Origin of the sequence: Pseudomonas sp. RL_105y_Pfl2_101, from assembly GCF_963970585.1 — a bacterium.
Classification (GTDB): Bacteria; Pseudomonadota; Gammaproteobacteria; order Pseudomonadales; family Pseudomonadaceae; genus Aquipseudomonas.
Genome location: NZ_CAXAPG010000003.1, coordinates 219,789 through 276,656 on the forward strand (window position 1 = coordinate 219,789; position 56,868 = coordinate 276,656).

Below are 56,868 nucleotides of genomic sequence, written 5' to 3' on the forward strand. Positions count from 1 at the left end.
ACATCAACCCGCGGCCCAACGCTGACATGCTGTTCTCGCAGTTCTTCCAGTCCACGGCGCCGTGGAACGAATCCGGCTGGAAAAACCCGCAGTTCGACCAGTTGCTGGTGCAGGCTCGCGGTGAAACCGATGAAGCCAAGCGCGGCAAGATGTACGCGGACATGCAGACCTTGGTGCATGACCACTGCGGCATCGGCATCCCGGTATTCATCAGCAACATCGATGGCGTCGACCAGCGCGTCAAAGGTTATGGCACCAACCCGCTGGGCGGTTTCATGGGCTATATGTTCGCCGAGCAAGTCTGGCTTGAGGCTTGATGCGTGTTGTCTTGCGGCGTGACATGGCACAAGGGGTAGGGCGATGAATAGCAACACACTTTGGTTGATCGGCCGGCGCCTGGGCGCAGCGGTCGTGACCCTGTTGATCGTATCGATGGTGGTGTTCGCCATTACGGCGGTGTTGCCGGGAGACGCGGCGCAACAGTCCCTGGGACAGTTCGCCACGCCTGAGCAAGTGGCGGCCCTGCGGGTGAAGATGGGCCTGGACCAACCAGGTGTGTTGCGCTACCTGCAGTGGTTGATGAGCCTGCTCAGCGGTGACATGGGCGTGTCGATCTCCAACGCCACGCCGGTCACCGAGTTGATGGCTGGCCGGGTCCCCAACACGCTGATGCTGGCGGCGGCCACGGCGCTGGTGTCGGTGCCCGTGGCGTTGGTCCTGGGCATCGGTTCGGCGATGGGGCGAGGGGGGCGCATCGACGGCTTGCTGAGTTTCTTCACCCTGACGATGGTGGCGGTGCCGGAGTTCCTGGTCGCCACCCTGGCGGTGCTGATCTTTGCGGTGAACCTGGGCTGGCTTTCGGCGCTGTCCTATTCCAGCGAGATCACTTCGCCGCTGCAATTCATGCGCACCTATGCCTTGCCGGTGATGACCCTGTGCTGCGTCATCGTCGCGCAAATGGCGCGCATGACCCGGGCGGCGGTGATCGACCAGCTCGACAGCCCCTACGTGGAAATGGCCCGTCTCAAGGGCGTGAGTCCGGTGCGGGTGGTGCTGCGCCATGCCTTGCCCAATGCCATCGGGCCGATCGCCAATGCCATCGCCCTGAGCCTGTCCTACCTGCTGGGTGGGGTGGTGATCGTCGAGACGATTTTCAACTATCCCGGTATCGCCAGCCTGATGGTCGATGCCGTGACCAACCGCGACATGGCGTTGGTCCAGGCCTGCACCATGCTGTTTTGTACGGCGTACCTGGTGTTGGTGCTGGTGGCTGACCTGTGCGCGATCCTGTCCAATCCGAGGCTGAGAAACCAATGAACAATCTCATTGTGAAATCCCCGCCTGCGGCACCCGAACTGGCCTTGGGCAAGGTGTCGCGCAAAACGCCCTGGCTCGGCCTGATCGGGGCCGCGATGTGTGTGATCTGGTTGCTGGTGGCTATCTTCGGGCCATGGCTGGCACCCCACCCGGTGGGGGAAGTGGTCTCCGACAATGTCTTTGACAACCTTAGCGCCACGTATCCGATGGGCACCGATTATCTGGGCCGTGACATGCTCAGCCGCATTCTCGTGGGCGCGCGCTTCACGGTGGGCCTGGCGTTGGTGGCGGCGGTGCTGGCCAGTGGGCTGGGCACCAGTTGCGCGCTGCTGTCGGTGGTTTCGCCGAAGTGGTTGGATGAGCTGATCAGCCGCCTGATGGACGCCTTCATTTCGATCCCGAGCAAGATGCTGGCGCTGATCATGGTCTCGGCGTTTGGCTCGTCGGTGACCCTGCTGATCTGCACGGCGGTGCTCAGCTTCATGCCGGGGGCGTTTCGTATCGCCCGCAGCATGGCGGTGAACATCGAGGCCCTGGAGTACGTGCAAGTGGCCCGCACCCGTGGCGAGCGCCGGCTGTACATCGCCTGTGTGGAAATCCTGCCCAACATGCTCAACCCGGTGCTGACCGACCTGGGCCTGCGTTTTGGCTTCATCGTCCTGCTGCTCAGCGGCATGAGCTTCCTCGGCCTGGGCGTGCAACCGCCGGATGCCGACCTGGGTTCGCTGGTGCGGGAAAACATCGGCGGCCTCAACCAGGGCGCGCCGGCCATCGTGATTCCAGCCCTGGCCATTGGCACCCTGACCATTGGCGTCAATCTGTTTATCGACCGCTTGTCTTCGCGGCGCAACCGACGTACGGGAGGCCATTGATATGAGCCAATTGATCCGAGTCGAGAACCTGCGCGTGGTCGCCTGTGGCGAGCGCAGCGAGGTGGAGATCGTCAAGGGCGTGAGTTTCTCCCTGGAGAAAGGTGAAGTGCTGGCGCTGATCGGCGAGTCCGGTTCGGGCAAGACCACCATCGCCCTGGCGCTGCTCGGTTATGCCCGGCGCGGTTGTCGCCTGGCCGGCGGTGTGGTGCAGATTGGCGAGCACGACATGCTCGCCTTGAGTGAGCGCGAACTGCAAGGCCTGCGCGGCAACCGGGTGTCGTACATCGCCCAAAGCGCCGCCGCGGCGTTCAACCCGGCCAAGCAACTCATCGACCAAGTGGTGGAAGGGGCGTTGATCCATGGCCTGGGCAGCCGGGCCGTGCTCGAAGCCAAGGCCATCGAACTGTTCCGCGACCTGGCGCTGCCCAACCCCGAAGGCATCGGTCAACGCTATCCCCATCAAGTGTCCGGCGGGCAACTGCAGCGGGTGATGGCGGCCATGGCGCTGATCAGCGATCCGCTGCTGGTGGTGCTCGATGAGCCGACCACGGCCCTCGATGTGACCACCCAGATCGACGTGTTGCGTGCGTTCAAGCGGGTGGTACGCGAACGCGGCGCGACGGCGGTCTACGTGTCCCACGACCTGGCCGTCGTGGCGCAGATGGCCGACCAGATCGTGGTGCTCAACGGCGGGCAGATCTTCGAACAGAGCGCCACCGCGCCGCTGCTCAAGGGCCCGGCTCATGCCTACACCCGCAGCCTGCTGGCGGCGGCACGGCCGGACACCACCATTCGCCCGCCCTGTGGCGTGGCCGAAGACACGCCGCTGCTGACCATCAAGGGCCTGACCGCTGGCTACGGCAACAAGAACCAGCACGGCATGCCGGCGATCCGGGTGCTCGAAGACATCGACCTGACCGTGCGCAGGGGCCAGGCCATTGGGGTGATCGGTGAGTCGGGCTCGGGCAAATCGACCCTGGCGCGGGTGGTGGCCGGGCTGCTGACCCCGGCCCTGGGCGGGCTGACGTTTGACGGTCAGCCATTGGGCGGCAGCCTGTCCGAACGCACGGACGAACAGTTCCGCCGCATTCAAATGGTGTTCCAGAATGCCGACACCGCGCTCAACCCGATGCACAGCATCAGCACCATCCTGAGCCGGCCGCTGAAGATGTATTTCGGCCTCAAGGGTGCGGCGCTGCGTGAGCGTATCGGCGAATTGCTCGACCTGGTGCGTCTGCCACGGGACATGGCCGAGCGCCGCCCGAGCGAACTCTCCGGCGGACAGAAACAGCGGGTCAACCTGGCCCGGGCGCTGGCGGCCAAGCCGGACCTGATCCTGTGCGATGAAGTGACCTCGGCGCTGGACACGGTGGTCGGCGCGGCGATCCTTGAACTGCTGCGCGACCTGCGCCAGCAGCTGGGGGTGTCCTACCTGTTCATCAGCCACGACATCTCCACGGTGCGGGCGCTGTGCGACGACATCGTGGTGATGTACAGCGGCCACAAGATTCAAGAGGGCAGCCGGCAATCGTTCGCCCAGGCGCCGTTCCATCCCTACACCGACCTGTTGATCCACTCGGTGCCGGAGTTGCGCCAGGGCTGGCTGGAAAGTTGTGGCACCACGACGTGCGGCACGCTGCCGGCGTTGGGCGCGCGCGCCGAGGTGCCGCAACTGTGCACCTTCCTCAATCGCTGCCCGGTGCGGGTCGATGGCCTGTGCAACCACACCGCGCCGCCCCGGCGGATCATCGACGGCGGCAGCGAGGTGCTCTGTCATCACGACAGTGCCGAGCTGCTCAAGCGCCAACAGGATTCAAACAGCATGATCGTGGGAGCCTACGCATGAGCGCGCGTTTCGTGAGGCTGGCCGAACAGGGCCGGCCCGTCGTCAAATTGAAAGTCGATGGCGTCCCGGTCGAGGCGTTGCAGGGCGACACGCTGATGGTCGCCTTGCTGACCCACGGCCCGGCGTTGCGCCAGTCGGAATTCGATCCGGGCAGCCGGGCCGGTTTCTGCCTGATGGGCGCCTGCCAGGATTGCTGGGTCTGGACCCGCAGCGGCGAGCGCCTGCGGGCCTGCTCCAATGAAGTACGCGAAGGGCTGGACATCATTACTCAACAACCGGAGGCGATATGGCCGCTGCGCGGATAGTCATTGTAGGCGCTGGACCGGCGGGTATCCGTTGCGCGCAGACCCTGGTCGCAGCGGGCTTCAAGCCGATCCTGCTCGACGAAAATCGTCGCGATGGCGGGCAGATCTACCGGCGCCAGCCCGAAGGGTTCACGCGCAACTACGCCACGCTGTACGGCACCGAGGCGGACAAGGCCCGTGACCTGCACGAAAGCTTCGACCGCTTGCGCCCGCAGCTCGACTACCGCCCGGACACCCTGGTGTGGAACCTGACACCCGGGCAATTGTGCTGCGTCAGCCAGGGCCAGCACACGACGGTGGATTACGACGCGCTGATCCTGTGCACCGGCGCCACCGACCGCCTGATGCCCATCGAGGGCTGGCAACTGGGCGGCACCTACAGCCTCGGTGGGGCACAGATCGCCTTGAAGGCCCAGGCGGTTTCCATCGGCCACCGTGTGGTGTTCATGGGCAGCGGGCCGTTGCTGTATCTGGTCGCCAGCCAATACCTCAAGGCCGGCGCCAACGTCGCGGCGGTGCTCGATACATCGCCGCTGGGCCAGCGCATCAAAGCCTTGCCCAAACTCATGGCGCGCCCGGGTTTGCTGTTCACCGGCATGAAACTGTTGGCGCAGTTGTATCGGGCGAAGATTGCCGTGCACCTGGGTATTTCGCCGCTGCAGATTCTGGGAGAGGCGAGCACCGGTGTCAGCGGTGTGCGGGTCCGTACCGCGAGCGGGGAAACCTTGACGGTGGCGTGCGACGCGGTGGCGCTGGGTTATCACTTGCGCCCGGAAACCCAACTGGCCGACCTGGCGGGCTGCCGCCTGCGCTTTGACGAGGCCTCCAGCCAATGGCTGCTGGACACGGACGAAGAGGGACGGACCTCGGTCAGTGGTGTCTACGCCGCCGGGGATGGTTCGAAGATCCGTGGCGCTGACGCTGCCGAGCATGCCGGGCGCCTGGTCGCCTTGGCGTTGCTCGGCGATTTGCAGCAGCCGGTGGACGCCGCGCGGGTCGCCGAGCAGCGCCAGGCGCTCAAGGTGATGGACGCGTTTCGCCTCGGCCTGGCCCAGGCGTTTCCCTGGCCAGCGGCACAAGCCAAGGCCTTGCCGGACGAAGCCATCGTCTGTCGCTGCGAGATGATCAGCGCCGGCGAACTGCGCCGCACCGTCAGCGAAAAGGGCGCCTGTGAAGTCAACCGGGCCAAGGCGTTCAGTCGGGTCGGCATGGGCCGCTGCCAGGGCCGTTATTGCTCCCAGGCTGGGGCCGAAGTGATTGCTGCAGCAGCGGGTGTCCAGGTGCAGGAGGTGGGGCGCCAGCGCGGCCAGGCCCCCGTCAAACCACTTTCAATGCTCACACGGGAGGTGACGCCATGACGGTCAATAAAGCCGATGTGGTGATTGTCGGCGGCGGCCTAATGGGCTCGGCGGCGGCGTTTTTCCTGCGCCAACGGGGGCAGTCGGTGATCCTGCTCGAGCGTGACCAGATCGGCCAGTACGCCAGCGGCGTGAACTTCGGCAACGTGCGGCGCCAGGGGCGTTTTCTCGGCCAACTGGAACTGGCGAACCGCTCCTGGGCGCTGTGGAAACGCCTGCCGGAGCTGATCGATGACGACTTGGAGTTCATCGCCAGCGGGCACATGCGCGTGTGTTATCGCGAGGATGAAATTCCCGAACTCGAGGCTTATGCGGCCGCCCCCGAAGCGGCGCAACTGGACTTGAAGATCTATCGCGGCAGCGAACTGCACGCGCGTTTTCCGTTTCTGGGCAAGGACGTCAAGGGCGGCTCCTATGCGCCTCACGACGGTCACGCCAACCCGCGTCTGGCAGCCCCGGCATTTGCTCGGGCGGCTCGGCGGCTCGGGGCACGCATCGAGGAACGCACCGAGGTGGCCCAGGTGCAGAAGGTCGGTGACGGGTTCAGCATCAGCACCACCGATGGTCGCCAGTTCAGCGCTGCGCAACTGTTGATTACCGCAGGCGCCTGGGGCCAGAAACTCTCGGCGCAATTCGGCGAGCCGGTGCCGCTGGAGACCAACGGCCCGCAAATGGCCGTCACCGAACCGGTGCCGTATGCCTTGCCGACGGTGATCGGCGTGTACACCAAGATTCCTGAAGAAGTGATTTATTTCCGCCAGATTCCCCGGGGCAATATCGTCATCGGCGGCGGCTATCGCAGCAAGCCGGACATGCTCAACCGCCGGGCCTATGTCGAGCCGCGCAGCATTCTCAATCAATTGGACCAGATGCGTCGGCTGCTGCCGGGCGTTGGCAATCTCAACATCATCCGCGTGTGGAGCGGCATCGAAGGCTACCTGCCCGATTCCCTGCCGGTGATGGGCCCCAGTGGCAACGTCGATGGCTTGTACTATGCGTTCGGCTTCAGCGGCCATGGCTTCCAGCTCGGTCCGGGCGTTGGCGATGTCATGGCTGAACTGATCAGCACCGGCAGCACTCGAACCTTCATCGAGCCGTTTTCCATCCGCCGGTTCGCCCTTTGTGCCGAGCAACGGAGCAAGGCCTCATGAAACCCCGCGTGCTAGCCATTTTCGAACGCCTGCTAGCGTTTGAAACGGTCTCTTCAGAATCGAACCTGGCCCTGATCGAGTGCGTGCGCGAGCTGTTGCTGAGCAAGGGCATCGAGTCGCTGATCGTCAAGGATGAGAGCGGCAAGAAGGCCAACCTCTTCGCCAGCACCGGCCCGCGTGACTTGCCCGGGGTCCTGCTGTCCGGCCACACCGACGTGGTGCCGGCGGCGGGGCAGGCCTGGACCGTTCCGGCGTTCCAGGCGACCGTGCGCGATGGGCGGGTCTACGGGCGCGGCAGTTGTGACATGAAAGGTTTCATTGCGCTGGCCATCGACGCCATGCTCGATGCCGCCGACCATTCGTTGAACCGGCCATTGCAACTGGCGCTTTCCCACGACGAAGAGATCGGTTGCGTGGGGGTGCGGCGCTTGCTCGACGTGCTGCACCTGGCGCCGGTGCGACCGTTCCTGTGTGTGATCGGCGAGCCGACCAACATGCAATTTGTGCTCGGCCACAAGGGCAAGGGTTCCTATCGCACCTACTGTCGCGGCCTGGAAGCGCACTCATCGCTGGCGCCGCGCTCGGTCAATGCGATTCACGTGGCCTGCGATTTCATCGCGGCGTTGCGCCAGAGCCAGCAGCAATTGCAGGAGCAAGGCGCCCAGGATGCGGATTACGACGTGTCCTACAGCACCGTGCATGTCGGGCAGATTGTCGGCGGCAAGGCACTGAACATCGTGCCGAACCTGTGCACCCTGGATTTCGAAGTGCGCAATTTGCCGGACGACGATCTGGACCTGTTCCTGGAGCAACTGCGCGAGCGCGCCGAGGTGATCGTGTGCGAGGCGAAAAAACTCTCCAGCGTCGCGGACATCGAGATCGAAACCCTCAACGTCTATCCGGGCCTCGACACTCATCCGAGCGTCGAAGCCGTGCGCTTCCTGAAAAACTTTGCCACCCCGGATACCGGCACTGCCAAGGTCTCCTTCGGCACCGAGGGCGGCCTGTTCAAACAGCGCCTGGATGTACCCGTGGTGGTCTGCGGCCCAGGCTCGATCGAACAGGCGCACAAGCCTGATGAGTTCATCGAGATCAGCCAGATGGAGGCGGGGGAGCGGTTTCTGGAAGGGTTGCTCGGCTCCCTTAAAATCTAACCGGCCCCAAGCCACACACAGCCCCCTGTGGGAGCAAGCTCGCTCCCACAGGGGCCTGGCGTGGGCTGAACCACTCGGTAGAGCCTGCTGCCTCGCAGCAAATTTCAGCATCCAACACTGCCCAAACCCCGCTTTCAGCATCCTGCCCCGTGGCATCTCCTTAGACTGGAATCACCTCGGAACAGGACGCGACCATGCTCAAGAATCAATTGAAAGACCCCAGCCTGTTGGCAGAACTCGCTTACGTCGACGGTCAGTGGATCGGCGCCGACAACGCCGCCACCCTTGACGTCATCGACCCGGCCACCGGCCAGGTACTCGCCCGTGTACCGGCCATGCAAGGCGTGGAAACCCGGCGCGCCATCGAGGCCGCCGAACGGGCCTGGCCGGCGTGGCGCGCGCGTCCGGCGGCCGAAAGGGCAGCGCTGTTGGAGCGCTGGTATCAAGCCATGATGGACAACCTCGACGACCTCGCGCTGATCATGACCTGTGAACAGGGCAAGCCGTTGAACGAGGCCAAAGGCGAAATCCGCTACGGGGCCGGTTTCGCCAAATGGTTTGCCGAAGAGGCCCGGCGGGTCTATGGCGAAACCATCCCGGCGCCCAGCGGCGACCGACGCCTGCTCACGCTCAAGCAACCGGTGGGTGTCTGCGCAGCCATCACCCCATGGAATTTCCCTAATGCAATGATCACCCGCAAGTGCGCACCGGCCCTGGCGGCGGGCTGCCCGGTCATTGTCAAACCCTCGGACCTGACCCCCTTGTCAGCCCTGGCCCTGGCGGTGCTGGCCGAGCGGGTCGGGATTCCGGCCGGGGTATTCAATGTCGTGACGGGTATGCCCGCCGGTATCGGCGAAGAACTGACCGGCAACCCGACGGTGCGCAAGATTTCCTTTACCGGTTCGACGGCGGTCGGGCGCCTGCTGATGCGCCAGAGCGCCGAGCACATCAAGCGCTTGAGCCTGGAGCTGGGCGGCAACGCGCCGTTCATCGTGTTTGACGATGCGGACCTGGAACAGGCCGTGGCCGGCATCATGCTCAGCAAGTTTCGCAACGCCGGCCAGACCTGCGTCTGCGCCAACCGCATCCTGGTGCAGGACGGTATCTACGAACGCTTCGCCGCACGGCTGGTGGAAGAGGTGGGCAAGCTCAAGGTCGGCAATGGGCTGGAGGTTGACGTGATGATCGGCCCGCTGATCAACCTCGCGGCGGTGAACAAAGTCGCCCGGCACATCGACGATGCGTTGAGCCAGGGCGCCCGCCTGCTCTGTGGCGGTGTTCCCGAGGGCGACAGTCAGTTTGTCCAGCCAACGGTATTGGGCGAGGCCCACGCCGGGATGTTGCTGGCCAATGAAGAAACCTTTGGCCCGGTGGCGCCGCTGATGCGCTTTACTACTGAAGAGCAGGCCCTGGCCCTGGCCAATGCCACGCCGTATGGCCTGGGCGCTTATTACTTCACCCAGGACCTGCGCCGCTCATGGCGTTTCGGCGAGGCGCTGGAGTTCGGCATGGTCGGGCTCAATACCGGGCTTATCTCCATGGAAGTCGCGCCCTTCGGCGGCATCAAGCAGTCGGGCCTGGGGCGCGAAGGCAGCAAGTACGGCCTGGACGAATACCTTGAAGTCAAAGCCTTCCACATCGGTGGGCTGTGATGCGACCGTCATTTGAACAGACACCCGGGAGCCACGATTGATGAGCAAACCATTTCGAATCGCTGCCATTGCCGGCGATGGCATCGGCAAGGAAGTATTGCCTGAAGGGCTGCGAGTACTGGAGCAAGCCGCAAAAAAGTGGCAGTTGTCGCTGGACATCCAAGTGCTCGAATGGGCCCATTGCGATTACTACCTGGAGCACGGGCAGATGATGCCCGCCGACTGGTTCGAGCAACTCAAGGGCTTCGACGCGATCTACTTCGGCGCCGTGGGTTGGCCGGACAAGGTGCCGGATCATGTTTCCCTGTGGGGCTCGTTGCTCAAGTTCCGCCGCGACTTCGACCAGTACGTGAACATCCGCCCGGTGCGGCTGTTTCCGGGGGTGCCGTGTCCGTTGGCCGGGCGCAAGGCGGGGGACATTGACTTCGTGGTGATCCGCGAGAACACCGAGGGCGAGTATTCGTCGGTCGGCGGCAAGATGTTCGAAGGCACCGAGCATGAGTTCGTGCTGCAGGAGTCGGTGTTCACCCGCCGAGGCGTCGACCGAATCCTGAAGTTCGCCTTCGACCTGGCCCAGACCCGACCGCGCAAACGCCTGACGGCGGCAACCAAGTCCAACGGCATCTCCATCAGCATGCCGTATTGGGACGAGCGCACGGCATTGATGGCCGAGCAGTACCCGGACGTGAAGTGGGACAAGCAGCACATCGACATCCTCTGCGCCCGCTTTGTATTGCAGCCCGACCGGTTTGATGTGGTGGTGGCGTCGAACCTGTTCGGCGACATCCTCTCCGACCTGGGCCCGGCCTGCGCCGGCACCATCGGCATCGCACCGTCGGCCAACCTCGATCCGGAGCGCCGCTACCCGTCGCTGTTCGAACCGGTGCATGGCTCGGCGCCCGATATTTATGGGCAGAACATCGCCAACCCGATCGCGATGATCTGGTCCGGCGCTTTGATGCTCGATTTCCTGGGTAACGGCGATGAGCGCTACCGCGCGGCCCATGATGGGATTCTCAAGGCCATCGAACAGGTGATCGCCGAAGGCCCCATCACCCCCGACCTGGGTGGACAAGGCTCGACCCAGGACGTTGGCCGGGCCATCGCCGCGATGCTCTGAGGCTTGACCTGACCTGCGACACCTTTTGCCCGCTCACACTGCGGGCTTTTTTTTGGCTGATCTGCCACCCCCCACCACAACCCCTTGTGGGAGCGAGCTTGCTCGCGATAGCGGTGGACCAGCTTGCGATGATGTTGGCTGTGCCGCCGCCATCGCGAGCAAGCTTGCTCCCACATTGGGTTCTCGGTTGGCCGCAGACTTCACATCCACCACCAATCCCCTGTGGGAGCGAGCCTGCTCGCGATAGCGGTGGAGCTGCCGTACACCGGATTACTTGACGACGTACACCTTGCGCACATAAACGCTGCTTTGCCAGGCGCACGGGGCATTCAGCGGGACGAATACCGTATCGCCGGTGTTGACCGTCAAGTCGCTGCCATCGGCTGCCTGCAAGGTGACGCTGCCTTCGAGCAGGTGCATCAGTTCATGCAGTTTGTGCGGTCGTGACTTGCGGGTGTAGGGCGTCGAGTCCCAGATACCGATGCGCAGGTTGCTCGCTTGCTCGACGAACAGGTTGTGCGAACGACATTGCGGCGGCGGGCTGAGCAGGATCGCGTCATCGGGTGCTGCGGAAGGCGAAAGCAGGGTGTGGGTGGGGAGTGCCGTCAGCCCGGGAAGGTTTGCTTCGATGCGCAGGGTATCGGCACAGAAGGCCCAGAGCGAGCCGGGTTGCGCCTCGACCTCCAGCGACGACCCCCGACCGATCACCGCGCTTTCACCCGGCTTGAGCTGCAGCGTCTGCCCCGGGCTGCGCAGCGTTATTGCGCCGGCATGCACCACGACCGTCTCACTGAAAGGGTATTCATCGACGCTGAACAGCCCGTTCACCCGGACCACGCCGGCAGCCATGCCATCGGCGCCGGCATAGGCGATGAGTCGGTCGAACGGATCGTTGGCGCCCAGTGAACCCGGGGTGAATGGGGTTGAGGCAAGGCTGCCATCGGCGTGTGCCAACAGCACTGCGGTGGGTTCGAGCATGAAGGTGATTCTCCAGGGAAGCGTTGAGGGGCGTGTGGGTTTTCAGCCAATGGCCTGGGTCACCGGCGCAAACTGCCGAACCGAACCGGTCGCCTGCGGGGGTGTGCCTCGTGCCATTTGGGCGACGGTGTCGACCTGCTTGAGCCCGGCTTCTTCCAGCCAAGGGGCCAGGCCGCTGTTTGAAGGGATGTCGATGCGAACGAATGCGTCCGGCACTTGAGCCAGCAGCACGGCGATCAAGTGCTGGGCCTGTTCCAGGTTCTGGGCGATGACCGGGCCAATGCAGCGACCACGACCGAACGGGCGCAGCAGGGCGAAGGCGCACAAGTGACCGTCGCGCTCGATACCCACTGAATGTTCAACGACCTCGAACAGGTCATTGAGTACAGCGCTCCGCTCCAGCCCGCTCCCGGCATTGGCCAGTTCGATCAGCTCGGCGTGATCGGCTTCGCTCAGCTCGCGGCAGTGCTCGCCGGCGGCCAGTTCCAGTGGGGCCGGTACCAGCGCTTGCCCTTGATGCTGCTGGATATGCCCAAAATCAACGAACCCCTGGCTGGCATACAGCGGGGCACCGGCTAGGGTCGCATTGAGGATGGCGGTCCGCGAGCCGCACGCTTCGATCGCCAGTTCCATCAGCTTGCGACCGATCCCCTGGCCCTGGTACTCATCGTCGACAATCACCAGGCCAATGGTGGCGTAGTCCCCTTGGGCGCAGGTGAACGCCGTTCCAATCAAACGGCCCTGGTCTTGCACGACAAACCCTTGGGCGACGCGCTGCAACATCGCCCAGTCTTCCAGGCGATGGGGCCATTTCAACTGCACGGACAAGGCATGGGCCGCAGGCACGTCGGTGGCGGTCATGGCGCGATAGATGTAGGTAGGGCGGTGCGAAGTGGACATGGCTGATCACCATAAAATTAGGAACGAAATCGGATGGATGTGTGCACTGAAAGTCTTTGTATCTCACCTGCCTCCGGGCCTGGCAAGTGCGGTAAATCGATTCGGTAGCTTCCATAAGCAACGGCTCTGTCGGCCACATTTCTTGCTCAAATCATAGGCTTGGCCAGCAGTAAATACCGGGTCGGATTTCATGGTTCAGCGCAAAGATGGAGCTGCCTGCAGGCGCCGTGTAGGAGCTGCCGAGTGCAACGAGGCTGCGATCTTTTCCCTGGCAATTGAGTCCCAAGCGAAAGATCAAAAGATCAAAGGATCGTCCGAACGGGGCCGAGCCTTCGGCTGCTCCTACAGGGCTGCGATCAGTAGCTGCGCTCACGATCAACCAGGCCCAGCATCGATTCGTCCCGTTGATGCCGACGGATGTTCTCCAACAACACGGCAAATGCGCTCTCGGGTTGGGTCATCGCCGCGATATGCGGTGTCAGCAGGATCTGTGGATGGCTCCAGAATGGATGAGCAGGGGGCGCCGGCTCCTGCTCCAGCACGTCCAGCACCGCGGCGCTGAGCTGGCCGTCGGCAAGGGCTTCAAGCAGGTCCGCTTCCATCAGGTGTCCACCCCGGCCCATGTTGACCAACGCTGCGCCCTTGGGCAGGTGTTGGAACAGCTGGCGGTTGAGGATCCCTCGGGTCTGCTCGGTCAACGGCAGGACGCACAGCACAATGTCGCATTGACCGAGAAACGCCGGCAGTTGCTCGTCGCCAGCAAAGCACGCGACCCCGTCGATGCGATGCTCGCTGCGGGCCCAACCCGACAAGGCAAAACCAAAGGTCTTCAAGGTGGCGAGTATCTGCCGAGCCTGCAAACCCAAGCCCATGACGCCCACCCGGCGTTGCCCGGCGGGCACCAGCCGGTGCGCTTGCCAGCACCGTTCGGCCTGTTGCTGGCGGTAGCGCAACATGTCCCGGTGCAGGCTGAGCACGGCGAAACTGGCGTACTCGCACATGCCCTGGCTGATGCCGGGGTCGAGCAAGCGCACCACCGGCAGCGTCGTTGGCAAGCGGCCAAGGTCGAGCTGATCCACGCCGGCTGACAAGGCGAACAGCACCTGCAGATTGGGCAACAGTGTTTCGAGCTCGTCCGGTGCCTGCCAGGCCGCCAGGTACTGAATATCCCGCGGGTCGCCGATGTCTGGCCAGGCACGCCATTCGATATCCGGCGCGTGTTCGGCGAACAGGCGCCGCCAGTGTTCGCCGCGTACCGGGTCAGCTTTATAGAGCAGGGCCATGGGTCACTTCTCGCCTGAAATCAAGGAGCCCCTAGCATGCCTCAACGCCAGAGCAGGATCTGTCGAAAGGGCCGGCGTAGCAGCATCGCGCTGCGTTGCAAGGTGCCTCTTGCGGCAGATTCCATGGGGCTGGAATGCCTCTGGAGGATTCTGCTGTTTGCCGGGGTGTAAACAGTCGATCCGAATTTCTCAACGACCAAGTTCGGCTTAGACAATCGCGTCGAACGCTTAACCTGTGAACACACCGCAGCCGCTTCCTGGGTGCGAGGCTCACGATGGGAAATGCCAATGAACAGTAAAGTCGAAGAAACCCCAAGTCTGCTCCGTCAGCGTGATCAATTCGTGCCACGTGGTTTGGTCACCGCGCACCCGCTGGTGATCGATCGGGCCCAGGGCTCGGAATTGTGGGACGTGGACGGCAAGCGTTACCTGGACTTCGTCGGCGGCATCGGTGTGTTGAACATCGGCCACAATCACCCCAAGGTCATCGCGGCCGTGCAGGCCCAGTTGCAGAAGATCTCCCATGCCTGTTTCCAGGTCGTGGCCTACAAGCCCTACCTGGACCTGGCCCAGCGCCTGTGCGAAATGATCGGCGGCCAGCACGCCTATAAAGCGGCATTTTTCACCTCGGGTGCCGAAGCGGTGGAAAACGCAGTGAAGATTGCCCGGGCCCACACCAACCGCTCGGCCGTGATTGCCTTTCGCGGCGGGTTCCATGGCCGGACCTTGCTCGGCACCACGCTGACCGGCATGAGCCAGCCGTACAAACAGAACTTCGGCCCGTTCGCCCCGGAGGTCTTCCACACGCCGTATCCGAATACCTATCGCGGTGTCACCAGCGCCATGGCGCTCCAGGCGCTGGACGAGCTGCTGGCCACCCAAGTGGCACCTGAGCGGGTCGCGGCCATCATCATCGAGCCGGTGCAGGGCGATGGCGGTTTCCTCTCGGCCCCCGCCGAGTTTTTGCAGGGCCTGCGCGCATTGACGCAAAAGCATGGCATTGTGTTGATTCTCGATGAAATCCAGACCGGTTTCGGTCGTACCGGTAAATGGTTCGGTTTCCAGCACGCCGGCATCCAGCCGGACCTGGTCACGGTCGCCAAGAGCCTCGCCGGTGGCTTGCCGTTGTCGGGTGTGGTCGGCAAGGCCGAGATCATGGACGCTCCACTGCCGGGTGGCCTGGGCGGTACGTATGGCGGTAATGCGCTGTCGTGCGCGGCGGCGCTGGCGGTGATCGAGGCGTACGAGCAAGAACAGCTGCTGGCCCGTGGTGAAGTCCTGGGTGAGCGCTTGCGCCAGGGCCTGCTGCATCTGCAAACCCGTTACCCGCAGATCGGCGACGTGCGCGGCAGCGGCTTCATGCTGGCGATCGAACTGATCAATCATGACGAGGCACGCACCCCGGACGCCGACCTGAACCAACGCCTGATCGACGAAGCCCGGGCCGGCGGTTTGCTGGTGATCAAGTGCGGGGTGTACCGCAACGTCTTGCGCTTCCTGGCGCCGCTGGTCACCAGTGAAGCGCAGATCGACGAAGCGTTGCAGATTCTCGACGGCGCCTTGGCACGCGTCCTCGGCTGATGCCTGCGTTCATGACGTTTGCCCGGGCAAGCGTCAGTGGCGATTAATGGAGCGTTGATCGATGGGACATCATCGGAGGCTTTACAGATGAGGCTGACTGAATATCGGGCGTTGTTGATCGACTGCGATGAGGTCCTGGTGGATCGGGACTCCGGCGTCTGGACGGCGTTGCAGCCGCTGCTGGAAAACCATGGCGAGCCGTTGGACAAAGCACAGGTGCTCGCCGATTTTGACGAAGTGCTGCAAGCCTTATATCCGCGTTTCGGCGAATTGGGCTTCAGCGGCTTGCTGTGTTTCGCCCACCGTCAATTGGCCGAGCGCTGGAAGCTCAAGGTCAGTTGGGAGGAGGGCATGAGCTTCGCCCGCTCGGCTGCCGGTTGGACGCTGTTCGAGGATGCGCCGGGTGCGATGCTCTACCTGCGCAAGTTCTATCGGTTGTTGGTACAAGGGGATCGCGATGCCGAGGACCGGGGCGTGTTGTGCGAGCGCCTGGGCATCGAGCCTGATGATTTTATTTCGCTGGCGAGCGACCCGTTGCAGGATCACGATTGGCTGGCGGCCAATGGCCTGAGCGCCGAGACGATTCTCCAGGTGACCCGCCCCGGCGCCCGCCCACGGTCGGTCGGGGCTGTCTGCCTGATCTGCCGTAACGCCGACATGTCTCCCGCGCCCTGTGCGGCGCACTACTGTATCAACAGTATGGCTGATCTGGTCGCTCAGCATCAGCTGTCCTTACGACGCTGATTTTGTTAGAAGATTGTCTTACAAACGGCAGGCAAGAGGTATGCGATGGAAGGTTTAGCGAAACTGGACCGGATCGACATCAGCATTTTGGTAGAGCTTCAAAAAGATGGCCGCATGACCAACGTCAGCCTGGCCGATGCCGTGGGCTTGTCCGCCAGCCCATGCCTGCAACGGGTCAAACGACTGGAGTCGTTGGGGTACATTTCCAGCTACAAGGCCCATTTGAACCTGGCCAAGATTACCGACTCGGTGACGGTCTTCACCGAAGTCACCCTCAGCGACCACAAGCGTGAGGACTTCGCCAAGTTCGAATCCAACATCCGCCTGGTGGATGAAGTACTCGAATGCCACCTCATCAGCGGCGGCTACGACTACCTGGTGCGTTTCATGACCCGCAGCATCCAGGACTATCAGGACGTGATGGAAAGCCTGCTGGACAAGAACATCGGCATCTCCAAGTACTTCAGCTACATCGTCATCAAGTCACCGGTGCGCAAGGACGAGATTCCGTTGCGTAAGTTGTTGCGGCATTGAACCCATGACCCATCCTGGAGCAACTGTGGGAGCGAGCCTGCTCGCGATGACGGTGTGTCAGAGAGCTGGATGCTGACTGACACTCCGCTATCGCGAGCAGGCTCGCTCCCACAGGGGATGCCTGGTGGCAAGCCTGCTTTATTCCTGGAGGAAGGTCAGCAGATCCTGGTTCAGGCGATCCTTGTGCGTCTCGGTCAAACCATGCGGCGCGCCAGGGTAGACGATCAGTCGGGCGCCCTTGATCAGCGCCGCCGAGGCCCGGCCTGAAGCGTCGATAGGCACGATCTGGTCGTCATCGCCATGGATCACCAGGGTCGGCACGTCGAACTTCTTCAAATCACCGCGAAAGTCGGTCGCCGAGAATGCCGCGATCGAGTCGTAGGTATTCTTGCTGCCACCCTGCATGCCCTGCACCCAGAACGACTGGATCAGCCCTTGGGATGGCTTGGCGCCCTTGCGGTTGTAGCCGTAGAACGGGCCCGAGGCAATGTCCAGGTACAACTGCGAGCGGTTCTCCAGGGACGCCTTGCGCAGGCCATCGAACACCTCGATAGGCAAGCCTTCGGGGTGGGTGTCGGTCTTGAGCATCAACGGCGGGACAGAGGACACCAGCACGGCTTTCTTCACGCGAGCGGTGCCGTGACGGCCAATGTAGCGGGCCACTTCACCGCCCCCCGTCGAGAAGCCCACCAGCGTGACATCCTTAAGGTCCAGCGCTTCAATCACCGCCGCCAGGTCATCGGCGTAGTGATCCATGTCGTTGCCTTCCCAAGGTTGGCTGGAGCGACCATGGCCGCGACGGTCATGAGCCACCACGCGATAACCCTTCGAGGCGAGGAACATCATCTGGCCTTCCCAGCTGTCGGAGTCCAGTGGCCAGCCGTGGCTGAAGGTCACGACCTGACCATCGCGCGGGCCCCAGTCCTTGTAATACAGCTGCACGCCATCCTGGGTGGTGATGTAGCTGGCGGACTGGACCACGCTGCCGACAGCAGACGCGCTGGCAGCGGCCTGGACAGGCGATGCGGCCTCGGCACTGAGGGTGGCCAATGCCAGGGTGGCGACAGCGAGGGTGCGGTTGAAGGTGTTCATCGTTTCTCTCTCCATAAGGTCGGTTTGATCTGCGGCGATCGTCATCGATCGCGTTGGTGGGCAGATTAGAGAGAGAGGCTGAGGACGAGAACGGCGCGGGTATCGATAGCAACTATTAGAAAATTCCAATAGCTGCGTTTTACGTCGGTTGCGAGGTGAATATTCGTGGTGAGGACGCGTGCTCCCGTTGGGTGGCGCAGCCACCCAAAACGGTCACACGGGGGAAAGCGGCAGTGTCTTCAGGCCATTGGGGGTTTGAATATGCGCAAGCAGATAGGGGGCCGAAGACGCTTGCAACGCGTGAAGATGAACCGGGCCGGAAAAGTTCATGGCCGTCAGGATCGCTTTGATTTTTTCCGGATCCGTATGAAAGACATCCAGTGCCAATAACGAACAGCCCTTGTCCTGGAGCGTGTCCGCCGGATGAAGCCCAGGCGCCCATTGAATGAGGGTGGGGGCTGATCCATCCATGGGAAGGCTTCCATCAGCCGGTATGGTTATTTGCCAATTCAATGTTCCTCTCGTCATGGGTTCGACATCCCCGACAAGGCCAGGGCAGGCATCACGAGCGGTATGGATATCATCAGTGCGTGCCACCCAGGTCGCCAGGCGTGCCGGCGAATGGGGGGCCAATTGATCAAGGCCGAACCAGCGTGCCCGGTCCGGACGTATGGCGGACGGGTCCACGGCAATCACTTCGAGGTAGAGTCCGGGGCCAAGGTGCAGCAGCCTGTTATGTGTGCCCATGCGTGAATGGACGCCGCCCGGTTGAAGGTCGACGCCCAGCGCGTCAGTCACGAACGCGCAGCCGGTATTGAGGTCCGTTGCGACGATGACGAGGTGATCAATAGTGGTTTTCATCTGTTCATCCATCCGTGGGTTGGGAAGTATCGGTAGCCATCAACCAAAAGAAGGCATTGGCCCCAGCGAGTGCAACGGTCGCTCAATATTTGTAGACGATGCCCAGCCTGCCCATGATCTCCAAGGTGTTGACCAGGCCCTGGCCGCGAAAGCCTGGTATCCATCTAAGTGCGTGCGATGGCCAACAACTTCAAGTCATGGGCCTCCAGCAGTGCATTGAAGTACTGCAACAGCGCGCGCCCAATCGTGGGTGCGGTTGATGGCATCGATGGCTTTACGGTCAGGCGCAGGGGTTTCAATGCTCAACTGTCGCCGCGGGGCGAGGGCATTGACGGCGTCGACCCCGTAGGGCGACCACGCCTTCCATTCGAGCCCCGCCAACTGATTGATCTCGGTGAGCGCTGACTCGACCTGCGTCTAAGCCTAGTCGCGGGCCGATATCCGATTCGCGCTGAGCGTACACCAAGGCCTGGGGAGCCAAGGGGCGGAATGTGGACTGCCTCAGCTGTTGGGCATGTGTTTGGGGCTATGCTTACCTGGCCCCCTTGAATCAGGCCACACCCATGCACAAACACCGAACAATCCGGCGGGAGAACTCGTGGAGACATTTGACACCGGTTGCAGCGCTGCTCTGCTTATTGCTCGGCACGGTTGATGCCAGGGCCGAGGAGTATCAAGTCGTCACCGAAGAGTGGGCACCGTACAACTACCAGGAAAACCACCAGCTCACCGGCATGATCACCGAGGTCGTCCGGGCCATCATGGCGCTGACCGGGAATGACTTCAAGGTGCTGTTGCAGCCGAGTATGCGAGCGAGTCAGATGCTGAGGAACCGGCCCAAGACCATCATGTACTCCATGTTTCGCACGCCGGAGCGCGAGCCGTTGTACAAATGGGTCGGCCCGATCGTGGAAGAGTCCATCCACCCCTATCAGTTGGCCAATACGCCCCCACTGGACACCTTGGAACAACTCCTGAACGCCCCCCAGATCACTACGCGCCACGCCGGCCTGGTGCCCCTGAGGCTGCAATCGCTGGGCTTCAACAACCTGGACAAAAGCGCCACCGAGAGCAAGCTGCTCTACCGCATGCTGCTCGCCGGGCGCACCAACATCATCATCGGCGATACCGACGCGGGCGTGGCCTATTACAGCCGTCAGTTGAACATCGCGCCGGGCACCTTGCGACGGATTCCTATCGAGCTGTATCGCTCATCGCTGTACATCGCCTTCAGCCCTGACAGTGAGGATGAAGTGGTGGCGGCGTGGGCCAGTGCGTTGGAGCAGTTGCGGCGTTCGGGGGAGTTGGAGCGGATTCAGCGGCGGTATGAGGGGGCGGTGGAACAATGAATGCACGGAACCGGTGAAAGCCGGCCCCGCAGACCTGCACTCACTTCACGCTCTGCATATGCATGTCGATGGATATCGAGTCATTTTTGTCGTACTGGCGTGATAGAAGAAGCCATAAGCTCGTGGGTCTTCGCGAAAGGTGCGCTACTCAACGGGTTGAGACGGGTCTTAGGCTTGTCGGATGACATCGTTTTCGCGCATCTGGCTGCTGGGCGTCGACGGCTAAGCAAGCAGGTATTAGTACGGCTTTCTACCGCTCATTTTGATTATCATTCTTGAGTGACAAAATATGTACCAAAGCTCTGAGAACTAAAGGGAAATAGATCAATGCCTAAGGCGGTTTTCGTCAGTAGAACTATTTTGTTTGGCGACTGTGATCCGGCAGGAGTGGTTTACACACCGCGATTTTCATATTTTTCAGTAGAGGCAATCTACGTAGCGCTCGATGAATGGCTGGGCACGCCCGGGCTTAGAACACTCATGGGCTTTGAGATATTGCCGCCCGTACGCGCCATGTCAATGGAGTTTCTGATGCCTCTGACGTGGGATGATGAGTTGTCTATCAAAGTCAGCGTGGCGAAGTTGGGCGTTCATTCGTTCACGTTTCTGGTCGAAGGGTTTGTTGTTAATGGGCCCTTATCTTTTGTGGCGAATGTCACTCATGTATGTGTCTCGCCGGAAACCAAAGAAGTTGTAGCCGTTCCCGCGCAACTGAGAGCGCTTCTTTCATAAACCGCTGGCAAGACGTTCGCCTGGACAGAGAAAGGGACGGTTCCATGTGCTGGGGCTGGCCCTGAAACAGGCATAAACTCGATTCAGGACCAGACAAATCCACGGTTTCTAGAAACTGTACTTGGCAGTCAGCATCATGTTGCGTGGGCTGCCGTAGGAATCACCGCCGTAGCTCACGGAGTTGGCGATGGTCGAGTAGTACCTGCGATCGAAGATGTTGTTGGCGTTGACCTGCAGGTCCAGGTTCTGGCTGACCCGGTAGCCGGCCATCAGGTCGGTGATCGCGTAGCTACCTTGTTCGAGGCGGTATTTGCTGCCATCAGCCAGCGGGATGTCGTTGTACAGGCGGCTCTGCCAGGAGACGTTACCGCCCACGCGCAGCTTTTCCAGCGGGCCCTGGAAGTGGTAGCGGGTGGTCAGCTTGAACAGATGCTCCGGCGTGTCGGTGTCGAACTGCTTGTTTACGTTCTGTGGGTTGGCGGCATCCTTGATGGTGTGCGTTCGTGCGTAGGTGTAGCCACCACCGACTTGCCAGTTTTCGGTCAAGGCGCCTTGCAGTTCGAAGTCGATACCCTGGCTGCGAATCTCGCCGGAGGCTTCATAGCAGGTTGCTTGTGGGCAGTTTGCGGTAAACATCTGCACGGCGCGGTTTTCCTGGTCGACGCGAAACAGCGCCAGGCTGGCATTCAGCGCGCCCTCAAAATATTCGCCCTTGATGCCGACCTCGTAGTTCTTGCCAACGATCGGCTTGACCGGGGTACCAGAAGTATCCTTGGAGCTCTGCGGCGTGAAGATATCGCTGTAGCTGACGTAGACCGAGTGATGGTCGTCCAGGTCGTAGATCAAGCCGGCGTAACGGGTGAGGTGACGGGTGACCTTGTAGTCGGTGTCACCATCCCGGTTGTCGTAGTCGTACCAGTCCAGGCGTGCGCCGAGGATCAACTTCAACGGGTCGGCCAGGCTCAGGCGTGTGGTGAGGTAGACGCCATCTTGAGTGGTGACGTCGCGCTGGTTGTTGGTATGAACGAAGTTCGGTTTACCCCCATTGATCGGCCAGTTCGTGTCGTACGGGCTGTAGTTGTGGGTGGTCTTGTCGTAGATGCGTTTGCTGGCGCCCACCACCAGTTCATGGCTGCGCCCGAACGCTTCGAAGGGCCCACTGGCAAAAGCGTCTACGCCGGCCTGGTTTTCATCGACGTCGGCCTGGTAAACCGTGCGGGCCAGCGTGTTGTTGTCCCAGCGCGATTGGTAAGAACCGGAGAACAATGCGTTCTGTTCGGAGTAGTTGGCGTTGACCTGAAGGTTCCAGTCATTGGCCAGGCGATGACGGACTTCGGCGAATACCGTGTTGATCTCCTGATCCTTGTTCTCCCAATCCGTCCCCGGATTGTAGGAACGTGGCAGGTCCAGATGATGGCCGTCCTGGCCGATCATCGAAGAGCCCCAGAAGTAATTGGTCTTGTCCTTCTGATGGGAAAAACCCAGGGTCAGGGTGGTGTCTTCGCTCAGGTCCGCTTCGGTGACCGCATAGAACAGGCCATGATCCTCCTCGACATTGTCGATGAAACTGTTGGCGTCCTGGTAAGAGGTCACGACCCGGCCGCGCAGCGAGCCACTGTCGTTGAGCGGGCTGGAGGCATCGACCTCGCCACGGTAGTCGTCCCAACTGCCGGCGGCACCGGTCAGGGTGACTCGCTGCTCGGCCAAGGGCCGCTTGCGGATCAGGTTGATGGCGGCCGAAGGGTTGCCTGCACCCGTCACCAGGCCGGTGGCACCGCGCACCACCTCGACCCGATCAAACATCGCCAAGTTAGGCTGGGAGCCGACGTTAACGCCGTCATAGCCACTCGGGATGCCGTCATACATCAGGTTGTCGATTTCAAAACCGCGTGCCTTGTAGGTCTGCCGGCCAGGACCGGAGGAAAAGTCCAGGAACAAACCGGGTGTCGCCTTGACCACGTCGTTGATGTCGGTCATCGCCTGGTCATCCATGCGCTGACGCGTAATGACGGTGACGGCTTGTGGGGTTTCACGCATTGTCAGCGGGAGTTTGGTCGCGGTCGACATCGCGCCGGTGGTGTAGGACTCGGTGCCTTCCGTGGTGCTGCCTAGCTGGCCGCTGCCGGAGACTTCGGTCGCGTCTAGTTCCAGAGTGGCCGGCGGTGCGGCGCTGTTGTCATCGGCGTAGGCGGGGGCGAGGGTGGCCATGCAGATGGCCATGGCTAGAAGATTGCGGGCAGGGGAGAAGTGATGCGGCGGGGTGGTGCGAGTTGACATGAGCAGATCCTGAATTACTAATGCGTATGAGAGTGATTCGCAATAAATATTACAGGATTTGTCTGAGCGATAAAGTTTGTTGCGGGTGGGGTGGGCGATGCGCAGTATGCATCGCCACCGAGTACAACCATCTCCGATGACCGTCGAACCCTGCACAAACCTGAAGGCTAATTGCCCCGGCCACCACCAAACGACCATTCATCGCTGGCCGTAGTGGTGATCACCACCATGACATCCTCTGCATTGAGACCTGGCGCCCGCCCCAATTTCTCGACCAGATCGCGGTAGAAACGCTGTTTCGTCTCGACGCTTCGAGGGCGGCCAGCGGTAATCGTGATCAGCACAAAGTCATGGCTACGCGGTCCGCCCAGGTAGTCGGGATCAAATATCAACTCACCCACTTCATGTTGGTGGATGGCTTGGAAGCGATCGGTCTTCGGCACCTCGAAGCTATTAACCAAGGCATCGTGCAGCCCTTGGGACAATGCTTGTAAATACTCGGCGGACTTCCCCCGGTGCAGTGAAATACGTGAAAACGGCATAACAGTGACTCCTATGGCTAAAGCGACAGGGGGAAAATTATCAAGTCGCGATAGTTCCGAATATCAGATTTAATAGGGAGGATCATCCTGATTTAGTGGACTATTCAATGCGCCGACCGACCTTCGATCTTGATGTATTACGTACTTTCGTCACTGGCGTGGAGTTCAACAGCTTTGCCAAAGCGGCGGATCGTCTCGGTCGATCGACTTCTGCCGTGAGTGCTCAATTGAAGAAACTTGAGGAGCAAATCGGTACTCCGGTACTGGCCAAATCCGGTCGAGGGTTAGTCTTGACGCCCGTGGGTGAATCACTGCTCAGTCATGCCCGTCGGTTGCTGGAACTGAACGACGGTATTTTCCAGACCCTGCATGAAAGCCAAGCTGCGGGGACAATTCGCCTCGGGCTTCAAGAAGACTTTGGGGAACATTTACTGAGAGAGATCCTTCGACGCTTCATCCAGACTTACCCAATGGTGACTCTCGAGGTCAGAATCGCGCGTAACCTCGAACTGCTTGCGCTGGTCGAAAGTGCTGACCTGGACTTGGCCCTGACGTGGGACACAGGGCACACGTCGCCCTATGCCACGCGACTGGGCGAAACACAGATGCACTGGATCGGGGCCCGTGACATGCCGTCACTGACCCGCCTGGCTGACTCACCGCTGCCATTGATCATGTTCGACGCGCCTTGCGTCTTGCGTAGCGCTGCCACTCAGGCACTGGATGCCGCGCAAATTCCTTGGCGAATCGCCCTGACCAGCCCCAGCGTCGCGAGTATCTGGGCGGCCGTCGCGGCCGGCTTGGGCTTGACGCTGCGAACTCGCATCGGGCTGCCGAGTCATCTCGCCGTCGTTTCCGGCTTGCCGGCCGTACCAAGCCTTGGCTATGTGCTTCACAGCAGTGGAGAAACCCCGACGCCCGCTATCAAACAACTGGCCGCGTTGATCAAAACGAGCCTGCAAGAGCAGACGTTCGGTTTTGCGGTTGCGCAGTAGTTGGAGGTGTCAGATTGAGGACCTGATGCACAGGTCAAAAGTAGTGGTCGACGCGAAGTGGGGTATAGCGGGAATGCACTCTGAACCGGTGGCGGACACGCCCTCAGGACTGTCCGCCAGGCAGCACGATATTCGATTCGATTTTCTTCCCCATGCTGATGCGTGGCTCGACTGAGTAGCCCAGCGATTCATAGAACGTTTTGACGTTCTCATTTGCGCTGACAATTTGCAGGTTGATCTTCATGCACCCTCGGGCAGTCAACGCGCCCTCAGCATGACGGACCAGGTTTGCCCCTAATCCTTTTCTACGATGAGCAGGATGCACCGCCACCGAGTACAGCCATCCCCGATGGCCGTCGTACCCCGCTAGAACGGTGCCGACAACTTCCTCTCCAGCCAGAGCAACAAAAAAGAGGCCATCGGATACGGCCAGCTTCTTGTCGATAGCCAGGCCGGGGGCATTATGGGCGGTTTCGTAACCGAATACGGTTTCCCACAGTTGCATGACGCAAAGCCGATGATGTTCGTTTGAATAATTGGCAATGGTATCCATGGCGCAGCTCCCGAATTGAAAGGGCTGACGCTATCTCCCTGTTGAGGATGCTGTCCATTGTCTTTGTTTGGCAAATGCTCGTGGCGACATGGACTTCAAAGCAGGGATACGTTTTACCCTGGGTCGTCCTCCAACGGATCACACCTTTAAGGGGCTTTACTTCTAGTCAGGCCCTGCAGGTAAAGTTGGGAGCGCGCGATGAGCAACGAACAGGTGGCGCCTGAGACGAAAGGGGTAACGGTGACGTTACTGTCAACGATTGACCTGGGGCCTGAGATCGAGGGTATGGCAGGCGGGTGACCCTCGAGCCTGGAGGCGTCTTCGGGCCGACTCACAACCCTGTCGACAGACCCGGCACCGTCTACATTCTGCAAGGCACGATCACTGACCATCGAAATGACGTCGCCACGGATTACGGACCGGGAGTGGGCTGACCCGAGGACCGCAACACCACGCACTGGCTTGAGAGCAGAGGCACGATTGTGGCGGTGGGGATCTCGGTCGATATTGTCAGGCAAGCGTAAGTTCATGGGCTTCACTTGAACGGAGCAACCAGCCAATTCTTCAAACGCCCGCCCGCCGGATCTTCTGCCTTCCTCTCATTGATCATCAGGGGCTGATAAAACTGTCTGCCAGGTCCCTGGCCTGCTGAGTCGCCGCCTCACGCGCGTGCCGATCGACGTCTTCCCCCAGGATGGTTTTCTCCACAATCACCGCATGCACGTCCGTGACGCCGATAAATTTCAGCCAGGCTTCCACGTAGGGTTTCTGGAAGTCGAAGCGCTCCGCCGGGGTGATCGACTGCGCCGAAAAATCCAGGCCACGGGCGTACATCACCACGGCGAGTTTATTGTGCAGCATGCCTTCCAGACCGCGTTGCGGGTCAACGCTGAACAGGATGTCTTTCTGCGATACCAGGTCGATGAAGTGCTTGAGTTTGTACGGAATGCTGAAATTCCACAGCGGTACGGACATCACGAGTACATCCGCACGGTGCAGGTGGCTTGCCAACGCTTCTAACGTGTTCCAGGCCTCTTGTTGTGCGGTGGTCAACGGCGTGCCATTGAGCCCGGCGTATTTGGCCTCCATGGCCAGCTCATCGAATTGCGGCAGCGCCATGTTCCAGAGGTCGAGGGTGATGATTTTGGTGTCCGGGATGTTCGCTTGATAACGCGCAATGAAGCTGCGCGCGACTTCAAGGGAAGCCGAACGTTGCTTGCGTGGAGAACACTGAATATGGAGAAGCGTCGTCATGACACACCTTGAATAATGGGAAGGCAGGGCAGGTGGGAGCATTGCAACATAGTTGTAATTGAAATATAAATCGTAAATTCCATCTCAATTGATCACGTATAAAACTATGTTCGATGCGCTGCTGCTCAAGACGTTGGTCACGGTCGTCGATGAAGACGGCTTCAGCCGCGCCGCCCGGAAGTTGCACCTGACTCAGTCTGCGGTCAGCGGCCACGTGCGGCGATTGGAAGAACAGATTGGTAAACCGCTGTTGACGCGCACCACCCGTTCCCAGCAACTGACGGCCGATGGCGAGCGTCTGGTCTCTTATGCGCGCACCATCCTTGCGCTGAACCGTGATGCCTGGACAGACCTGACACGCACGCCGTTTCATGGACGGCTGCGGATCGGGGTGTCCGAAGATTTTGTCGAGGCTCGATTACTGCGCACTGTTCAGGATTTTGCGGCGCAGTACCCCGGGATGGAGATCGAGGTGCAGGTGAACATTCCGGGTACATTGCTGGCGCTGATGAAGCAAGGGCATCTGGAGGTGGTCATCGGTTCGCTGTGCGAAACCAGCGAAGCAGGGCTGTTGCTATGGCAAGAGCCGCTGGTGTGGGCCTGGTCGGCGCAACCCGTCGCGCGGTTACCCACGCCGTTACCGCTGGCCCTGTTCCCCGAGCCGTGCCCTTATCGCGAGGTCGCGCTGACAAGGCTGGCGCAGGCGGGAATCGCCCAACGCACAGTGATGTTGTGCAGCAGCACGGCCGGGTTACGGGCGTCGGCCTTGGCAGGCTTCGCGGTAGCGCCCATGCCACTGAGTCAGTTGGGGCAAGGATTGGCGGTCATTGGGGCAGAACATGGGTTGCCGGATTTGCCGGATGCCCAATGTCGGCTGTTCACCTCGCCCGATGCGGATCAGACGATTGTCGCAGCGGTCACTCAGCTCATGCTGGAGTATTGCGCCAAGCGCAGGGCTTGATTGTCATTTCAAAGGGGCTGCTTGAGCGCCTCAATGGCGACTAACAGCCCCCTCACATCATCCTCACACCACCGCAGCCGCAATCGCTCTGGAACGCCAGGCAAAAGCCAACACCATCAGCAGCCCCAACCCCGCCATTGCCGCCCCGGCCAGGGAGATCGCCGGATAACCCAGCCCGGCATTGATCACCGCACCCCCGAGCGCCGCACCCATCGCGTTGCCGAGGTTGAAGGCGCCGATGTTCACCGCCGAGGCCAGGTTGGGTGCGTCCTTGGCCGCTTCCATGACGCGCATCTGCAGCGGCGGCACCAGGGCGAAGCTGGCGATACCCCATATCAGGATGGCCACGGCGGCCGGCAGCGGCCAACGCATCAGTACGGTGAACGCCAGCAAGACAAGAATCAGCACGCTCAGCGAAACGATCAGGGTGCGATCTATCGAACGGTCGGCGGCTTTGCCGCCCCACATGTTGCCCAGCGTCAACCCCACACCGAACAGCACCAGCATGGCCGTGATGTAGGCGGTGGACGCGTGGGTCTCGCTGCTGAGGATCGGCGCGATGTAGGTGAAGACGGTAAACATGGCACCCGAGCCGACGACGGTCAGGGCCAACGCCCCCAGCACCGGACCACGGCCCAGTACCCGAATTTCGGCCAGTACACCGACACCTTGCGGCGCCCGCAGGTTGGGCAGGGCGAACCACAACGCGGCCATGGTCGCCACGCCGAGGCCGGTAATACCCCAGAAAGCGGTGCGCCAGCCGAACAGTTCGCCAAACCAGGCGGCCAGCGGCACGCCGCCGATGGTCGCCAGGGTCAGGCCCATGAACATGGCCGCGACCGCCCCGGCACGCTTCTGCGGGGCGACCACGCTGGCGGCGACGATCGAGCCAACGCCAAAGAACGCACCGTGGTTCAGTGAGGTCACCACCCTGGCGACCATGAGGCTGTAGTAATCGGTCGCCAAGGCTGACATCAGATTACCCAGGGTGAAAATCGCCATGAGCCCGATCAGCAGATAGCGCCGGGGAATCCTGCCGGTGGTCAGGGTCATCAGCGGTGCGCCGAGCAGAACGCCCAGGGCGTAAGCACTGACCAACAGACCCGCAGCGGGAATGGAAACGCCGAGATCCGCAGCGATGCCCGGCAACATGCCCATGGGGGCGAACTCGGTAACGCCGATGCCAAAGGCACCAATGGCGAGTGCGACAAGTGGTGGATTGATACGCATGGAAGGCTCCTTATCTATGCCGCCAATGCTACGATCCAACTTTTTCAGGCGGTAGATAGCATTTTTGGCAATCACCTTTGCGTAAGAGGCACAAATGGACTTCAACGGCAGGTCAGGTGAAATGAGCGTGTTCGCCACCGTGGCGCAGGAAGGCAGCCTTTCAGCCGCCGCGCGTGCATTGGGGCTGACGCCCTCAGCGGTCAGTCGGATCATCGCGCGTACCGAACAACGCCTTGGCACCCGCCTGTTGCTGCGCACCACCCGAGCGATCACCTTCACCGCCGAGGGCGAGGCGTTCCTGCGCGGCGCCCGGCGTATCCTGGCCGACATGGCCGAGGTCGAAGAAGCCATCGCCGACCAGGGCGTACCCAGGGGCCGCTTGCGGGTCAGCGCGGCCCTTGGCCATGGGCGGCTGGCCATCGTTCCCTTGGTGGCAGCCTTCAGCGCCCGTTACCCGAACATCGTCGTCGACCTCACCCTCGGCGACGAAGTGGTCGACATTCTCGGCGGCCAGGCCGACGTGGCGGTACGCTTTGGCCATCTGCCCGACAGCCCGCTGACCGCGCGCAGGATCGGCGACACCGGCCAGGTAGTGGTGGCATCGCCCGACTATCTGCAGCGCCATGGCACCCCCCAGGAACCGGAAGACCTGCTACGGCACAACTGCCTACGCTTCAACTTCCGCCGTGCCGAACCCAACTGGCCGTTCATTCGCGACGGACAAGAGTTCTCCCTGAAGGTCAGCGGCAACATCGAATGCAGCAGTGGTGAAGCGCTGGCACAACTCGCGCGAGTAGGGGCCGGCATTGCGCGTATCGGCGAGTTCAGCGTGAGCGAGGATTTGCAGCGCGGCGATCTGGTACCGCTGCTGGAAGCCTGGAACCCCGGAGACCGGGAGCCGATTCATGCGGTGTTCATAGGGGGGGCGGCAATGCCGGCGCGGGTGCGGTTGTTTGTGGACTTCCTGCTGGAGCATCACCGGATGTATCAGTGTTCAGTGCGGTGACGGCGGTTTCAAAGGATTTCGTACAGAACCTAGCCATATCGGTGTTTCACACCAACGACAGAAAAATGAGCGCACTCACAGTTTCCTCAGCGCAGCCGATAGCGTTATACAAACTACTTGTATCTGCTGCCAGCAGGAAATTATGCCGAACAATCTCGCCTCCATCGTTACCCCCTCTAATCGCTCGAGCGTGTCGCTGGCACGGGCTTCTCTTTTCAAGTTTGTGGGCCTGTTGGCGTGTGTGTTTTTACTAGCCAGCGTTTCACTTATTTATCTTGCCCATGATTTAGACCGAACGGAGGAGGTCGAAAGCGCTTTTTACACCAAGAAGGCGATGCAATCGCTGGAAAAGTCGCTGCGCTCAACCGTCAAGGATTACGCATTTTGGGGTGATGCTTATCAGCACCTGCATACCGAAGTTGACCTAGACTGGGCCTTCGTTCGACAAAACGTCGGACCAACGATTTATAAGGACTTCGGCTTCCAGGGGCTGTTTGTCGTCAACGACGTCAATCGCACCGTTTACTCTGTGGTCAAGGGTGAGCTCAAAACTGTTGAAGTCTCTGAGTGGCTCGAGCAGTCCATTGCCGGGATTCTTGATAAGGCTCGTGCAGGCGCGGAAACAGAAACGCCGACCACTGCCTTTATCAATGTAAATGGCGTACCCGCCCTCGTCGCGGCAGCAGCGATTACGCCGGGCACCGACCCGTCGGTGGTGGCGGATGACAGGTCGCCGTCGGTGCTGATTTTTGTGGATGTTTTGAACCGCACCAAGCTCGAGCTGATCGGCAACGATTTTGGAGTCGAGCGTCTGCATGTCGCCACGGCCGACGAAGCGGGCGCAACGTCACTATTGCCATTGGGTAATGACGGTGCTGCCGTTACGCTGGGCTGGAACTCATCCAGGCCAGGCCTGCGTCTATTGGGGCTAGGGTTGCCATTGATCGGCGTTGCCTTGCTGTTGGTGTGTCTGATGACCTGGGCCATTTTGCGTCGCACCACCGCCGGGGCGCTGGTGCTTGACTCCAGCTATGCATCGCTACAGAGGAGCCAGGACGCCCTCGCCACCAGCGAAGCGCGTTTTCGTGACGTCGTTGAAACCAGCTCGGACTGGGTATGGGAAATAGATGCTGACTGGCGTCTGACCTTTTTGTCCGAGCGGTTTGAAGACGTGACGGGACTGTCCAGGGACGTTTGGATCGGCGCGGTGATCGACGATCTGTTGTGCACCGAATTGGGCACGTTATCCCAGTGGCTCAGCATCCCGAACCGTCGGCCGGATATCAGCGCTCAGTGCCGCTACGTCGATACCCAAGGTCGGGAGCGCATCACTCGCCTTTCGGCGCGCGCAATGGCAGGTGAAGGTTTTCGCGGTACGGCGACCGATGTGACGGAAGAAGTTGAAGCCCGTCGGCGAATCGAGTTCCTCTCACAGCACGACGCCTTGACCGGGCTCCCGAACAGGAGACGTCTTCAGGCGTTTCTGGACGGCAAACTCAAGGCACTGAAGACGGCAGAGCAACCTCTGATCATGCTCAGCTTGGACCTTGATCGTTTCAAAGCGGTCAATGACTTGCTCGGGCATGCTGCCGGTGATTTGGTGCTCAAAGAAGTATCGAGCCGGCTGGCGGAATGCGTGCGCGATGGGGATCTGGTCGCTCGCATCGGGGGGGATGAGTTTGTACTGATCCTCACCGACATGAGCATCCAGGAACAAGTCGAGGCGCTCTGTCGTCGCCTCATCGAGTCCATCGAGCGGCCTATAGCGATCGATGAGCAGGAAGTGTTCGTCAGCACCAGCATTGGCATCGCGATGGCACCAACGGACGCTGTCGAGGCCGCCGAGTTGCTTCGTTATGCCGATATTGCTCTCTACGAGGCAAAGGCCGGAGGTCGTAATACTTGGCGCTACTACGCGGGTGATATGAATGCCAGGATCATTGAGCGCCGTCGTTTGGAAAGCGACCTGCGTTTCGCCATCAAACACGGTGAACTACGTCTGTATTTCCAGCCACGCTATCGTATAGCTGACGGTCAGATGGTCGGTGCCGAAGCGCTGGTACGCTGGCAACATCCTGAGCGCGGCTTAATACCACCCGACACGTTTATCCCAATTGCCGAAGAGGCTGGGCTGATTCTTACCTTGAGTAACTGGGTTATCAGTACCGCTTGTCGCTCCGCCGCGCAGTGGCCGGAACACTTGTTTGTCTCAGTTAACCTTTCACCCATTGAATTTAAGCGAGGCAACCTGGTCGAGCGAATTCAGAAAACGCTTAACGACTCTGGAGTCGATCCTGCAAGGGTGGAGTTTGAAATTACCGAAAGTGTCATGCTTGACGGTGCCGCAGGCGCACTTGAGGTGATGCGAGCGCTCAAGCGCATCGGTGTGCGGATATCGATGGACGACTTTGGAACGGGATATTCTTCGCTGAGCTACCTGCGCGAATTCCCCTTTGACGGCTTGAAAATAGACCGCAGTTTTTTGAACCGTATGGGGGGGAACGAGGACGACACTGCCATCATCCAAGCTATCGTGGGTTTGGGGCGTGCATTATCTCTCATCGTCACAGCAGAAGGCGTTGAGACGGCCGCTCACTTGGAATTGCTCAAAGCAGTGTCGTGCGATGAAGGTCAGGGTTATTTCCTGAGTCGGCCGCTTGATATTGATTCGTTCAACGCTTTGGTAGGGATAGTAGTAGAGGTAAAGGAAGCTGGATTTAGATAACTCAATCGTCTCAGGGCTCATCGCCACATCGAATGACTGCGAATGGCCCAGAGTGTGTAAAAACGCTTCGCCAAAATTGAAATGTGCGCGTCCACGTTAAACCTGAAATTTATCGGCACGTCAGCAGATGTGGATTTCGCGTAGAAGCGCGATTTTCAGTCCGGTTTTGAGTTTCTGTCGTGCTCAAAAACGTTTTTACACAGCCTCGGCCGAAAGCAATCCGTTACTCCGGGTGGAGCTGACTTCCAGTTTGCAAGATGACCTGTCCGGATGTCTTCTCGGGTGCCATCGAGAATGAGCCCGCGGCAGTGGGTCATCGATGGCTCGCAGGTGCGTTGGTCGTGTGTACCTTGGCCAGGCGCAAGCGCCAGTCGCCGCCATGCCGGAGGCGGCATTCTTCTTCGGAGTCGAAACTGACGCAGCGGGCCATATGGGGGACGTGTACGCCGGCGTCGTTCAGGGCGGCGGCGGTCAGCTCACGCATGCGTTTGTCTGCCCCCGTTGAGAGGGCGTGTTCCTGGCTGGCGCGGCTGTCGAAAATCCAGATCACGCGCAGGCTTTGGGGAAAGGCGCGATAGTCGACGGTGTGGGTCAGCCAGGCGAAGCCCGGGATTTCCGTTTTGGCGGTTTCACAGGCTTCGGTCAGGGTGGCGATGAGACGACGCTCAACACGGGCGTCGTCACGTGAGGTGGATGGCATAAAAGGCTCCAGGCGGGGTGTTCAATAGCCCCCATAGGGGATCGGAGGACATTAGCTTCTTCCTTGGAGTGAACTGGACATTATTAACGCGACACGGGGCAGGGGGGCGTCGTCATCGTTTCATGGGCCGGTCCATTTATTTCTGCGTGCCGGTTGTTTCCAACGTCGAAGCAATAAGGTCGCGCAGCCACATATGGGCAGGATCGCGATGCAGTCGCTCGGGCCATAACATCAGCATTTCAAACCCGGGAATGGCCAGCGGAGGTGCCTGGACGTGAAGCGCTGGCTCATGTTTCACCAGCCTTTGCGGCACCACCGCAACCAAATCGCTGTGCACCAATGCTGAGACCAGCGAGTTGAAATTCGACACGGACAATACCACTCGCCGTTCCAGACCTTCAGCTGCCAGCGCGTGGTCGGTACTGCCAACGAAGCCGGCGCCATCAGGTGACATGACCGCATGTTCAAGGGCGCAGAACGCTTTGAGCGACAGCTTGGTTGCCAGCGCGGGATGGCCGCGCCGCGCCGCCAGCACATAGCGTTCGTGAATCAAGGAGCGCTGACGCAACTTGGGCGGCGCTTCATCGCGGGTGTGCAGCGCCAGATCGATAAGGCCGTTTTCCAGATCCTTGGCAAAGTCGACAGTCGGTTTATTCATAAGCGCCAACCGCGTGTGCGGGGCCAGGTGCCTGAGCCGCGAGAGCGACGGCCAGACCAAGGCAGTCGTCGCATAATCGCTGGCAGCGATCTTCCACGTTTGATGGGACCGTCCGGGTTCAAAAGCGGCAGCAGGACTCAGTGCGCTTTCCAGCGCGGCCAACGCGTCCCGCAGGGGCCCCTGCAATTCGCGAGCTCGCTCGGTGGGCGACATCCCTCGGGGGCCAGGCAGCAAAAGCGGATCATCAAGAAGATCTCTCAGCCTGCCCAATTGCAGGCTGACGGTCGGTTGCGCGAGATTGAGCAAGCGCGCTGCCCGCGTCACATTCTGCTCGGCTAGCAAGGCATCCAATGTGACCAGCAAATTAAGGTCCAGACGACGCAAGCTATTGTGCATGCAAATACCATGTGTTTTGGGAATTCATTTCTATCATAGCGGATGCAGGCTTACGCTGAGGGACACATTCAACGCGGAGCCCTCATGAAAATATTACTGATCTACGCCCACCCCGAACCTCGTTCGCTCAATGGCGCGCTCAAGGATTTTGCGATCACTCACCTGGAAACAGCAGGCCACGAGGTCGAAGTCTCAGATCTCTACGGCATGCAGTGGAAAGCATCCCTCGATCCGGACGACGCCCCAGGTTATGACGCAGAAACGCCTTTCAACCCGGCGCTTGAGTCCCAGCGTGTATTTGCCGCTGACAACCAACCGGCGGACATCCAGGCAGAGCAGGCCAAATTGCGCTGGGCCGATGCCGTCATCTTTCAATTTCCGCTGTGGTGGTTCTCGATGCCCGCGATTCTCAAGGGCTGGATCGAACGCGTCTACGCCTACGGGTTTGCCTATGGTGTCGGAGAACATAGCGAAAACCACTGGGGCGATCGCTACGGCGAAGGCAGCATGACAGGCAAGCGCGCCATGTTGGTGGTCACGATGGGCGGTTGGGAATCCCACTACAGTGGCCGAGGGGTGAACGGCGCGTTGGATGACCTGCTATTTCCTATCCAGCATGGGGTGCTTTTCTATCCTGGCTTCACGGTCATGCCGGCCTTCCCAATCTATAAGACCAGCAAGATGGACACCGCCCGGTTTCAATCCATTTGCACGGCTTATGCCGCTCGCTTGGATACGCTTTTTAGTGATCAACCCTTGCCGTTTCGGCGTCAGAATCACGGCGATTACGAAATCCCGGCGTTGACGCTTAAATCGCATCTTGCAGCTGGTCGTTGCGATCTTGGTATTCATATCAGTGACGGTGAGAGGGTTTGAGGTGAAGCGCGCATTGGGGGCTTGAGCCTAAGGGGGCTGGTAGTCGGGTCGCGCGCCTAAGGATTGATCATTCTTGGAGGTCAGTAATGACGGTCCCGGTGATGCTCAGGGCGAACCCTTCTCCGAAGACCGTGGCCCCCGTCTATGAGCGAGAGATTATCTTCCGCGTACTCCAAGGCCTCCATGGCTGGATGTTGCGAGACATCGCCGCGCCGGATACCGCGATGGCCGAATCAACCTGGCAATCCAATGAATCCGCCGCGACTTCGCCGAGTCCATTGGTGTTGAGCGATTGGCGCAACGCGCTTCAATGAGCGTCTCGGGATTCCATCGTCACTTCAAGGCGGTCACCAACCTGAGCCCCTTGCAGTACCAGACGCGGGTTTGCCTGCTTCAGACCAGAACCCTGATGGTGGCGAATGCCAAAAGCGTTATGGTGGCTGCCTTCGAAGTGGGCGACGAGAGTGCGACGCAATTCAGCCGGGATTAGGCGCGGGTGTTTGGGCTTTCGCCCGGACAGGATGCTGGGAGGATACTTGGCAATATGAAGGTGGTTAGAGGCTAGTCGGTTGGCGGGTTGATGAGGGGATAGGGGATTTTCTTGATTGGCGGCTTTCGGCCAGAAGCTGCCCCTGAGGAAACTGACTAATTCCTCGTCACGAGCACAGCCGCTCGACTCAAACAGCCCATGGACACGTTGCCACCGACTTTGTAATCTCTGCTGAAGCCATGTCGCTTTTTCTTCCTGCTTCATGTTGCGTTTCCACCGAGCCCCCGCATGCCGCTGAAGGATTTTTTCATGGCAAAAGATCGTTATCAGACGCAAGTGGCGGAAAACATTACGCCGCTTGTGGCGTTTACTTATAGTTGGCGTCTGGAGTGAAATTTGGCTAACACGATTCCAAACTCAGTTATAGGCGCAGTCGCTTCCGTCATTGGGGCGTACTACTTCAGCCATTCGACGCTGAACTCCCTATTTATGGAAAGCGGAGCGCCCGGTGACGCCCCAGTCGGGAACTGCGAGACGAAATGTTCCCTCTGGCTAAAGCGCTGCAACGAAGATCCGTCAGTGGATGCCTTGGTAGTACTCGGCCAAGTCATACAAAAATTCATGGATCAAGAACCCAACGACTGGCGTCCAGAAATCGCTATCGGCCAGAAAAGAATCCGTGAAAGTCTCGCGAAGAATCAGCTCACATATCAGCTAAACGGATACGTAGGGCTTGCTGGAGCAAGTCTTGCCGCTAAAACACTAGCTGACTTCCTCCGGGCTGGCGATTTTGCCTCTGTTGAGGCGGAATTCGAGCGAGCAATCGGTCAACTTGAGCGTGATCCCCATGCGGCTATCACCGCGGCCTGTTCAATCATTGAGGCGACTTGCAAGACCTACATTGAGACGTTTGCTCTAGATATGCCGACCAACCAGACAGTCACGCCGCTTTGGCGCACTGTTCAGAGTCACTTGGGCCTTAACCTGGATCCAACGCTCCGAGATGACCAGAAGAGAATTCTTCAAGGGCTGGCTTCCATCGTGGATGGTGTTGGCGCGTATCGAACGCATATTGGTTCAGCACATGGGCGTGGCGTAAGGCCGCCGTCACTAGCTGTATCCGAGGCACGTCTCGCGGTGAACGCATCGCATTCTTTGGTCATATTCATCATGGAGCGTTGGCACTCAGCGCAGACGCCCAACCATTTGTTCTAGCGGACTGCCTTCGGCAGCCGCTTAACTCAAGATTTATAGGCCTTATCAGTTTAAGAGTAGCCAATGAGCGATTATCAAGATTTATGTGCGATGTACGGCAGAAGTCCAAGTGACCCAGACTTTATCGATGACTTAATTGATGATTTTTCGAGAGAAACCACCCTCGAACAGGAAGATTATGAGTGGTATGAAGAAAATGAGAACAGAAAGCACTATCAGCTACTAGTGGACCAGCTAGAGAGTGTTGATATTATTCGAGAGCTAGATGTTCCCGAACAAGCACGATTTAGCTTTTTAGTTATGATTCATGCTCATGTGGTTTCTACTATTGAAGGGTATTTAGCTGGTGTATTTATCCATCAGGTTTGTAATTCTGAAGAGTTTACTAGGAAACTTGTTGAAAGTGACCCAGAGTTCTCCAAGCGTAAATTTACCTTGCGTGAAATATATCAAGAAAAAGAAACTTTAAAAGTAACCGTCGCAAGCTACCTAAAAGATCTGATATTCCATGACCTAAAAAAAATAAAGCCAATGTACGAAGCGGTTTTAAACCACAAATTCTCAGACCTCTCTTGGTTGTTTAAAGCCGTAGAGATTCGCCATCACTGTGTACATCGTGCCGGTTACAATAAAGATGGTGAAAAAGTAGAAATTTCAGTTGAATCCATCGCTGACTTGCTAAATCACGCAAACGATTTAGCGGGCGAAATTGATTCCACAGTTGAAACTGTGCATTCCTACTGATAACAACAGGCTCAAGTCTTTTGCTCCGCTCACTTGGACGTTCGCAAGCTACGCTCGCGGCCGTCCTTTAACCGAATGGTAGGCACTGACTGCTTATGGCTGAAAGCTGGCGGTAGCGACAGGATGCTATCCACCCGTGAAGCGGACACAAAACTCCTCTGAGACCGTGTCATGGCGTCCCGTTTCTTCCGTACAGGCGGTAGCCTGGTCGACGACTCAAGCGTTCGTAATAGTCGCTCACGGCAGGAAAGTCCGGATGAGCAAGCGGTGTTTCAAACCACCGATTAACTGACAGGCCGATCGGTATATCTGCGAGAGAAAACTCATCGCCGCTGACGTAGGCCCCGGTTGAATCGAGCTGTCGATTGAGGATCTCCATGTGCCTCGACCAATTGTTGCACGCGGCCGCCAACGCACGGCTGTCCTGATGCTCAGGCGAATGCCTGACCAGCGACATGAAGGCATAACTCCACGACTTGTTGAGATCTGACGCTTGCCAATCGATCCATTGATCCACCCGCGCTTTGGCTCTCGCTTCAGTCGGGTAAAGGTGAACGCCGTTGTAGCGCGACGCCAGGTAGCGAATGATCGAGTTTGACTCCCAAAGAATGAAGTCGTCGTCCTGGATGACCGGCACCATGGCATTGGGATTCAGCGCCAGGAATTCAGGTGTGTGCGTCGATCTGAAGCCAGAACCCCAATCCACCCGCTCAAAGGGAATTTCAATCTCGGCGCAGGCCCAGAGCACCTTTCGTACATTGATCGACGATGCCTTACCCAATATGCGCAACATTCCATGTCCTTATCGTTCGGGGTAGTTGGTCTGAACTACTGACTCTATCGCCTTGTGGAGCGGATTGTCCAGAGTCTGCTTTTGGCCGATTCTATTGAAAAAGTCGGCTATGGTTTGCGCATCAAAAAAGTACGTGCCCGAGATTGAAATCTTTACTTTTGGCAGAGGCTTCCAGACTCGGATTTCACCTAGCAGCGTGCAAACAAGGCGTTTTCACCAGTCAATGATCAGGCCGTTTGGGCAGACCGACTTTTTCAACAGAATCGGCCAATTCCTGCCTCTCACGACTGACCGAAATCCACAACCCAAAGCTGCCCCATCAGACATCTTCCTATGTCTAGCGAGACTGGGGCAATTACCTGTATGCGTCCGGCAAAATCATCTAGCTAACTCCGCTGTCCAGCCATGGTGTCCACCTGATTTTGAGAAAGGACAGCTAACCCTTGGTCGATGAGAATAACGAGCCATTCGTTATTCGTTTGCTGCGCTCGCGTGAACATTTTTACCTGCTTCTGCAGCAGAAATTGGTAGGGAGTCTAAAATTGAAATGCCATAAATCGGTTCCATCCCATATCTGCGTAATGATGCTAGGGACCGTTGGCATCTAGGTGGCTTTGGAGCCAACACCGGACCGGTGTTGGCTAAATGGATTTGAACTTGGAGGGAACCATGAGCAATCTCATCGCCAGCGGCGAGCCACCTGAAGCCGTTCGCGTCATGGTCAAGGTTTACGCCTACTTGCTGCTCGTCGGATTTGCGTTTGTTCCGGCCTTTTTGATTGGCTACTTATACGTCTTTCAAGACCCCACACTTATATTCGAGAACCACCTGTTCCATATCATGGCGATCGCGGCAGCCACCTTGGAAGGATTGTTTGTGACGTACGTAACGTGGCGCTGCTATCAGTCATCGGGAGACCCGCTGCTGCGCTGGATGACGCTTGGCTTTCTCGGTTTTGTGCTGATCTACGCGTTGCATGGTGTGTTCACCGGGCTCGCACACCACAATATCTGGCTCTTCCTGCTTTATGGTCCGGCCTCTCGACTGGTCATGGCGACTCTGCTGTTAGTTGGAATGCTGTCGTACCACCGCCCACCTGATGCCGCGGACCAACGAATGAAGTCCCGCCCGTGGCTGACCTGGATAGGACTATTCCTGCTGGTTGACGTGGCAGTGGCGTACGTCGCAAATTCGCCGATCGCCGGTAACCTCGCGGTGCGCCTCTCGATGGAAGGTGGTGCCCTCGTTCTTTCCACGTTGACCGTGGCAATGCTCCTGCTGCGTCGTATCCGTTCGCCGCTGATGATGATTTTTGTCATCTCGGTTACTGCGTTTGCGCTGTCATCTCTTGCCTTCATCCTTGCCCGTCCGTGGAACCACATGTGGTGGCTCGCTCATGCAATCTTCGCCGGTGGATTCTTCATGTTGAGCTATGGGGTAGTGCAAGCGTTCCTTACCACGCGGTCGTTCTCGAAGATTTACAGCCAAGAGGAGTTGATGGTGCGTCTTGCCGAAGCGATGGCGTATACCGAGAGCGCCCTGCAGGAGCTCCAGCGCACCAATCAAGAACTCGGGCACCTTGCGGCGACCGATCCACTGACTGGCGCTGATAATCGGCGTCGGTTCATGGAGAGGGTCGATGTCGAAATTGGTCGGGCCAAGCGCGGCGGTGAGCCGTTCTCCGTGTTGGCACTCGATCTGGATAATTTCAAGTCCATCAACGATCGCTTCGGGCATCAGGTTGGCGATGACATCCTGAAGAGTTTCGTGGATAAATGCCTCGATTCAATCCGGCCGTATGACGGAGTAGCCCGAGTAGGCGGAGAAGAATTCATGATACTGCTACCTCAGACTTCACTTGAAGGCGCGCACGTAATTGCCGAGCGTCTGCGAAGCGCTGTTGCAAATAATTCTTTTCATGGCCTGCAGCGGTTAACCGTGGTCACAGTGAGCATCGGTGTATCGCAATTTGGTCGCGACGGCGACACAATCGAGGCAATTCTGCGTGCAGCCGATCAACGCCTATATCACGCTAAACACGAAGGCCGTAACCGCGTGGTCACTACCATCAAAACCAGCCTCCAGCCTCTGCCCTGACCATCATCTCGAAGTCTCTGAAAGCGTCGGCATTGCGCCACAGCATTGGGCGCTATGGTTTTCTGGTGGGCATAGGCAAGCGCCGCCGCTCAGTCTCAATGTCCCCATAGGGTCGCTTTCTGCCTCACGCGACTGGCAGAGAACGGCCAGGAGCGGACTATCAAACAGATCGACAAAAGAAGTGGCGATTCGGTGATACTCAGACGAGCATTTGGTCATCGCCAACACGAATTTAAAATAGGAGAAACCTTTTGACTACGGACGCTACGACTCCTTCTGAGAGAAAATCAATCCAACTACGCTTCAAAAGTCTCCAATTCGATACAAACGCTTGGCCTTGTCCTCAAGACTTACTAGGGCGGCATGCAGAGATTGAGAATCTGTCGCCAGTTTTGCTGAATGCGCAGTCTCCATTGGTTTTCGCTATAGATGCCCCGTGGGGGGGAGGAAAAACTACTTTTTTTCGGCTTTGGCAGTGTTACTTGAGTTACGAAAATAAAGTCAGCCTATATCTCAATGCTTGGGAAAGCGATTTCGCTGAGGACCCCTTGCTGCCGATGTTATCGGTACTGGATCGCTGGCTTAGCGATCAGAGTAATACGCCTGCCGTCAGAAATGCGTGGGAGAAAGCCAAAACATATGCGCCAAGCATTATCAAGTCCACCGCAGTTGCTGCCGCAAAGGCTGCCACCTTTGGAGCCCTGGATCTAGATAAGGAATACGAAAAACTCGCTTCCGAGCTGGCCGGTGGCTCTGTTGGTAGTTTAGTAGATAGCTTTAATATCAAACAGAAATCCTTAGAGCGTTTTAAGGTTCAGTTGAGTAAGGCTCTCGATGCATTGCCAGAAGGACAAGAAAATCTAATTCTTTTTGTTGATGAGCTGGATAGATGCAAACCAACTTACGCAATCGAGGTTTTGGAACGAATAAAGCATTTATTCGACGTGGATCGCCTGGTCTTTGTTCTTGCAATAAATCGTGACCAGCTTAGCAAGAGTTTTCAGGGGGTTTATGGCCCAGCATTCGATGGCTCTCATTATTTGAGAAGGTTTATCGATTTGGATTACCATCTAAACCTGGTGGATGTGGGAGTATACATTAACGCTCGAATTAGGCAGCCCGACATATTAGATTACTTTAAGTCGCGACATTCAGAGCGGGATGATTATGAGTATGGAGCGAAAGTATTAAGCTTTTTAGCAATACGATTTAAGTTTACTCTTCGAGATATTGATCAGCTTATTGTTAGGTTAAGATTGATACTGCGCAGCATTCCAAAAGATCACTTCTTAGATATTCCTTTGCTAATCCCCCTAATGGTATTGCGCCAGGAAAATCCGGACCTCTATCATAGATATACGGCAAATGCTTCATGCGCAAATGAAGTGGCCGAGTTTATCCTAGGTGGCCCAATCGGAAATGTAGTCTTTGACCATTCAATTGCTGTGGTTGTCGGTTATCTGATCGCAGCGGCGCGAGATCCATATGAGCAAGTTTCCGTTGAACATTTGATTATTCCTTGGAGAGACTGGGTTGGACAAATGCCAGATAAAGACCCGCAGGAAGCAGTTGTACGAACTGTTGTAGAGTTTGCATCTGATGCTAGAGATTTTCGACGTCGTAGAGAAATGCAGAAGCTTGCATCTTCACGGATCGAACTCGTCAACAAAATGGATGTTTCTTGAATTTAAGCTGCAAGAAGCAATCGTGGTTTGATGCTGTTTCTCGGCCTGACTACTTTTGGGTACTGAATCGAATCTGATTTTTTAGACGCATCCGAATGGCTGCTGTTGGCCGAGGCTGTGTGAAAACGTTTTAGAGCAAGTTTGACAGTCAGAATCGGAACGAAAGTCGCGTCCCTACGCAAATTTCAGGTCTGCTGACTAACCAAACGCTGGCAGATTTTACGCAGCAACGCAGACTTCAAAACCGTGCATGCGTTTTCACACAGCCTGGGCCGAATGCGGTCGTTCCTGAGCGGCAGCAATTGGTCAAAAGCTACCAATCGGATTAATCTAGAAACCGGTGGGCGATTTAAGGCGAGGCGCGGGTCTCCAGATTCAGATGTCGATTGCGGTTCTTTCGATCATTGGCCATCATCCGTCTATTGGTGGCGAAACAGATGGCGGGAAAATTATGACGGATGCCGAGCTGACTGCATTAGCAACTATACTTTTGGTGGTGGTGGGAGGAGCTCAGGTAAGAATACTGTCTGGACAACGACAACAACAAAGGTTGGATTGGGCGGAGATGTACCGACGTAGATGGACTGAACTCCAAGGCGACTGGGCGACGATTGTATTTCTTGGACGCAAGGCACAAGACTATTATCAAATCGCTCATCATGTAAAACTTCAAGAATTACACGGATTTTTAAGAGCCTCTTCTAGCGACATCGCGTCCTCATGGGCTCAGGCGTCAGTTCGTAATGTTTGTGGCATGCTTAGTGATCTATGTTCAAGGATACTGCAAGGCCATATAAAAATTGATGAAATCTATCCGATTTTCGGCACGGAGTTGCTGAGACAGGGAGCACCTCTTCGCACTTTGCTAGACGGCAATTCTGAATACCTTAAATGCTACGGATCTATCGGGCCCACCGAGGAGGAATTGAGGCACGACCGTCTTCGCAGCGAAATTACGACATGGTTGGTTTGCCACGATGGAATTCGGCGGCGCTGCCTCATGATGATCGACTTGCTTTGGGCTGAAGCGGCGAGGCTTGAAGATCTACCACCTTATGAACTGATTACAGCCGCAGACGCTAAAGCGCGCTCTGGCCACCTGAATCGCGCCAGGTTAAGTGCCGAGGTTCGAAGGCTAGGTGGTTGGGGGGCCCGGAGAAGAGCGAGGCATCTTACAAATACCCTTCGCCACGCAGAATGGCGCCGACTCCCTTGGAGTAGGGGCTTAAACAAGAAAAAGATGAAAAAGCTTGATGAAGAATGGACTCAACGGTACTTAAAAACCTAGCAGTATAATTCTCTAATTATATTTTCTGCTCGGGCGACTGAATTCTCTATTAAAGATGTGTCAGAGGTAATTACGTGAGCTACTTCAACAGTTTCGAACGACTCTTCATGCAGCGCAGCCTAGAGTTAATTGATACTTACAATGGCGAGTATGAAACCACACAGCTGCTGAATGGACTCATCGGGCTTTTGTTTTTTCCACATGAAAGAATGCGGGAATTGATACCTGAGACTTCCCTCCAAGAGTTGGAGGCTTGGGGTTTTAACCCAGAATGCATTGTCAATGCAGGTGCAAAAAAAGAATCACAAGAGTTAAATCTGAGGGAGATAATACACCGCCTACGAAACTCCGTCGCTCATTGTAGGGTAAGCCCTTTTCCAAACGATCACCGACCATGCGAAGGCTTCTGTTTTGCGGATAAAAATGGCTTTGAGGCAAAGATACCAACAAATCAAATCAAAAACTTAATGAGGAATTTACTCGGGCATTTGTTGCAGTAGTAATATATAGCGAATGGTTCCAACCGTTCGCTTCGCTCAACGGGACGGGTTGGAGCCCGCCCCTTAATCAAACGTTTGTGTTCGCTTTGGCCTATTTCTGCCTGTGGCAAAGGGCTTCATCGACCACAAGCAATCTTTCCGCCTCAAACGACGATGATATATCTCTACACTCGTCAATCTGAACGCGACAGTGTCAGGTTTGCCAATATCGAATGACTCGGTCTGGTGCTTTTGGAGAAAATCATGGAAAGGAAAACGTTGGAATGTGCGTTCAACGGCATCTGGGCTAGATTTAAAAACTCCAACCAAGATAAAGTAAATCTGGAAGAGATTGAAAGCTGGGCGGTGGCGAAAGGTTTAACCGTCTCCGGAGTCGTACGCAGAGATGTGGGGAGATTTGGCAAGACCGATTGCGTGATAATTCATACTGAGCACGGAAGCGCATGCTTTCCAGTGACCACAGAAGCGAGCCGAGAAGATTGGATTAAGCGGGACGAGTCATATTCAAAGACGGCAGCAATTTGGGAAAAGCTCGAGTGGTTCTCCCCGTTCTGGGTCTGTAGAGAAGACGTGACAAAAATACTCAATGACTGTGAGCACCGAACCGCCGAAGACGCGATAAAGCTGTTCAATTATCATACTTCCACTATTTACACGCTTTCTTTCGAAGCTGTCTGCATAGAGCAAATAATGGTCGGCGCGTCATGCCTCGCTGATATCCGCCCATTGGCCAGAGAAGCGTATTTGGCATTTTACGCCGGTTACAAATCGGCAAGCATAGCGGCGCTCATCCCAGCCATTGAAGGTGCAGTTTCAAAAATACTTCCCATGGAAACCCAGTCCTTAGCGACCATGGAAAGAGTGAACAAAGCCGTTGCTGGAGCCATCAGTAATGCCGCCGAACTGCACTTCGAAGGAATGTGGACTCCCACGAACTACAAAACTACTGAATATCTGTTCGGCATGGACGAGATGGTTTTTGCTTTTGAAACATTCAGGCGGTGGTTGCAAGATTCATTCTACAAAAACACAGACGGATACAAAGGTGCGGCCCGCTTAAACAGACATCTCTTTGCACATGGGCTTTCGCCCGAATGGCAACAGGCAAATTTGTCTCGATTGATTGTTGCCATATCTACTGTGAGTGTCATTGAGTCGTGGTACCACCAAGATAATTCAGCTCCACTTCTCTTTCCGGCGACGAACAAAGACAGCGAACTCTTATGGCAGCAAGCGATTCTTCATGGATCTGCTCAAATGGTCATAAAACTCATGGAGGAGAAGCATTATCAAGAAAACGGCAAATTGGTCCCTATCGTGCCAACCGACGACGGAGCGACCCTTCGAAAGGCGCTGCTTATGAAGGATTGCATCGACGATTTAGTACGTCCTTTAAGAAGCGCTGGATGGGCAGTTGAGTTTACGGATGATTCAAGTGATCTTTATGTAAAAGTATCAGCCCAAAGCAAGGAAGGTGTGCTTAACGTGGCACTCCTGTACAGCTGCGCCAGCGATAACTCTTTGTACAAAGAGCTGGAGAAAGATTGTAATGCGATTTTGTATAGAGGGGCTCCATACCTACAAGAGCAATTCGCCAGAGGTGTGAAGGTACACGTTGGGCCGGTTGCAGGATGGCAGCCGCCACTTGCGATCAATTATGGAAAGAAGGGTCCTGGCGGTGATTCTCTTTGAACCGATACCCACGCGGGTATGGTGGATAAAGAACGCTGCTCCGTAGGTCGAAATGCGCACAGTTTGACACTTTCAGTCTGTTCGGCGTGTCCACGGCGACCGCGCATCAAACCTGTCTTCGCCACGGGCAGCTATTGGCCGGAAGCGGCCCTTTGGAGCGGCAGTTCTCGGCCAAAAGCGGGCGCTTGCTTGGGCTTGCGCCTTGCCAAAGGCTGATATGCAAGAAATCCTAAATTTGAGCGAACTGCATATACCGGATGCGGATTCAGTGATGGCGCAATACAATCACCATCAACATTGCAAGCACAAGGAGATGAGCCTTGCACATTTTGATCAATCGCGCCGCTTTACTCCGGGCCGAACTGCATCGCCCCCCGGCTTTCAACCTGTTCACCTTACTGCGCAGTGGCTCGGATGAAGTGCGCCTGCACTCTCGCTACTTGGCCTTCTTGCTCAACCCCCAAGGCGCTCATGCGGCCGGTGGCAAACTGCTGCAGTTACTGCTAGACGCATTGAATATCGAGGGTTTCGACTGCCGCGACGTCACGGTGGAGGTTGAGTACCGCAACGTCGATATCCTGATCCGTAACGCCAAACGGCAAGCGATCATCATCGAAAACAAGCTCTACGCCGAGGACCAGGAGGCTCAGTTATTTCGCTATCTGGAGACCCTTCAGGGCGAGGGCTACCAGACCTATCCGCCGGTCTACCTTACCTTGGATGGCCGCGATGCTGATCCCCGCAGTTGTCTGGGCATCGATTACCAACGTATCAGCTACGCCGCCGACATCCTGCCATGGCTGGAGCAATGCCAACCGTGGGTGATCCGCGAAGCTGCCGTGCGTGAAAGCCTGCTGCAATACATCGATCTCATCGCAAAATTGACCTTCCAGAACCAAGGACATGCTTACATGGACGCTATCAAGCAGACGTTACGTCAGGGCAACAATCTGCTCGTGGTTCGGGACTTGCAAAAAGCCTACATCGAGACCTTGAAAGACCTGCAACTGGAACTCTGGCAAGCGGTTGCGCAGTGTATAGAGGTTAAATATCCCGAGTTGCCAAAACCCTTTAAAGCGCCGACGGCGGCGATAATCGACCGCTACTACAGCGCGGTCCGGGATAACCGCCATTTTGGCCTTTTTTACGAGCTCGGCTCTGTATCAGGCGCGGTTTACATCGAGCTCAATCACCGCTTTTACTGCGGTTATTACTGCGATGCCGACACCCATCCGCATGATTACAGCCGCCTGGATGCACTGACGGCGCTGTTAGAAAACAACGGAGTCAGTAGCAACGGTTTGCTATGGCGCTACACCACTGAACTCAACATGAAAAATCCCAGCGATGAGCATTTGATGGTACTGACCAACCCTGAAAAGAGAGCTCGCATGGCGGAACGCATGGCTGACGATTTATACGACCTCTGGTCGAGTGTTAGTAGGTTGTGCGACGTGCAGAGTCGTGATTGATCGAATGAATCTACCCCTGCTTTGTAGAAACTCGATGGACCAGTTTTGGCCGCTTTCTGCAAGTCGGGATCTTTAAACTAGATGGTCAGATCTGGTGCGTGATGCAGATACACATCTTTGACTACGTAAAACGGGCGCTCTCAGGCGCCCGTCGTTCCGTCAGCTTTCAACCTGCGCCTGAAGCCGCCGACCAATCACCTCCAGCAAATCGCACCCATCCCGCAACGGAATCACCAAAAGCTGTGCAAAGTCCGAAAGCACCACCGTATCGCTGGTGATTTCAGAGCGAAATGCAATGTTCTCCAGCACCTGGGTCACCACACGGATGCGGTAATCAGCTGTGGCGTGTAGTACGTCAAGCGGCGCTTGGGTGTCGATGAGCAGGGAAGCGGGAGTGCAGTCGATGCCGGTGATGGGTGTGTATCTTTGCATGGGATTGCTCCAATTAACTTAAAGGGCTGATCCGATACGCAGGTCGCCAAACCTGATCACCCTATTCGGCGATGGGATGACTATAGGTTTCACCAGATTGGACGGGCAAGACACCTGCTTCCGAGAGCCTTGTAGGAATCGAGACAGTTTTTTGCCAGAGATAACCGGGCAGACAGAGGCGCAGTCAAACCTGATCGACACTGGACAGTTACCCAGCGGGGATCTACCGTCGCGAGCGGCCCGGAGTCATCGAGCCAGGTGCTTTGATTAATAAAGGAGAGGGGACATGGAGCAATGGACGCTGCACTGGCTGGAGGCCTCGGGGAGTCTTGCCGAGCTTCGCCGAGAGCTGGTTGACGAGTTTGACGCCGCTTACGAGGCTATTGCTCGCCTAATGCCCCCGCCGCGACTCGATGTCCTGATTCAGCGGCTACCGGGCGAAACCATTCCAGAAATGGGCCTGGTAGGACGGGCGTATCGCAGCTCCATGTTTACCATGACCCTTGATCCCGACAATCCGAATTTCTTTTCCAGCCTACGCACCGGCGCACTGCGTCGGCATGTTGTTCATGAGGTTCATCATTGCCTGCGCATGGGCGGCCCTGGTTATGGTTGGACATTAGGCGAGGCGTTGGTCAGCGAAGGGCTTGCCGGTCAGTTTGTTCGGCATGTGCTTGGTACTGATCCGGAGCCTTGGGAGCATGCCATCGCATCTGCCGATCTTTTACGCTCACCGGTTGGGCTGCAAACTCTTGAATCACGGTATTACGATCACAACGAGTGGTTCTTTGGTTTTGGCGACAAACCCAAATGGCTCGGTTACTCGTTGGGTTATCAAATGGTCGGACGTTGGCTTGCGTCGAGGGGCGAAACTGATATTTCGACCTGGGTCAACGCATCAGCAGCAGACATCATGGCCAATGCGCTGGAGGAAGGTTTGGTATCGGCTGAGTCCTGAACGCTTGCCGCAACTTTTCAATTACCTGGCTGATAGAGGGCCCTTGGATCGCTGGCGGCGTGGGGCTCTCACCAAACTCACGCCAGATGAACAACGTCAGCTCTGCGCCATCGGTTAATGTCTGGGCGTTCTCTTGAGTCCCGAATGTTTCCAGCAACCTGTACCGCGCATCTTTCCAGAACAGTGCCTCGATCCAGTCGTACACCGGGATGAAATGGAAGTGGATGGGGTAGCGGGGATCGTGGCCGAAGCGGCTGATGTAAAGCCATTTGGGGTTCAGTTGTGTTTCAACGACGCTCTGGATGTTTGCCATCAGGCTGCCCAGCTCTGCGAGTGCGGGTTCGGGCAATTGGGCCAGTGAATTAACGTGATGCTTGGAGCCGAGCATGAGGTAGCCGGGTAGGGCGGAGGCCAGGTGGTGGTTGACTACCCAATGGGGCGTTTCATCGAGGATGAAGTAGGGGGCTATTTCCAATGCTGACTCCGTGTTAATGATTGGAATCTCCGTTAGGTTCTGTACGAAATCCTTTGAAACCGCCGCCACCGCCGCTAAACACTAACATTCGGTAGAGTTCGCGCCCATCGAAGGCAGGAGGCCACGATGGTGAAGCGTTACGAATTCCCGATGCAGCCTGGGAGCTGGTTGTTGATCTCTTTGAACCGCCTCGGCGCAGTGATGACTGCTCGCCACGTCTGATCATTACACTCAAGGCCCTCTCGCACGGGGTTATTGGAGTCAGTAACCTCTCTCTGCAGACACGTTCGCAAAGCGTTTATCAGGCGACATTCAACCGGCTTATTTACGTACAGGAGACCTTGGTTTATTCGCCAAGGAGAGCTACATGTGACAGGCCGAATAAAGACATGATATCGAGCACAATTGTTTTGTTAATGCCAGGAAAACTGCTGAAAACCAGTAGCGGCAAGGTCATGCGCAACGCAATACGTACTCAGTACATCGATAATAAGCTCGAGCGATGGCAGGGTTAGTGTTGTTCACAAATGCCTACTATAAGGATGAATTCCATGGAAGATTTCGCTGCAAGCAATCCCGACTTCGACAAGCACGTCCAACGCGCAGTACTCAGTATGCCAGCAGCGCAGTTGCTGGGGTTTCATTACAATTATCTGAAGCCAGGTCATTGTGAAATTGAACAGCCGGCGCGCAAAGAACTCACTCAGCATAATGGATATTTTCAAGGTGGCATCGTCGGAGCATTGGCAGATTTTGCTGGAGGCTCGGCCGCTGGGACGCTGCTGCCGCCTGGCTGGATCAATATGACCACTGATTTCACCGTCAAATTAATCGCCCCGGCTGACGGTGAAAAGCTACTAGCCAGGGGGAGAGTCATCAAAGCGTCGAACAACACCACGGTTGCGGCTGCCGATTTATTTGCCGTGAAACAAGGTAAGGAAACCCTCTGCGCCACGGCGCTGGTGACTATGCGAAATATTCCCTTGAAAGCATGAAATAGCTATTGCATAGCGCCGCGAACACGGCAGAGTCCAGATGACCGACAATGCCCGGTTGGCATTGTTGGTGGTCCGGCGTCGATACGGAGTTCGTAGATGAGTCATCACAACTCACTCTCAATAAGTCCCCGATACAACTCCCTGCGCCTTGAACCCATCAAGCGCCGCCACCCCCACCGGCATCAGCCCCTGCTTCGACATCCCCGTCGCCTCGGCCAACGCAACCAAATGCTCCCTCCCGTTGCGCCGAGGCGGTTGGGGATGGTTACGCTCCGAGCTCCGTTTGCAGCATCGTCAAAAACGCCTCTCTGGCAGGATGTTTCCCAGCGTTTTCATGCCAGTAAAAAAGGTTATCGATCCCCGTCAGTTCAGGAAACTCATACCCCGTCCAACCCGCCCGCTGGCGGTATTGCTCATAGATCCCCCGAGGCACCAGCGAGACGCCGGCACCCGCGCTGACACAGCCAACGATGGCGCCATAACTGGCGATGCTGGTGATCGGTTGTACCTGACCATGACGCAGCAGCCACTGCTCCAGCGCCAATCGATACGGACAGCCCGTGGGCCACATGAAGATCGCCTTGCCTTGCAAATCGGCGGCGCTGCGCAGCGGGCCGTGGGACTCGGAGGCGATGAGCACCAGGTCTTCGCGGTACATCACCGCTCGCTTGAGGCCGGGCCGTTCGATGTCCACCGCTACGATCACGCCGTCGAGCCGGTGATGCTGGATATCGTCCAGCAACTGCGCCCAGGTGCCGGTGCTCAGTTCCAGTGAGACTTGCGGATACTGCGCGTGGTATTGGGCGAGCAACTGAGGCAGGCGCCCGGTGGCGCTGGACTCGATGGCGCCTATGCGCAGTGGGCCGCTCGGTGCGCGGGTGGGGGCGACTGCGCGGCGGGCCTCTTCTGTCAGGCTCAGTATTTTTGTCGCGTACTCCAGAAACACTTCGCCCGCCGGGCTGACTTGCAGCCCGCGACCTTTGCGGAAAAACAGCGGCGTGCCGAGTTCCCGTTCCAGGGATTTGAGGCGCGCGGTGATGTTGGACGGCACGCAGTGCAGCACTTCGGCGGCGCGGGCGATGCTGCCGGTGTCGCAGACCGTCTTAAGCATGCGCAGTTGGGACAGTTCCATAGCTCACCAAAACTGAATAGTGGGCTGAGTTTAAGTCACTTGTGCTGAGGTGGGGTGGTTTCGATACTTCGATTCAAATCGGTCAGTGAGCAGGAACTTTAGATGGAAACGCGTTTTGCGCTGGTTGAAGGTTCCTCCGGCAAAACCGGTGTGAAAGTTATCCTGGCGACGCTGTTGGTGATCGTTTGCTGGGCCTATTCGCCGATCGGGATTCGCATTGGCTTGCAGGCTTATGAACCCGGTCAACTGGCGCTGATGCGTTTTCTCATCGCATCAGTGTTCATGGCCCTCGTTGCAATGGTGAAGGGTATTTCCTGGCCCCGTCTCAGGGATTTTCCGTTGCTGGCGGTGTTGGGTTTCTTTGCCGTCAGCTTGCACCACATCGACCTCAATTACGGTCAGCGGGGCGTCAGCGCCGGGGCGGCCAGTGTGCTGGCCCAGTCCACGCCGTTGTTCAGCACGCTGCTGGCGCATTTTGTCTTCAAGGACAGGGTCAGTGGTTGGCAGTGGGGGTGTGTGCTGTGCGGCTTGCTTGGCGCGGGCGTGGTGGTCGCGGGGGATCGTGGCTTGGGTGACATGGACGCCCATGGGTTATTGATCCTGTTGGCGGCGCTGTCCTGGAGTTTGTATTTCGCTTTGCAGAAGTGCCATGCCCATCGTTATGACGGTTTGACCCTGGTTTGTTACAGCGTTTGGTCGGGTACGATTCTGTTGTTCATTTTTGCGCCGGGCATGTTGAGCGCGGCGCGGCAGGCTTCGGCTTCGGTGAATCTGGTGGTGTTGGTTCTCGGTATTTTTCCCAGCGCGCTGGCGTACCTTGCTTGGGCTTACGTGCTGGCGTACAGCGACGTGAGCCGCGCTTCCATGGCGCTTTACCTGATACCGCCCACGGCGATGTTGATGGCTTCTTTGGTGTTGGCTGAGCGCCCGTCAGCGATGGTTATTGTTGGGGCGGTGATTGTGTTGATGAGCGTGCTGGCGTTGAGGCTTGAGCCGGGGAGTGGGGTAAAAGTCTCAGGTAGTAGAAGATTATCTGGCCCGGATTGAGCTTGGGGTTTATCAATGAATCCTGTGTTCTGCTGCGCGGTTTTTTGGGGCTGCTGCGCAGCCCAGCGGGGATAAATCCCCTCGCCACAGGTTGCGTTATGCTTACAACTTTGAACGATCGTTCCTCACGCTCCGCGTGGGAACGCCGCCAGGGACGCTCCGCGTTCCGCTTCTGGAAGGTGACGCAGAGCATCACGGGATGCATGCCCACGCGGGAGCGTGGGAACGATCGTCCGAACGAGCGGGTGCACTATTTCTTGACCGGAAAATCCTGCCCCCACACCCGTACCGTGCTGACCGCCTCGCTCATGGCTTCAAACACGAACTTCTGGCGCACGGCGGTCTTCGCCGGAATGGTGACTTCATCCGGGTTGCCCAGCCCGGTGAGGCGGTTGGAGTAACCCGCCTGGTCGATGGCCAGCAGCACGCCGGTCTGGCCGAGGTTGACCACGCGCAGTTGGGTGTCGGTGCTGTTCTTGAAGCCAAGGGTGATGCTGACGTTTTCGTCGCTGGGCTCGAGCTTCAATACTTCAACGGCGATGCGATCTTTCATTTGCTCGCCGGAGGAAATGATCGCGGCGCCATCGGTGCCTTGGGCCGATTCGCGGCCATCGAGCACGCCTTCACTGACGCCGCCCAACAGGTTCTTGCCGGCGGTAATGAACGTTGAAACGGCGGCTTTGGTCGAGTCTTTGATGAGGCTGCCGTCCACCGGCTCGCCTTCGGCAAAGCACAGGGAACTGAGCAAGAGGCTGGAGACGAGGAGGGTGGAGCGTGACGGCAGAAAAGTCATACCTGGATCCTTGAGGGTGGCCTGCGACATCGCCTGTCAAAAGGGCGAGCGGCAATGATAGCCGTGATCGAGGACCATTAGCGATTTACCTCGTTGAGTTTTTCCGACCGCGCGCCACGTTCCAATCCCAGGTTGATTGCGTTGAGCGAACCCGGCGCAGGCCTGGGCGCGCGCGTCTGATCCGTACTTTCCTGCCTCAGGTGCCCCTGTAATGAACCCGAGCCCCACCCCAGAATAACCGCGCGGGTAGCCTCTCGGGCGGCCGGTGTACTGCAATGTCTTGATTCAGGAGTGCTCATGGCGAAGATGGCGTTTTTTTTGGGTGGTTTTTTGGCGCTGACCCTTTTGATCGGCGTACTGGCGACGATCTCGCCGGTATAGGCACGGTGGTTGGCGCTTTCTCCTGGCGACGCCGTGACGATTTCATTGAACAGACCGGTGCCCATAACGACTAACCCCAACAGGCCACTTGATTTGCGCACTGGATCACGTGGCGTTTTACCTGGCGCGGCTGCGTGACACATGCGCAGCGGCAGGACTCAAGGGGGAAGCGATGATTGAGGGATTCGAGGGTTTTTTCACCGGGTACACGTTGCTAGGTATTTCGTTGGCGAGCTGGATCTTTGCATTTTGCGCTGCTGTGCTCAGCTACGTGTTTGCAAGAACCGCGATCTGGTTTGTTTTCAGGAGAATCCAGGCTAGGGCGGGGGCGGGCGATACTCACCTTGGTCACATTGCCAGCCAGGTGCTGTCGGCAACCAGCAACGCGCTGCTGTTATTGGCATCGATTCTGGTCGGGATAGGCCTACTTGATTTGCCTGAGCGCTGGCTCAGTCGTGTCAGCAGCCTTTGGTTCGTGGTGGCGGCGTTGCAGGTCGGCTTATGGACGAACCGAGCGTTGGCGCTTTTGCTGCACCGCTATTTTTCTGTCCATGGTGCGAATGGGATATTTCAAGCAAGTGCCTTGGCGACCCTGAGCCTCTGGGGCGCAAGGGTGCTCCTATGGGCGGTGATTTTACTCGCGATGCTGTCCAACGTTGGCGTTAACATCACGGCCTTTGTGGCGAGCCTTGGCGTCGGTGGTATCGCTGTGGCGCTCGCGGTGCAGAATATTCTTGGCGATGTGTTCGCCTCGCTGTCGATTGCCGTTGACAAGCCATTCGAGGTGGGCGACTTCATCGTGGTGGGTTCGCTTGCCGGTACGGTGGAGCGCGTTGGCCTGAAGACGACCCGCATACGAAGTCTGGGGGGCGAACAAATTGTCATGGCGAACGCCGATATGATCGGCAGCACTATTCAGAATTACAAACGGTTGCAGGAGCGTCGGATTGTTTTCGAGTTTCGCCTGACTTATGACTGTTCAACCGAACAGGTCAGGCAGATCACGCAACGGGTTGAAGCCATCATCAGGAATGAAGACCAAGCCCGGTTCGATCGGTGTCATTTCAAAAGTTTTGGCCAGAGCGCGCTGGAGTTCGAGACGGTCTATATCGTTCTGGACGCCAGTTATAACGTCTACATGGACGTCCAGCAGAGGATCAATCTGAAGGTCATGGAAGCGGTTGCTGACCTGGACACGAAATTTGCTTTTCCGTCACATACCGTCCATGTCGCTTCATTGCCCGACTCCGTGGCACTTCGCTCGGTCACGCCGCATTCATCACGCGCAGGGCATGCTTGAGCCTGCGATCTATATTTTTTGTGTCAGGCTCAAGAGATCGCAGCCTCGCTTCGCTCGACAGCTCCTACAGGGGCCAGGGGCGAGCGCTTGTTATCGATGCAGGATGACCTGTGCGATCTCTTGCAAGCCCATCACCCGTTGTGCGGCGTTGAGTTTGATCGCTTCCTTGGGCATGCCGAAGACCACGCAGCTGGCTTCGTCCTGGGCCACGGTGCTGCTGCCGGCGTCGAGCATTTCCTTCAGGCCTCGGGCACCGTCGTCGCCCATGCCGGTCATGATGATGCCGGTGGCGTTGCGGCCGGCGAATTTGGCCACGGAGCGAAACAGCACGTCCACCGAAGGGCGGTGGCGGTTGACCAGTGGACCGTCCACCACCTGCACGTGATAGAACGCGCCACTGCGGGTCACCATCATGTGTTTGCCGCCTGGAGCGATGAGCGCCAGGCCCGGGTGGATGCGGTCGTTGTTGCGGGCCTCGCGCACTTCGATCTGGCACAGGCTGTTGAGCCGGGCGGCAAACGAGGCGGTGAATTTTTCCGGCATGTGCTGGACGATGACGATGCCCGGGCACACCCGTGGCAGGGCGGTGAGCACCGCTTCCAGGGCCTGGGTGCCGCCGGTGGAGGTGCCCAGGGCGACGATGCGTTCGGTGGTCTGCGCCATGGCGTGGCCGTTGGCGGCGGGCAGCACGGCGTCGGCGGTGAGTTTGGTCGCCGGTGTCAGCGCGATCGGGGCGGGACGCTTGCCCAGGTTGCGCACGTTGACCTGGGCGGCGGCCCGGATCGCCGACACCAGTTCCGGCGCCGACTCCAACAGAAAGTTCTTCAGGCCGGTGGTGGGCTTGGTGATGATTTCCACCGCGCCGGCAGCCATCGCCTGCAAGGTGGTTTCCGCGCCCCGGGGCGTCAGGGACGAGCAGATCACCACCGGCGTGGGGCGCTCGCTCATGATTTTTTTCAGGAAGGTGATGCCGTCCATGCGCGGCATTTCCACGTCCAGCACGATCACGTCGGGCCATTCGCGGGCCAGTTTGTCCATGGCGAAAATCGGGTCGGCCGCCGCGCCCATGACGTGGATGTCCGGTGTGTCGCTGAGGATCGCCAGCAACACCTGGCGAACCACGGCCGAGTCATCCACCAGCAGTACATTGATCTTTTTTGACATGGTCAGTGCCGGGTCCTTATAGGTTGGTGCCGGACCCACACATCGCCGCTGCGCAGATCGAAAATGATGCTGCGGTGGCCGGTGCTGCCCATGTCCTGGGCAATTAGGTCGAGGCGATAGAGGGCGGCCATTTCCAGCGCGGCGTTGACGTTCAGCCGCGCCACATCGCCGTAGGGCACGTGGCGTTGCAGCTCGGGGAACATCTCGCCGCCGCCGAACAGCTTGAGTTGGTAGTCCTCGGGTTCGGTGCGATAAGCCCGGGCCTGACGGATGAACAGTTCGATGGCTTCGTCGGCGTAGAGGCCGTTCAGTGCGGTGGAGCAGCGCCCCCGACTGGGCAACATGAAGTGGCACATGGCGCCGATCTTGCGTTCCGGGTGCCACAGCGTGATCGCCACGCAAGAGCCGAGAATTGTGCGCAGGCGGGTTGGGCAGGTGGCGAAGCGAAACTCCCCTGGCGCCAGGTACAGCTCGGCCACTTCGCTGATGGCGGCGCTCATGGTTTGCGGTAAATCGATGGCGCCACCAGTTTCAACGCATCGGACACGCCGTTGAGGCTTTCTGAATGGCTGACGATGAAGTACCCGCCGGGCTTGAGCCGGGGCAGCAAGCGGGCAACCACTTTTCGTTTGGTGGCTTGGTCGAAATAGATCATGACGTTGCGCAGGAAGATCACATCGAACTCCCCCAGCTCCGGCAAGGTGTCGTTGAGGTTGACCTGGATAAAGTTGACCCGGTTGCGCAAGGCCCGGTCGATGAGGAACGTGCCTTGCTGGCTGCCGGTGCCCTTGAGGCAATATTTCACCAGCAGCGGATGGGGCAGGTTGCGGGCACGTTCCATCGGGTAATGCCCGGAGCGCGCCTTGGCCAGCACCTGGCTGCTGATGTCCGAACCAATGACTTCCCAAGGCGTGGTGCCCAGCCCTTCGGCCAGGGTCATGGCCAGGCTGTAGGGTTCTTCCCCTGATGAACTGGCCGCGCTCCATAAGCGCAAGGTCTTGCCCGGTGTCGCGTGGGGCAATACGTGCTGGCGCAGGAAATCGAAATGCTTGGGTTCGCGGAAAAAGTAGGTCTCGTTGGTCGTCAACAGGTCCAGCGCTACCTGCAACTCATCGGTGCGCTGGCCGTTCATGATCAGCTTGAAATACTCGCCGTAGCTGTCCAGCTCATAGTGTTTGAGACGCTTGAACAAGCGCCCGGCCACCAGGGC

Annotated in this window: 53 protein-coding genes and 2 pseudogenes (2 of these 55 running past the window's edge); 34 read left to right on the plus strand and 21 right to left on the minus strand. The window is 58.1% G+C overall.

Annotated elements, in window-relative coordinates; translation table 11 throughout:
• The 10 genes from AACY31_RS05910 to AACY31_RS05955 all read left to right on the plus strand — a co-directional run.
• Positions 1–317: the 3' portion of an ABC transporter substrate-binding protein gene (locus AACY31_RS05910; protein ID WP_339482611.1), read on the plus strand. The gene continues 1,327 nt to the left of window position 1, outside the view; 317 of the gene's 1,644 nt are visible here — the last part of the coding sequence; the start codon falls outside the window, past its left edge; the stop codon is at positions 315–317.
• 43 nt (positions 318–360) lie between these two features.
• Positions 361–1,317 (plus strand): ABC transporter permease, encoded by a 957-nt coding sequence (locus tag AACY31_RS05915; protein ID WP_339482610.1) that lies wholly within the window; start codon positions 361–363, stop codon positions 1,315–1,317.
• Positions 1,314–2,189 (plus strand): ABC transporter permease, encoded by an 876-nt coding sequence (locus AACY31_RS05920; protein WP_058544730.1) that lies wholly within the window; start codon positions 1,314–1,316, stop codon positions 2,187–2,189. Before AACY31_RS05915 ends, AACY31_RS05920 begins: the two co-directional genes overlap by 4 nt.
• Position 2,190: 1 nt before the next feature.
• Entirely contained in the window at positions 2,191–4,035 is a 1,845-nt protein-coding gene (locus AACY31_RS05925; RefSeq protein WP_339482609.1) for an ABC transporter ATP-binding protein, read from the plus strand.
• On the plus strand, positions 4,032–4,340 hold the full coding sequence (locus AACY31_RS05930; RefSeq protein WP_014337750.1) for a (2Fe-2S)-binding protein: 309 nt from the start codon (positions 4,032–4,034) through the stop codon (positions 4,338–4,340). Before AACY31_RS05925 ends, AACY31_RS05930 begins: the two co-directional genes overlap by 4 nt.
• A complete protein-coding gene (locus AACY31_RS05935; protein WP_339482607.1) occupies positions 4,322–5,698 on the plus strand; it encodes an FAD/NAD(P)-dependent oxidoreductase in 1,377 nt (458 codons plus the stop codon). Before AACY31_RS05930 ends, AACY31_RS05935 begins: the two co-directional genes overlap by 19 nt.
• On the plus strand, positions 5,695–6,849 hold the full coding sequence (locus AACY31_RS05940; RefSeq protein ID WP_339482605.1) for an NAD(P)/FAD-dependent oxidoreductase: 1,155 nt from the start codon (positions 5,695–5,697) through the stop codon (positions 6,847–6,849). The genes AACY31_RS05935 and AACY31_RS05940 overlap by 4 nt, the downstream gene beginning before the upstream one ends.
• Entirely contained in the window at positions 6,846–8,003 is a 1,158-nt protein-coding gene (gene argE / locus AACY31_RS05945) for an acetylornithine deacetylase (protein WP_339482603.1), read from the plus strand. The genes AACY31_RS05940 and argE overlap by 4 nt, the downstream gene beginning before the upstream one ends.
• Before the next feature lie 194 nt (positions 8,004–8,197).
• A complete protein-coding gene (locus AACY31_RS05950; RefSeq protein ID WP_339482601.1) occupies positions 8,198–9,655 on the plus strand; it encodes an NAD-dependent succinate-semialdehyde dehydrogenase in 1,458 nt (485 codons plus the stop codon).
• Positions 9,656–9,695: 40 nt separating this feature from the next.
• Entirely contained in the window at positions 9,696–10,775 is a 1,080-nt protein-coding gene (locus AACY31_RS05955; protein WP_339482600.1) for a tartrate dehydrogenase, read from the plus strand.
• A gap of 270 nt (positions 10,776–11,045) precedes the next feature.
• On the opposite strand, the gene AACY31_RS05960 is transcribed toward AACY31_RS05955, so the two are convergent.
• The 3 genes from AACY31_RS05960 to AACY31_RS05970 all read right to left on the minus strand — a co-directional run bounded on the left by AACY31_RS05960 (position 11,046) and on the right by AACY31_RS05970 (position 13,936).
• A complete protein-coding gene (locus AACY31_RS05960; RefSeq protein WP_339482599.1) occupies positions 11,046–11,753 on the minus strand; it encodes a cupin domain-containing protein in 708 nt (235 codons plus the stop codon).
• A 42-nt stretch (positions 11,754–11,795) separates the two neighbouring features.
• Entirely contained in the window at positions 11,796–12,653 is an 858-nt protein-coding gene (locus AACY31_RS05965; protein ID WP_339482597.1) for a GNAT family N-acetyltransferase, read from the minus strand.
• A gap of 356 nt (positions 12,654–13,009) precedes the next feature.
• Positions 13,010–13,936 carry a 2-hydroxyacid dehydrogenase gene (locus tag AACY31_RS05970; protein ID WP_339482595.1) on the minus strand — a complete coding sequence of 309 codons (927 nt, stop codon included), beginning with the start codon at positions 13,934–13,936 and terminating at the stop codon, positions 13,010–13,012.
• A 288-nt stretch (positions 13,937–14,224) separates the two neighbouring features.
• Here AACY31_RS05970 and gabT point away from each other — a divergent pair, with 288 nt between their 5' ends.
• From gabT to AACY31_RS05985, 3 genes are all read left to right on the plus strand, one after another.
• Positions 14,225–15,517, plus strand: a complete 1,293-nt coding sequence (gene gabT / locus AACY31_RS05975; protein WP_339504105.1) for a 4-aminobutyrate--2-oxoglutarate transaminase — start codon at positions 14,225–14,227, stop codon at positions 15,515–15,517.
• A gap of 87 nt (positions 15,518–15,604) precedes the next feature.
• A complete protein-coding gene (locus AACY31_RS05980) occupies positions 15,605–16,261 on the plus strand; it encodes a 2-haloalkanoic acid dehalogenase (protein WP_339482593.1) in 657 nt (218 codons plus the stop codon).
• Between the two features lie 45 nt (positions 16,262–16,306).
• Positions 16,307–16,795 carry an Lrp/AsnC family transcriptional regulator gene (locus AACY31_RS05985; protein ID WP_003203167.1) on the plus strand — a complete coding sequence of 163 codons (489 nt, stop codon included), beginning with the start codon at positions 16,307–16,309 and terminating at the stop codon, positions 16,793–16,795.
• Positions 16,796–16,933: 138 nt separating this feature from the next.
• Here AACY31_RS05985 and AACY31_RS05990 read toward each other — a convergent pair whose 3' ends face one another.
• Complete coding sequence (locus AACY31_RS05990) at positions 16,934–17,887, minus strand: alpha/beta fold hydrolase (RefSeq protein ID WP_339492747.1); 954 nt, start codon at positions 17,885–17,887, stop codon at positions 16,934–16,936.
• A gap of 213 nt (positions 17,888–18,100) precedes the next feature.
• A complete protein-coding gene (locus AACY31_RS05995; RefSeq protein WP_339482591.1) occupies positions 18,101–18,748 on the minus strand; it encodes a VOC family protein in 648 nt (215 codons plus the stop codon).
• Between the two features lie 563 nt (positions 18,749–19,311).
• Between AACY31_RS05995 and AACY31_RS06000 the strand changes: the two genes are divergently transcribed.
• Positions 19,312–20,097 (plus strand): substrate-binding periplasmic protein, encoded by a 786-nt coding sequence (locus tag AACY31_RS06000; protein WP_339482590.1) that lies wholly within the window; start codon positions 19,312–19,314, stop codon positions 20,095–20,097.
• A 327-nt stretch (positions 20,098–20,424) separates the two neighbouring features.
• A complete protein-coding gene (locus tag AACY31_RS06005; RefSeq protein ID WP_339482589.1) occupies positions 20,425–20,829 on the plus strand; it encodes an acyl-CoA thioesterase in 405 nt (134 codons plus the stop codon).
• A 108-nt stretch (positions 20,830–20,937) separates the two neighbouring features.
• On the opposite strand, the gene AACY31_RS06010 is transcribed toward AACY31_RS06005, so the two are convergent.
• Together AACY31_RS06010 and AACY31_RS06015 are read right to left on the minus strand one after the other, a co-directional pair.
• Positions 20,938–23,106, minus strand: a complete 2,169-nt coding sequence (locus AACY31_RS06010) for a TonB-dependent siderophore receptor (RefSeq protein WP_339492749.1) — start codon at positions 23,104–23,106, stop codon at positions 20,938–20,940.
• A 167-nt stretch (positions 23,107–23,273) separates the two neighbouring features.
• Complete coding sequence (locus AACY31_RS06015; protein ID WP_339482587.1) at positions 23,274–23,648, minus strand: tautomerase family protein; 375 nt, start codon at positions 23,646–23,648, stop codon at positions 23,274–23,276.
• A gap of 107 nt (positions 23,649–23,755) precedes the next feature.
• Between AACY31_RS06015 and AACY31_RS06020 the strand changes: the two genes are divergently transcribed.
• Positions 23,756–24,643 (plus strand): LysR substrate-binding domain-containing protein, encoded by an 888-nt coding sequence (locus AACY31_RS06020; RefSeq protein ID WP_339504107.1) that lies wholly within the window; start codon positions 23,756–23,758, stop codon positions 24,641–24,643.
• A gap of 103 nt (positions 24,644–24,746) precedes the next feature.
• On the opposite strand, the gene AACY31_RS06025 is transcribed toward AACY31_RS06020, so the two are convergent.
• Positions 24,747–25,196: a GNAT family acetyltransferase gene (locus AACY31_RS06025; RefSeq protein ID WP_339482585.1), complete on the minus strand. Its 450-nt coding sequence runs from the start codon at positions 25,194–25,196 to the stop codon at positions 24,747–24,749.
• A gap of 198 nt (positions 25,197–25,394) precedes the next feature.
• Between AACY31_RS06025 and AACY31_RS06030 the strand changes: the two are divergent.
• A pseudogene (locus AACY31_RS06030) lies at positions 25,395–25,720 on the plus strand (cupin).
• 85 nt (positions 25,721–25,805) lie between these two features.
• Here AACY31_RS06030 and AACY31_RS06035 read toward each other — a convergent pair.
• On the minus strand, positions 25,806–26,450 hold the full coding sequence (locus AACY31_RS06035; protein ID WP_339482584.1) for an FMN-dependent NADH-azoreductase: 645 nt from the start codon (positions 26,448–26,450) through the stop codon (positions 25,806–25,808).
• A 106-nt stretch (positions 26,451–26,556) separates the two neighbouring features.
• Between AACY31_RS06035 and AACY31_RS06040 the strand changes: the two genes are divergently transcribed.
• Positions 26,557–27,411, plus strand: a complete 855-nt coding sequence (locus AACY31_RS06040; RefSeq protein WP_339482583.1) for a LysR substrate-binding domain-containing protein — start codon at positions 26,557–26,559, stop codon at positions 27,409–27,411.
• A gap of 63 nt (positions 27,412–27,474) precedes the next feature.
• Here AACY31_RS06040 and AACY31_RS06045 read toward each other — a convergent pair whose 3' ends face one another.
• Positions 27,475–28,641, minus strand: coding sequence for an MFS transporter (locus AACY31_RS06045; protein ID WP_339492751.1), 1,167 nt, complete (start codon positions 28,639–28,641; stop codon positions 27,475–27,477).
• A gap of 94 nt (positions 28,642–28,735) precedes the next feature.
• On the opposite strand from AACY31_RS06045, the gene AACY31_RS06050 reads away from it, so the two are divergent.
• Both AACY31_RS06050 and AACY31_RS06055 read left to right on the plus strand, forming a co-directional pair.
• On the plus strand, positions 28,736–29,647 hold the full coding sequence (locus tag AACY31_RS06050) for a LysR family transcriptional regulator (RefSeq protein WP_339504109.1): 912 nt from the start codon (positions 28,736–28,738) through the stop codon (positions 29,645–29,647).
• A gap of 142 nt (positions 29,648–29,789) precedes the next feature.
• Positions 29,790–32,372 carry a bifunctional diguanylate cyclase/phosphodiesterase gene (locus AACY31_RS06055; protein WP_339482577.1) on the plus strand — a complete coding sequence of 861 codons (2,583 nt, stop codon included), beginning with the start codon at positions 29,790–29,792 and terminating at the stop codon, positions 32,370–32,372.
• Between the two features lie 313 nt (positions 32,373–32,685).
• On the opposite strand, the gene AACY31_RS06060 is transcribed toward AACY31_RS06055, so the two are convergent.
• Positions 32,686–33,072 (minus strand): hypothetical protein, encoded by a 387-nt coding sequence (locus tag AACY31_RS06060; protein ID WP_339492752.1) that lies wholly within the window; start codon positions 33,070–33,072, stop codon positions 32,686–32,688.
• 136 nt (positions 33,073–33,208) lie between these two features.
• The gene (locus tag AACY31_RS06065) at positions 33,209–34,126 is read right to left on the minus strand and encodes a LysR family transcriptional regulator (RefSeq protein ID WP_339504111.1); all 918 of its coding nucleotides are present in this window, start codon (positions 34,124–34,126) and stop codon (positions 33,209–33,211) included.
• 84 nt (positions 34,127–34,210) lie between these two features.
• Between AACY31_RS06065 and AACY31_RS06070 the strand changes: the two genes are divergently transcribed.
• From AACY31_RS06070 to AACY31_RS06085, 4 genes and pseudogenes are all read left to right on the plus strand, one after another.
• The gene (locus tag AACY31_RS06070) at positions 34,211–35,002 is read left to right on the plus strand and encodes an NAD(P)H-dependent oxidoreductase (RefSeq protein ID WP_339504113.1); all 792 of its coding nucleotides are present in this window, start codon (positions 34,211–34,213) and stop codon (positions 35,000–35,002) included.
• A 134-nt stretch (positions 35,003–35,136) separates the two neighbouring features.
• A pseudogene (locus AACY31_RS06075) lies at positions 35,137–35,567 on the plus strand (helix-turn-helix domain-containing protein); the annotation flags it as partial.
• A gap of 321 nt (positions 35,568–35,888) precedes the next feature.
• Entirely contained in the window at positions 35,889–36,707 is an 819-nt protein-coding gene (locus AACY31_RS06080; RefSeq protein WP_217855354.1) for an abortive infection family protein, read from the plus strand.
• Positions 36,708–36,770: 63 nt separating this feature from the next.
• Complete coding sequence (locus tag AACY31_RS06085; protein ID WP_339504116.1) at positions 36,771–37,451, plus strand: hypothetical protein; 681 nt, start codon at positions 36,771–36,773, stop codon at positions 37,449–37,451.
• Between the two features lie 169 nt (positions 37,452–37,620).
• On the opposite strand, the gene AACY31_RS06090 is transcribed toward AACY31_RS06085, so the two are convergent.
• On the minus strand, positions 37,621–38,244 hold the full coding sequence (locus tag AACY31_RS06090) for a glutathione S-transferase family protein (RefSeq protein WP_339504118.1): 624 nt from the start codon (positions 38,242–38,244) through the stop codon (positions 37,621–37,623).
• A gap of 669 nt (positions 38,245–38,913) precedes the next feature.
• Here AACY31_RS06090 and AACY31_RS06095 point away from each other — a divergent pair.
• The 6 genes from AACY31_RS06095 (at position 38,914) to AACY31_RS06120 (ending at position 46,978) form a co-directional block, all read left to right on the plus strand.
• Entirely contained in the window at positions 38,914–40,341 is a 1,428-nt protein-coding gene (locus tag AACY31_RS06095) for a GGDEF domain-containing protein (RefSeq protein WP_339504120.1), read from the plus strand.
• 251 nt (positions 40,342–40,592) lie between these two features.
• Positions 40,593–42,026, plus strand: coding sequence for a KAP family P-loop NTPase fold protein (locus AACY31_RS06100; protein ID WP_339504122.1), 1,434 nt, complete (start codon positions 40,593–40,595; stop codon positions 42,024–42,026).
• Positions 42,027–42,405: 379 nt separating this feature from the next.
• Complete coding sequence (locus AACY31_RS06105; protein WP_339504124.1) at positions 42,406–43,314, plus strand: hypothetical protein; 909 nt, start codon at positions 42,406–42,408, stop codon at positions 43,312–43,314.
• Positions 43,315–43,388: 74 nt separating this feature from the next.
• A complete protein-coding gene (locus tag AACY31_RS06110; RefSeq protein ID WP_339504126.1) occupies positions 43,389–43,814 on the plus strand; it encodes a HEPN family nuclease in 426 nt (141 codons plus the stop codon).
• Positions 43,815–44,057: 243 nt separating this feature from the next.
• Positions 44,058–45,506, plus strand: coding sequence for a hypothetical protein (locus AACY31_RS06115; protein WP_339504128.1), 1,449 nt, complete (start codon positions 44,058–44,060; stop codon positions 45,504–45,506).
• A gap of 320 nt (positions 45,507–45,826) precedes the next feature.
• A complete protein-coding gene (locus AACY31_RS06120; RefSeq protein WP_339478618.1) occupies positions 45,827–46,978 on the plus strand; it encodes a PDDEXK-like family protein in 1,152 nt (383 codons plus the stop codon).
• Positions 46,979–47,137: 159 nt separating this feature from the next.
• Here the strand turns inward: AACY31_RS06120 and AACY31_RS06125 are convergent, their stop codons facing one another.
• Positions 47,138–47,410 carry a hypothetical protein gene (locus tag AACY31_RS06125; protein ID WP_018601122.1) on the minus strand — a complete coding sequence of 91 codons (273 nt, stop codon included), beginning with the start codon at positions 47,408–47,410 and terminating at the stop codon, positions 47,138–47,140.
• Between the two features lie 286 nt (positions 47,411–47,696).
• On the opposite strand from AACY31_RS06125, the gene AACY31_RS06130 reads away from it, so the two are divergent.
• Positions 47,697–48,368 (plus strand): DUF2268 domain-containing putative Zn-dependent protease, encoded by a 672-nt coding sequence (locus AACY31_RS06130; RefSeq protein ID WP_339478622.1) that lies wholly within the window; start codon positions 47,697–47,699, stop codon positions 48,366–48,368.
• Here the strand turns inward: AACY31_RS06130 and AACY31_RS06135 are convergent.
• The gene (locus AACY31_RS06135; RefSeq protein WP_339478624.1) at positions 48,322–48,843 is read right to left on the minus strand and encodes an HIT family protein; all 522 of its coding nucleotides are present in this window, start codon (positions 48,841–48,843) and stop codon (positions 48,322–48,324) included. The genes AACY31_RS06130 and AACY31_RS06135 overlap by 47 nt on opposite strands.
• A 551-nt stretch (positions 48,844–49,394) precedes the next feature.
• Here AACY31_RS06135 and AACY31_RS06140 point away from each other — a divergent pair.
• A complete protein-coding gene (locus tag AACY31_RS06140; RefSeq protein WP_339478626.1) occupies positions 49,395–49,838 on the plus strand; it encodes a PaaI family thioesterase in 444 nt (147 codons plus the stop codon).
• Positions 49,839–50,106: 268 nt separating this feature from the next.
• Here AACY31_RS06140 and AACY31_RS06145 read toward each other — a convergent pair whose 3' ends face one another.
• On the minus strand, positions 50,107–50,973 hold the full coding sequence (locus AACY31_RS06145) for a LysR family transcriptional regulator (RefSeq protein WP_339478627.1): 867 nt from the start codon (positions 50,971–50,973) through the stop codon (positions 50,107–50,109).
• 102 nt (positions 50,974–51,075) lie between these two features.
• Between AACY31_RS06145 and AACY31_RS06150 the strand changes: the two genes are divergently transcribed.
• The gene (locus AACY31_RS06150; RefSeq protein WP_339504131.1) at positions 51,076–52,020 is read left to right on the plus strand and encodes a DMT family transporter; all 945 of its coding nucleotides are present in this window, start codon (positions 51,076–51,078) and stop codon (positions 52,018–52,020) included.
• Between the two features lie 250 nt (positions 52,021–52,270).
• On the opposite strand, the gene AACY31_RS06155 is transcribed toward AACY31_RS06150, so the two are convergent.
• Entirely contained in the window at positions 52,271–52,813 is a 543-nt protein-coding gene (locus AACY31_RS06155; RefSeq protein WP_339478631.1) for a hypothetical protein, read from the minus strand.
• A 77-nt stretch (positions 52,814–52,890) separates the two neighbouring features.
• Positions 52,891–53,259 carry a hypothetical protein gene (locus AACY31_RS06160; RefSeq protein ID WP_339492922.1) on the minus strand — a complete coding sequence of 123 codons (369 nt, stop codon included), beginning with the start codon at positions 53,257–53,259 and terminating at the stop codon, positions 52,891–52,893.
• Positions 53,260–53,366: 107 nt separating this feature from the next.
• Between AACY31_RS06160 and AACY31_RS06165 the strand changes: the two genes are divergently transcribed.
• Entirely contained in the window at positions 53,367–54,494 is a 1,128-nt protein-coding gene (locus AACY31_RS06165) for a mechanosensitive ion channel family protein (protein WP_339492923.1), read from the plus strand.
• 90 nt (positions 54,495–54,584) lie between these two features.
• Here the strand turns inward: AACY31_RS06165 and AACY31_RS06170 are convergent, their stop codons facing one another.
• The 3 genes in view from AACY31_RS06170 to AACY31_RS06180 are tightly spaced (at most 2 nt apart) and all read right to left on the minus strand, a layout consistent with a single transcriptional unit that may run on beyond the window.
• Positions 54,585–55,658: a protein-glutamate methylesterase/protein-glutamine glutaminase gene (locus AACY31_RS06170; RefSeq protein WP_339492924.1), complete on the minus strand. Its 1,074-nt coding sequence runs from the start codon at positions 55,656–55,658 to the stop codon at positions 54,585–54,587.
• A 2-nt stretch (positions 55,659–55,660) separates the two neighbouring features.
• Positions 55,661–56,158 carry a chemoreceptor glutamine deamidase CheD gene (cheD, locus tag AACY31_RS06175; RefSeq protein ID WP_339478637.1) on the minus strand — a complete coding sequence of 166 codons (498 nt, stop codon included), beginning with the start codon at positions 56,156–56,158 and terminating at the stop codon, positions 55,661–55,663.
• Positions 56,155–56,868 carry the 3' portion of a CheR family methyltransferase gene (locus tag AACY31_RS06180; RefSeq protein WP_339478639.1) on the minus strand. 123 nt of this gene lie beyond the right edge of the window, so the window shows 714 of its 837 coding nt (coding positions 124–837); its start codon lies off the right edge, out of view; it ends in the stop codon at positions 56,155–56,157. The genes cheD and AACY31_RS06180 overlap by 4 nt, the downstream gene beginning before the upstream one ends.

Coding starts and splice junctions, on each gene's coding strand:
- AACY31_RS05915 (WP_339482610.1), top strand. CDS start 361: ATGAATAGCAACACACTTTGGTTGATCGGCCGGCGCCTGGGCGCAGCG.
- AACY31_RS05940 (WP_339482605.1), top strand. CDS start 5,695: ATGACGGTCAATAAAGCCGATGTGGTGATTGTCGGCGGCGGCCTAATG.
- AACY31_RS06000 (WP_339482590.1), top strand. CDS start 19,312: ATGCACAAACACCGAACAATCCGGCGGGAGAACTCGTGGAGACATTTG.
- AACY31_RS06090 (WP_339504118.1), bottom strand. CDS start 38,244: ATGTTGCGCATATTGGGTAAGGCATCGTCGATCAATGTACGAAAGGTG.
- AACY31_RS06150 (WP_339504131.1), top strand. CDS start 51,076: ATGGAAACGCGTTTTGCGCTGGTTGAAGGTTCCTCCGGCAAAACCGGT.
- AACY31_RS06035 (WP_339482584.1), bottom strand. CDS start 26,450: ATGACGACGCTTCTCCATATTCAGTGTTCTCCACGCAAGCAACGTTCG.
- AACY31_RS06145 (WP_339478627.1), bottom strand. CDS start 50,973: ATGGAACTGTCCCAACTGCGCATGCTTAAGACGGTCTGCGACACCGGC.
- AACY31_RS05935 (WP_339482607.1), top strand. CDS start 4,322: ATGGCCGCTGCGCGGATAGTCATTGTAGGCGCTGGACCGGCGGGTATC.
- AACY31_RS06050 (WP_339504109.1), top strand. CDS start 28,736: ATGGACTTCAACGGCAGGTCAGGTGAAATGAGCGTGTTCGCCACCGTG.
- AACY31_RS06160 (WP_339492922.1), bottom strand. CDS start 53,259: ATGGGCACCGGTCTGTTCAATGAAATCGTCACGGCGTCGCCAGGAGAA.
- AACY31_RS05980 (WP_339482593.1), top strand. CDS start 15,605: ATGAGGCTGACTGAATATCGGGCGTTGTTGATCGACTGCGATGAGGTC.
- AACY31_RS05955 (WP_339482600.1), top strand. CDS start 9,696: ATGAGCAAACCATTTCGAATCGCTGCCATTGCCGGCGATGGCATCGGC.
- AACY31_RS06005 (WP_339482589.1), top strand. CDS start 20,425: ATGCCTAAGGCGGTTTTCGTCAGTAGAACTATTTTGTTTGGCGACTGT.
- gabT (WP_339504105.1), top strand. CDS start 14,225: ATGAACAGTAAAGTCGAAGAAACCCCAAGTCTGCTCCGTCAGCGTGAT.
- AACY31_RS06060 (WP_339492752.1), bottom strand. CDS start 33,072: ATGCCATCCACCTCACGTGACGACGCCCGTGTTGAGCGTCGTCTCATC.
- AACY31_RS05970 (WP_339482595.1), bottom strand. CDS start 13,936: ATGGCCCTGCTCTATAAAGCTGACCCGGTACGCGGCGAACACTGGCGG.
- AACY31_RS06065 (WP_339504111.1), bottom strand. CDS start 34,126: ATGCACAATAGCTTGCGTCGTCTGGACCTTAATTTGCTGGTCACATTG.
- AACY31_RS06095 (WP_339504120.1), top strand. CDS start 38,914: ATGAGCAATCTCATCGCCAGCGGCGAGCCACCTGAAGCCGTTCGCGTC.
- AACY31_RS06155 (WP_339478631.1), bottom strand. CDS start 52,813: ATGACTTTTCTGCCGTCACGCTCCACCCTCCTCGTCTCCAGCCTCTTG.
- AACY31_RS06020 (WP_339504107.1), top strand. CDS start 23,756: ATGCGCCGACCGACCTTCGATCTTGATGTATTACGTACTTTCGTCACT.
- AACY31_RS05960 (WP_339482599.1), bottom strand. CDS start 11,753: ATGCTCGAACCCACCGCAGTGCTGTTGGCACACGCCGATGGCAGCCTT.
- cheD (WP_339478637.1), bottom strand. CDS start 56,158: ATGAGCGCCGCCATCAGCGAAGTGGCCGAGCTGTACCTGGCGCCAGGG.
- AACY31_RS06165 (WP_339492923.1), top strand. CDS start 53,367: ATGATTGAGGGATTCGAGGGTTTTTTCACCGGGTACACGTTGCTAGGT.
- AACY31_RS06170 (WP_339492924.1), bottom strand. CDS start 55,658: ATGTCAAAAAAGATCAATGTACTGCTGGTGGATGACTCGGCCGTGGTT.
- AACY31_RS06105 (WP_339504124.1), top strand. CDS start 42,406: ATGTCGATTGCGGTTCTTTCGATCATTGGCCATCATCCGTCTATTGGT.
- AACY31_RS05995 (WP_339482591.1), bottom strand. CDS start 18,748: ATGAAAACCACTATTGATCACCTCGTCATCGTCGCAACGGACCTCAAT.
- AACY31_RS06010 (WP_339492749.1), bottom strand. CDS start 23,106: ATGTCAACTCGCACCACCCCGCCGCATCACTTCTCCCCTGCCCGCAAT.
- AACY31_RS06085 (WP_339504116.1), top strand. CDS start 36,771: ATGAGCGATTATCAAGATTTATGTGCGATGTACGGCAGAAGTCCAAGT.
- AACY31_RS06015 (WP_339482587.1), bottom strand. CDS start 23,648: ATGCCGTTTTCACGTATTTCACTGCACCGGGGGAAGTCCGCCGAGTAT.
- AACY31_RS05920 (WP_058544730.1), top strand. CDS start 1,314: ATGAACAATCTCATTGTGAAATCCCCGCCTGCGGCACCCGAACTGGCC.
- argE (WP_339482603.1), top strand. CDS start 6,846: ATGAAACCCCGCGTGCTAGCCATTTTCGAACGCCTGCTAGCGTTTGAA.
- AACY31_RS05990 (WP_339492747.1), bottom strand. CDS start 17,887: ATGAACACCTTCAACCGCACCCTCGCTGTCGCCACCCTGGCATTGGCC.
- AACY31_RS06040 (WP_339482583.1), top strand. CDS start 26,557: ATGTTCGATGCGCTGCTGCTCAAGACGTTGGTCACGGTCGTCGATGAA.
- AACY31_RS06055 (WP_339482577.1), top strand. CDS start 29,790: ATGCCGAACAATCTCGCCTCCATCGTTACCCCCTCTAATCGCTCGAGC.
- AACY31_RS05930 (WP_014337750.1), top strand. CDS start 4,032: ATGAGCGCGCGTTTCGTGAGGCTGGCCGAACAGGGCCGGCCCGTCGTC.
- AACY31_RS05965 (WP_339482597.1), bottom strand. CDS start 12,653: ATGTCCACTTCGCACCGCCCTACCTACATCTATCGCGCCATGACCGCC.
- AACY31_RS05950 (WP_339482601.1), top strand. CDS start 8,198: ATGCTCAAGAATCAATTGAAAGACCCCAGCCTGTTGGCAGAACTCGCT.
- AACY31_RS06130 (WP_339478622.1), top strand. CDS start 47,697: ATGGAGCAATGGACGCTGCACTGGCTGGAGGCCTCGGGGAGTCTTGCC.
- AACY31_RS06045 (WP_339492751.1), bottom strand. CDS start 28,641: ATGCGTATCAATCCACCACTTGTCGCACTCGCCATTGGTGCCTTTGGC.
- AACY31_RS05985 (WP_003203167.1), top strand. CDS start 16,307: ATGGAAGGTTTAGCGAAACTGGACCGGATCGACATCAGCATTTTGGTA.
- AACY31_RS06125 (WP_018601122.1), bottom strand. CDS start 47,410: ATGCAAAGATACACACCCATCACCGGCATCGACTGCACTCCCGCTTCC.
- AACY31_RS06070 (WP_339504113.1), top strand. CDS start 34,211: ATGAAAATATTACTGATCTACGCCCACCCCGAACCTCGTTCGCTCAAT.
- AACY31_RS06115 (WP_339504128.1), top strand. CDS start 44,058: ATGGAAAGGAAAACGTTGGAATGTGCGTTCAACGGCATCTGGGCTAGA.
- AACY31_RS06140 (WP_339478626.1), top strand. CDS start 49,395: ATGGAAGATTTCGCTGCAAGCAATCCCGACTTCGACAAGCACGTCCAA.
- AACY31_RS06025 (WP_339482585.1), bottom strand. CDS start 25,196: ATGGATACCATTGCCAATTATTCAAACGAACATCATCGGCTTTGCGTC.
- AACY31_RS05925 (WP_339482609.1), top strand. CDS start 2,191: ATGAGCCAATTGATCCGAGTCGAGAACCTGCGCGTGGTCGCCTGTGGC.